45 protein-coding genes (2 of these 45 running past the window's edge) are annotated in these 57,671 nt (G+C 47.1%); 34 read left to right on the top strand and 11 right to left on the bottom strand.

All coding sequences use genetic code 11. The annotated features are described in order from the left end of the window. Positions 1 to 304, bottom strand: the 5' portion of a protein-coding gene (locus tag MKY01_RS04890) for a DUF1801 domain-containing protein (protein WP_047841734.1). It extends 44 nt beyond the left edge of the window; only the first 304 of its 348 coding nucleotides appear in the window; it begins with the start codon at positions 302 to 304; the stop codon falls past the left edge of the window. Further along, positions 301 to 876 (bottom strand): GNAT family protein, encoded by a 576-nt coding sequence (locus tag MKY01_RS04895; RefSeq protein ID WP_339285639.1) that lies wholly within the window; start codon positions 874 to 876, stop codon positions 301 to 303. The genes MKY01_RS04890 and MKY01_RS04895 overlap by 4 nt, the downstream gene beginning before the upstream one ends. Before the next feature lie 260 nt (positions 877 to 1,136). On the opposite strand from MKY01_RS04895, the gene MKY01_RS04900 reads away from it, so the two are divergent. The 6 genes from MKY01_RS04900 (at position 1,137) to MKY01_RS04925 (ending at position 7,455) form a co-directional block, all read left to right on the top strand. Next, the gene (locus tag MKY01_RS04900) at positions 1,137 to 1,592 is read left to right on the top strand and encodes a GNAT family N-acetyltransferase (RefSeq protein ID WP_101314624.1); all 456 of its coding nucleotides are present in this window, start codon (positions 1,137 to 1,139) and stop codon (positions 1,590 to 1,592) included. A gap of 166 nt (positions 1,593 to 1,758) precedes the next feature. Next, entirely contained in the window at positions 1,759 to 2,040 is a 282-nt protein-coding gene (locus tag MKY01_RS04905; RefSeq protein ID WP_339285640.1) for a hypothetical protein, read from the top strand. A 137-nt stretch (positions 2,041 to 2,177) separates the two neighbouring features. Next, on the top strand, positions 2,178 to 3,530 hold the full coding sequence (locus MKY01_RS04910; protein ID WP_339285642.1) for an amino acid permease: 1,353 nt from the start codon (positions 2,178 to 2,180) through the stop codon (positions 3,528 to 3,530). A gap of 290 nt (positions 3,531 to 3,820) precedes the next feature. Continuing rightward, positions 3,821 to 5,209, top strand: coding sequence for a WXG100 family type VII secretion target (locus MKY01_RS04915; protein ID WP_127550455.1), 1,389 nt, complete (start codon positions 3,821 to 3,823; stop codon positions 5,207 to 5,209). 20 nt (positions 5,210 to 5,229) lie between these two features. Then, complete coding sequence (locus tag MKY01_RS04920; protein ID WP_047841737.1) at positions 5,230 to 5,520, top strand: hypothetical protein; 291 nt, start codon at positions 5,230 to 5,232, stop codon at positions 5,518 to 5,520. A gap of 180 nt (positions 5,521 to 5,700) precedes the next feature. Then, positions 5,701 to 7,455 carry a HAMP domain-containing methyl-accepting chemotaxis protein gene (locus MKY01_RS04925; protein WP_076253461.1) on the top strand — a complete coding sequence of 585 codons (1,755 nt, stop codon included), beginning with the start codon at positions 5,701 to 5,703 and terminating at the stop codon, positions 7,453 to 7,455. Positions 7,456 to 7,569: 114 nt separating this feature from the next. On the opposite strand, the gene MKY01_RS04930 is transcribed toward MKY01_RS04925, so the two are convergent. Then, entirely contained in the window at positions 7,570 to 8,481 is a 912-nt protein-coding gene (locus MKY01_RS04930; protein WP_339285645.1) for a LysR family transcriptional regulator, read from the bottom strand. Between the two features lie 116 nt (positions 8,482 to 8,597). Here MKY01_RS04930 and MKY01_RS04935 point away from each other — a divergent pair, with 116 nt between their 5' ends. Then, positions 8,598 to 9,641, top strand: coding sequence for a 2,3-butanediol dehydrogenase (locus tag MKY01_RS04935; RefSeq protein WP_339285647.1), 1,044 nt, complete (start codon positions 8,598 to 8,600; stop codon positions 9,639 to 9,641). Positions 9,642 to 9,774: 133 nt separating this feature from the next. On the opposite strand, the gene MKY01_RS04940 is transcribed toward MKY01_RS04935, so the two are convergent. Next, complete coding sequence (locus MKY01_RS04940) at positions 9,775 to 10,287, bottom strand: GNAT family N-acetyltransferase (protein WP_036672621.1); 513 nt, start codon at positions 10,285 to 10,287, stop codon at positions 9,775 to 9,777. 129 nt (positions 10,288 to 10,416) lie between these two features. Further along, positions 10,417 to 11,181: an AraC family transcriptional regulator gene (locus tag MKY01_RS04945; RefSeq protein WP_156946146.1), complete on the bottom strand. Its 765-nt coding sequence runs from the start codon at positions 11,179 to 11,181 to the stop codon at positions 10,417 to 10,419. A 182-nt stretch (positions 11,182 to 11,363) separates the two neighbouring features. Between MKY01_RS04945 and MKY01_RS04950 the strand changes: the two genes are divergently transcribed. The 6 genes from MKY01_RS04950 to MKY01_RS04975 all read left to right on the top strand — a co-directional run bounded on the left by MKY01_RS04950 (position 11,364) and on the right by MKY01_RS04975 (position 19,864). Then, on the top strand, positions 11,364 to 13,685 hold the full coding sequence (locus MKY01_RS04950) for a beta-L-arabinofuranosidase domain-containing protein (protein WP_339285651.1): 2,322 nt from the start codon (positions 11,364 to 11,366) through the stop codon (positions 13,683 to 13,685). An 83-nt stretch (positions 13,686 to 13,768) separates the two neighbouring features. Next, entirely contained in the window at positions 13,769 to 14,335 is a 567-nt protein-coding gene (locus MKY01_RS04955; RefSeq protein WP_036606195.1) for a Uma2 family endonuclease, read from the top strand. 678 nt (positions 14,336 to 15,013) lie between these two features. After that, positions 15,014 to 15,745, top strand: coding sequence for a hypothetical protein (locus MKY01_RS04960; RefSeq protein ID WP_127550445.1), 732 nt, complete (start codon positions 15,014 to 15,016; stop codon positions 15,743 to 15,745). A 12-nt stretch (positions 15,746 to 15,757) separates the two neighbouring features. Further along, entirely contained in the window at positions 15,758 to 17,446 is a 1,689-nt protein-coding gene (locus MKY01_RS04965; RefSeq protein ID WP_127550443.1) for a VWA domain-containing protein, read from the top strand. A 236-nt stretch (positions 17,447 to 17,682) separates the two neighbouring features. Beyond that, positions 17,683 to 18,822: a toxic anion resistance protein gene (locus MKY01_RS04970; RefSeq protein WP_076319360.1), complete on the top strand. Its 1,140-nt coding sequence runs from the start codon at positions 17,683 to 17,685 to the stop codon at positions 18,820 to 18,822. Between the two features lie 277 nt (positions 18,823 to 19,099). After that, on the top strand, positions 19,100 to 19,864 hold the full coding sequence (locus MKY01_RS04975) for an SH3 domain-containing protein (protein WP_282319319.1): 765 nt from the start codon (positions 19,100 to 19,102) through the stop codon (positions 19,862 to 19,864). Between the two features lie 248 nt (positions 19,865 to 20,112). Here the strand turns inward: MKY01_RS04975 and MKY01_RS04980 are convergent, their stop codons facing one another. Further along, positions 20,113 to 20,712, bottom strand: coding sequence for a TetR/AcrR family transcriptional regulator (locus MKY01_RS04980; RefSeq protein ID WP_282319318.1), 600 nt, complete (start codon positions 20,710 to 20,712; stop codon positions 20,113 to 20,115). A 416-nt stretch (positions 20,713 to 21,128) separates the two neighbouring features. Here MKY01_RS04980 and MKY01_RS04985 point away from each other — a divergent pair, with 416 nt between their 5' ends. After that, the gene (locus MKY01_RS04985; RefSeq protein WP_127550437.1) at positions 21,129 to 21,887 is read left to right on the top strand and encodes an SDR family oxidoreductase; all 759 of its coding nucleotides are present in this window, start codon (positions 21,129 to 21,131) and stop codon (positions 21,885 to 21,887) included. A 172-nt stretch (positions 21,888 to 22,059) separates the two neighbouring features. Here the strand turns inward: MKY01_RS04985 and MKY01_RS04990 are convergent, their stop codons facing one another. Beyond that, the gene (locus tag MKY01_RS04990; protein WP_036672606.1) at positions 22,060 to 23,094 is read right to left on the bottom strand and encodes a LacI family DNA-binding transcriptional regulator; all 1,035 of its coding nucleotides are present in this window, start codon (positions 23,092 to 23,094) and stop codon (positions 22,060 to 22,062) included. A 446-nt stretch (positions 23,095 to 23,540) separates the two neighbouring features. Between MKY01_RS04990 and MKY01_RS04995 the strand changes: the two genes are divergently transcribed. The 4 genes from MKY01_RS04995 (at position 23,541) to MKY01_RS05010 (ending at position 28,698) form a co-directional block, all read left to right on the top strand. Beyond that, positions 23,541 to 24,827: a maltose ABC transporter substrate-binding protein gene (locus MKY01_RS04995; protein ID WP_282319317.1), complete on the top strand. Its 1,287-nt coding sequence runs from the start codon at positions 23,541 to 23,543 to the stop codon at positions 24,825 to 24,827. Between the two features lie 247 nt (positions 24,828 to 25,074). Further along, positions 25,075 to 26,430, top strand: coding sequence for a sugar ABC transporter permease (locus tag MKY01_RS05000; protein WP_282319316.1), 1,356 nt, complete (start codon positions 25,075 to 25,077; stop codon positions 26,428 to 26,430). Continuing rightward, a complete protein-coding gene (locus MKY01_RS05005) occupies positions 26,427 to 27,263 on the top strand; it encodes a sugar ABC transporter permease (RefSeq protein WP_017690474.1) in 837 nt (278 codons plus the stop codon). The genes MKY01_RS05000 and MKY01_RS05005 overlap by 4 nt, the downstream gene beginning before the upstream one ends. Positions 27,264 to 27,411: 148 nt before the next feature. Further along, a complete protein-coding gene (locus MKY01_RS05010) occupies positions 27,412 to 28,698 on the top strand; it encodes an MFS transporter (RefSeq protein WP_282319314.1) in 1,287 nt (428 codons plus the stop codon). Positions 28,699 to 28,853: 155 nt separating this feature from the next. Here MKY01_RS05010 and MKY01_RS05015 read toward each other — a convergent pair whose 3' ends face one another. After that, positions 28,854 to 31,010 (bottom strand): alpha-amylase family glycosyl hydrolase, encoded by a 2,157-nt coding sequence (locus MKY01_RS05015; RefSeq protein WP_339285657.1) that lies wholly within the window; start codon positions 31,008 to 31,010, stop codon positions 28,854 to 28,856. A 447-nt stretch (positions 31,011 to 31,457) separates the two neighbouring features. Between MKY01_RS05015 and MKY01_RS05020 the strand changes: the two genes are divergently transcribed. Genes MKY01_RS05020 through MKY01_RS05030 form a run of 3 tightly spaced genes read left to right on the top strand, consistent with a single transcriptional unit; the run spans position 31,458 to position 35,625 of the window. Further along, on the top strand, positions 31,458 to 32,837 hold the full coding sequence (locus MKY01_RS05020; RefSeq protein ID WP_339285659.1) for an alpha/beta hydrolase-fold protein: 1,380 nt from the start codon (positions 31,458 to 31,460) through the stop codon (positions 32,835 to 32,837). Continuing rightward, positions 32,834 to 34,252, top strand: a complete 1,419-nt coding sequence (locus MKY01_RS05025) for a hypothetical protein (protein ID WP_339189625.1) — start codon at positions 32,834 to 32,836, stop codon at positions 34,250 to 34,252. The genes MKY01_RS05020 and MKY01_RS05025 overlap by 4 nt, the downstream gene beginning before the upstream one ends. After that, positions 34,246 to 35,625 (top strand): fatty acid--CoA ligase family protein, encoded by a 1,380-nt coding sequence (locus MKY01_RS05030; RefSeq protein ID WP_339285661.1) that lies wholly within the window; start codon positions 34,246 to 34,248, stop codon positions 35,623 to 35,625. The genes MKY01_RS05025 and MKY01_RS05030 overlap by 7 nt, the downstream gene beginning before the upstream one ends. A 393-nt stretch (positions 35,626 to 36,018) precedes the next feature. On the opposite strand, the gene MKY01_RS05035 is transcribed toward MKY01_RS05030, so the two are convergent. Together MKY01_RS05035 and MKY01_RS05040 are read right to left on the bottom strand one after the other, a co-directional pair. Then, positions 36,019 to 37,791 carry an alpha-glycosidase gene (locus tag MKY01_RS05035; RefSeq protein WP_339285663.1) on the bottom strand — a complete coding sequence of 591 codons (1,773 nt, stop codon included), beginning with the start codon at positions 37,789 to 37,791 and terminating at the stop codon, positions 36,019 to 36,021. Between the two features lie 222 nt (positions 37,792 to 38,013). Continuing rightward, positions 38,014 to 38,595, bottom strand: coding sequence for a hypothetical protein (locus MKY01_RS05040; RefSeq protein WP_047841757.1), 582 nt, complete (start codon positions 38,593 to 38,595; stop codon positions 38,014 to 38,016). 425 nt (positions 38,596 to 39,020) lie between these two features. On the opposite strand from MKY01_RS05040, the gene MKY01_RS05045 reads away from it, so the two are divergent. The 12 genes from MKY01_RS05045 (at position 39,021) to MKY01_RS05100 (ending at position 55,260) form a co-directional block, all read left to right on the top strand. Then, the gene (locus tag MKY01_RS05045; RefSeq protein WP_338707855.1) at positions 39,021 to 40,034 is read left to right on the top strand and encodes an iron-siderophore ABC transporter substrate-binding protein; all 1,014 of its coding nucleotides are present in this window, start codon (positions 39,021 to 39,023) and stop codon (positions 40,032 to 40,034) included. A gap of 97 nt (positions 40,035 to 40,131) precedes the next feature. Continuing rightward, on the top strand, positions 40,132 to 41,145 hold the full coding sequence (locus MKY01_RS05050) for an iron ABC transporter permease (protein WP_339285665.1): 1,014 nt from the start codon (positions 40,132 to 40,134) through the stop codon (positions 41,143 to 41,145). Next, positions 41,142 to 42,185, top strand: a complete 1,044-nt coding sequence (locus tag MKY01_RS05055) for an iron ABC transporter permease (RefSeq protein WP_339285667.1) — start codon at positions 41,142 to 41,144, stop codon at positions 42,183 to 42,185. The genes MKY01_RS05050 and MKY01_RS05055 overlap by 4 nt, the downstream gene beginning before the upstream one ends. Before the next feature lie 13 nt (positions 42,186 to 42,198). Next, positions 42,199 to 43,020, top strand: a complete 822-nt coding sequence (locus MKY01_RS05060) for an ABC transporter ATP-binding protein (protein WP_100526515.1) — start codon at positions 42,199 to 42,201, stop codon at positions 43,018 to 43,020. 537 nt (positions 43,021 to 43,557) lie between these two features. Further along, positions 43,558 to 44,568 (top strand): hypothetical protein, encoded by a 1,011-nt coding sequence (locus MKY01_RS05065; protein ID WP_339285669.1) that lies wholly within the window; start codon positions 43,558 to 43,560, stop codon positions 44,566 to 44,568. A 186-nt stretch (positions 44,569 to 44,754) separates the two neighbouring features. Next, positions 44,755 to 46,110 (top strand): diaminobutyrate--2-oxoglutarate transaminase, encoded by a 1,356-nt coding sequence (locus MKY01_RS05070; RefSeq protein WP_036672588.1) that lies wholly within the window; start codon positions 44,755 to 44,757, stop codon positions 46,108 to 46,110. An 11-nt stretch (positions 46,111 to 46,121) separates the two neighbouring features. Continuing rightward, positions 46,122 to 47,537 carry an MFS transporter gene (locus MKY01_RS05075; RefSeq protein ID WP_339285671.1) on the top strand — a complete coding sequence of 472 codons (1,416 nt, stop codon included), beginning with the start codon at positions 46,122 to 46,124 and terminating at the stop codon, positions 47,535 to 47,537. After that, on the top strand, positions 47,515 to 49,302 hold the full coding sequence (locus tag MKY01_RS05080) for an IucA/IucC family protein (RefSeq protein WP_339287086.1): 1,788 nt from the start codon (positions 47,515 to 47,517) through the stop codon (positions 49,300 to 49,302). The genes MKY01_RS05075 and MKY01_RS05080 overlap by 23 nt, the downstream gene beginning before the upstream one ends. Then, positions 49,277 to 51,256: an IucA/IucC family protein gene (locus MKY01_RS05085; protein WP_339285673.1), complete on the top strand. Its 1,980-nt coding sequence runs from the start codon at positions 49,277 to 49,279 to the stop codon at positions 51,254 to 51,256. The genes MKY01_RS05080 and MKY01_RS05085 overlap by 26 nt, the downstream gene beginning before the upstream one ends. Then, the gene (locus tag MKY01_RS05090; RefSeq protein WP_339285674.1) at positions 51,253 to 52,029 is read left to right on the top strand and encodes an aldolase/citrate lyase family protein; all 777 of its coding nucleotides are present in this window, start codon (positions 51,253 to 51,255) and stop codon (positions 52,027 to 52,029) included. The genes MKY01_RS05085 and MKY01_RS05090 overlap by 4 nt, the downstream gene beginning before the upstream one ends. Further along, positions 52,026 to 53,453, top strand: coding sequence for a type III PLP-dependent enzyme (locus MKY01_RS05095; protein WP_339285675.1), 1,428 nt, complete (start codon positions 52,026 to 52,028; stop codon positions 53,451 to 53,453). The genes MKY01_RS05090 and MKY01_RS05095 overlap by 4 nt, the downstream gene beginning before the upstream one ends. Next, positions 53,413 to 55,260: an IucA/IucC family protein gene (locus tag MKY01_RS05100; RefSeq protein ID WP_339285677.1), complete on the top strand. Its 1,848-nt coding sequence runs from the start codon at positions 53,413 to 53,415 to the stop codon at positions 55,258 to 55,260. Before MKY01_RS05095 ends, MKY01_RS05100 begins: the two co-directional genes overlap by 41 nt. A 212-nt stretch (positions 55,261 to 55,472) precedes the next feature. Here the strand turns inward: MKY01_RS05100 and MKY01_RS05105 are convergent, their stop codons facing one another. Continuing rightward, the gene (locus tag MKY01_RS05105) at positions 55,473 to 55,877 is read right to left on the bottom strand and encodes a hypothetical protein (protein WP_339285679.1); all 405 of its coding nucleotides are present in this window, start codon (positions 55,875 to 55,877) and stop codon (positions 55,473 to 55,475) included. Positions 55,878 to 56,335: 458 nt separating this feature from the next. Between MKY01_RS05105 and MKY01_RS05110 the strand changes: the two genes are divergently transcribed. Further along, positions 56,336 to 57,671, top strand: the beginning of a protein-coding gene (locus MKY01_RS05110) for a glycoside hydrolase family 2 TIM barrel-domain containing protein (protein ID WP_339285681.1). 2,138 nt of this gene lie beyond the right edge of the window; the window shows 1,336 of its 3,474 coding nt (coding positions 1-1,336); its start codon is at positions 56,336 to 56,338; the stop codon falls past the right edge of the window.

A 57,671-nucleotide genomic window follows, 5' to 3' on the forward strand; every position in this document is an offset into this window, starting at 1 on the left:
CATAGTCCGGCGTATCTTTTTCCTTGAGTTTGATCGTTTTGCGCTCTTCTGGGCCTTCAAATATCCCATCGGGTAGATCGAGTCCGGTTGCATTGAAGATGGTGAAAGACATGGCTTGTTTGGAAGGCGAGATGACCGCAGCGTACTTTCCGTTTTTCAAAAAATGAGGTTTCTTGTATTGTACGCGTTCTTGTACGTCAGGGATGGTATCATGCACTAACTGGCGCAATTGTTCAGCGATTTCTACTTGCCAGGGGATCTGAATCTGTTCAATAAACGCAGTAACTTCTGCATTCTTGGTCATACTTGTTCACCCTCCGTATGGATCTGATTGTGTGTTTCCCATTCTGGTCTTAGGATTCCCATCATCAAGCGGTCATAACGCTTACCATCACGATATACAGCTGAGCGTGCACGACCTTCCAACTGAAAACCAACCTTTTCATAGGAACGGATTGCTTTGGCATTGTAGGCGATGACATCAAGGCCAACCCGGTCCAGGTTCATCTCATGGAACGCATATCGTAAAATAAGATTCAACGCTTCCGTGCCATATCCCTTGTTACGATGTTTGGCAAGTCCGATGCCAATGGCAAGCTGTCCACATCGGTTGTTCCATTCAATGCTGTGAATGACGACAAAACCAATCAGCATATCCTCTTCATGCGTGCGCAGTCTGAAGTACACTTCCTTGTTTTTCGTTTCGCCCTCATCTTCCAACTGTTTCTCTGAATAGGGAATGGCCAGGTCAGTATCCACATTCCGAAGGTACTCCGGGTCTTCGTTCCATTGCAGCATGGTCTGCACGTCTTCAGAGCGTGGTGGCGTCATCTTTAATCGTTTGCTATAAAACAGGTTATCCGTAGTGAGTGTCATAGGGTTCTCCTTTAAATTAAGTTAAGTTAAGCTTGCTTCACCTTAGTTCCACGTTTAACTCTATGTATATTTCGCAATAGACCTCGCCCCTTTGGCATATGATAGCCTCATCATACTGGAAATTATAGGTGAATCACAATAGCGTATTTCAGTGGATATAAGTAACCTCTTGTCATAAAACCTAACACGGTAGTAAGATAAAATGATTGATATACATTCAGTGATAAAACCAATAAAAATGTCGGCGGGAGTGGTACGTTATGGAGATCAAAGTGGATGATTTGAGTGGAGTCCAAGTTAAGGCTTTAATTGCGGAGCACTTGCAAGGGATGGCAGCAGATTCGCCTCCAGAAAGTATTCATGCGTTGAATCTGGACGGACTCAAGGAGCCCGAAATTACTTTCTGGTGTGCTTGGGAAGGGGACGACTTGCTCGGCTGCGGGGCTATCAAAGAACTTGATCCAGAGCATGCAGAGTTGAAGTCGATGCGTACCGCTTCGGCTCATCTGAGAAAAGGCGTAGCGAGAAAAATTTTGGCGCATATTATGGAGGTTGCCACAGACCGTGGTTATAAGCGAATCAGTCTGGAGACGGGTTCAATGGATTCATTTATCCCGGCAAGGAAGATGTACGAAGACTTCGGATTTGAATATTGCGAACCATTCGCGGATTATGTATTGGACCCGAACAGCACGTTTATGACGAGAACAATTTAAATGGATTTACATGAGAAACCAGTATTCTGTTTTTTTACAGGACGCTGGTTTTTTTATTTTGCAACATATCGTACATTTTAAGAGATGGAAAAAGAGTAGAATAAACTAAATAATACAGCATTAAAGCAAAGTGGCCTTGTGACGAAGAATGTGGAGGGAGTCGTGCATGATATATTGGTGGTTCGATGATATGAATCCGCTGTTTGCTGTCTTGGTGTTATGTCCCATCATTGCAGCGGTGCTTGGAATATGCAGTTATTTTGCCAAAGGGTTTAGACTTTGGGGAGCGCTGATTATATCTTTTATGCTGCCTTTGTTGTATATCGCGAGTAATCTTTCAACAATGGGTAGTAACATAGGCGCTTGGTTCATCTATGGGGCAGTGTACAGTTTGATCAGCTGGATTGTACATAGATTGCTTCATGCGATTGTGGGGTATAAAACATAGGTTATGTCCATATATGTTTGGGATGAATTGGCCATAAGGAACTTCTGGGCTGATTGATGGACAATAGGGTATACTGGACATTATGTCTATGAAACAAGACAGCATTACAGACGTTTTTTACATCAGGAGGACTTGAATTGGCTCAGACAGAAGGAACACTACAAAAGAAGCTTAAACCAAGACACATCAGTTTTATGGCAATGGGTGGTGTCATTGGAACGGGAATTTTCAAAGGCAGTGCAGAGACGATTGGACTCGCGGGTCCGGGCGTTATTGTCACATACATTTTTGCCGGATTATTGCTGCTGGTTGTTATGGCCGCGATGGCGGAGATGGCTACGGTGTACAAGAACAAAAATATGAAAGACTTCGTGCAGGAGGCATTTGGTAGCAGAGTATCCTTTGTTATGGGATGGATGTACTGCTTTTTATGGTTATCGGTGTGTGTCATTGAGGTAATTGCCGCCGGGAGCTTTTTGCAGTATTGGTTCAGTGAAGTACCGCTGTGGATGCTGAGTCTGGCATGTGCGGCGTTCATTATACTGGTTAATCTGTTAAGTGTAGGTGTGTTCGGGGAATTTGAGTTTTGGCTGGCCGGGATCAAAATTGCCATGATCATTATTTTTATCTTCCTGGGTGCAGGATTGATCTTTGGCATTATCCCAAGTGATAACACGCCATATCTGCAAAATTATACGCAAGCAGGCGGATTCTTCCCGAACGGATGGTCATCGATCTTCTCGGCACTGCTTGTGGTCATGTTCTCCTATGGGGGATCGGAGCTGATTGGTCTGACCCTGACGGAGACGGAAAATGCAGAAAAGGTTATGCCCAAAATCGTGGGCAATTTCATGCTCAGAATTATTCTGTTCTTCACCTTGCCGATTCTCATCATCTGTGGTCTTATCCCATGGAATGAGATCGGGCCGGAGAGCAGTCCATTTGTTCAGGTGCTTGCATCCACGGGACTGCCGGGAGCAGCACACATAATGAACTTTATTTTGGTGACTGCCGTTCTGTCTGCTGCGAATTCAGGGATCTATGGTGCATCCCGGATGATGCACTCCATGGCAGTGGGCGGGGAAGCTCCTAAGGCATTGTCAAAGACGAATCGCAATGGTAGCCCTGTTAACACACTTCTGGTGTGCTCAGTGGTTTTGCTCGGAGGTTCCTTGCTTGGCCTGTTCGCGCAGGATCAACTGTTCCGCGTATTGCTCGCAGTTCCGGGGTTTGTCGTAATCCTTGTGTGGATCTGTATTGCCTCATCACAGTTGAAACTGCGGAAGAGATATCCGGTTCAACCGACCTTCAAAGTTTGGGGATTCCCTTATATAACCGGAGTTGTTGTACTATGTCTTAGTGTAATTGCAGTGATGTTTGTGTTTGATGAAGGTAATCGGTTCAGCATTAGCATCTGTCTTGCCGTGCTCGCGTTGCTGATTATCTGGTCCCTGATTCGATTCAGAAGGACGAATAAACAAACAGTTTAGTATGAATGGGTAGTATACAAATGTAGAACAACACGACATCTCGGCGCTTGTGCCGGGGTGTTTTTTTGTAGGCACTAAGGAAACGATTTTATTTTGGAACTAGAACCTCTGTTTTTGTTATAACTGGGACAAATTAGGGGTAATACGAACTAGATAAATAAACCGGCAGTCTCTACGAAATGATCTGTGTTCACTTTATAATAAAAGCCCATCTGTACATATGAATCTTATAGCATTCTAAACAACAAATGTTCGTATAACAACGAAATATATTTAGAACGAGGTCTCACATGACAACGATAAAAGTAACTCCTGAACAGTTGATATCTGTCTCGAAACAATTTACAACAGCTCAGAATCAGGTTTTTCAGATGAATAACATCTTGAAACAACATTTATTCGAAATCGAAAGACAGTGGGATGGTAGTACGAAGGAAAGGTTTTATGTTGATTTTATAGTTGCGCAGCGGGTGATGGATGACTTTGTCTCACTATCCTTATCCATTGCGAAGGAGCTTGAAGGGCATGCGGAGAAATTCAGACTTGCTGATCAGCAAGCTGTACAATCCTATGATGCGAGTTGCGCACCACCACCGCCAGATGAATGCAGGGCACCAGCAACCGACACCCGTCATGCTTTTCAGAAGTCTGCTGATAGTTTAGTCGAATTGGGACAAGCCTTTATGCAATCTGCGGATGATCGATATCAAAAGCGTTATGATAGTGTAGGTGGTTTTCTGGATTATTGGACATTTGGTATTCCAAGTGGTCTTGTTCAGGGGTATGTAGACAGGGCGGATAAAGCATTCAACTCCCCGAATGATGCTGCCAACTGGCTCACATTTGGTATCCATGGGACGATACGGGAAGCCACCTTTCCGACCAATGCCTGGTCCAGTGAACACTGGGCGAATATGATTGGGTTGGGAGGTCTAATGGTTGGTGGGGGTTATGCCTCCACGATGATCAAGCCGCATAATCTTCTGACTTCGTCGGGAGGCGGCGCGAAGATTAATTCATTCAATCGTCCGCCTGGTACAGGGCAGTTAACAGGTAGTTTTAATGGACATAAAGATCAACGCCTTCGAGTTCTGGATAACATTGCTGAGAGTAAAAAGGCGAGAGAATCCTCTAAGTTTTCCGAGTATCTGGAGAAGGAAAAAGAGGCGGGGACAGGGGATTATCGACAAATTTCATCAGATGGTTTAAGAAATGAAATAGAACTAACAGATGCTCAGAAAACTGAATTGGTTAGTTACTCTGTAAGATTAGGTTTTCCGGAAGAGAATATAGTATTTCGAGAACATTGGAATACCGGTATGATGTATGACAGACTGTATATCAATACAGATGTTTTACCAGCAGAGTCTCTTGGAATAGGCACATTAAGTGCGAATACACGTGTTTCGGGTAGAGCTACTATAGCCCATGAGATTATTGGACATTATGAAGCGTTTAAAAGCGGAAAAGCTTTCGAATTATATAATCTTGATGATGCAACCTATGCGCGAAATTTTGCGTTGGACGAAGCACAAGCCAGTATAAGAGCGGCGAGATTTGCCCCAGAGTTAACTTCTGTAGAGAGAATGACACTACTCAGAGATGCGATTACGAGATTGAAAAATGCAGATCTCCGTGTAAAGGATGTAAAAAACGAACTTTATATTCAACATAGATAGAAGGAGAAGGGATTGTAATTATGTATAAATTAATGAATGTTGGAGATATTTTTGAATCGTCAGAACATGGCACTATTTTAGTGGGAATCAATCCTGATCTTGATAATCTGAGCCATGATCAAATTAAAAAGCGAATCAATAATTATATTTTTGTACGAACACCTGACAATAAAGAATTTTCAATAGAAGTGGTTTCAATACAAATCTCAAGTTCGTTAATGAATAAAAAAAGTATTGGTATATGTGTTGGTAAATCAATAAGCCAATCCGAGATCCCTATTAACTCAGTAGTGTATACACAAAACTCCTAATACTGATCCAATGAACAAAGCTCCCACGGCCATGATAGCGTTTTTATGTAAACCCAATATTTTCTTGCCTAATTCGACATATTCGTTTACTATTTTCCCATACATAGTGCTTCAAGCATGTGTTTTTTGGGTAGCGCCTAGTCAAAAAGGCTTGGGTTCACGGGAGAGGAAGAGGAGCGGATGATTGGTTTTTTTAGAAAACGTTTGGTTGTGCGCATTGTTGCAGTAGTCACACTGGTCATTACGATTATAGCCGTTGGAAGCATGCTGTTACAGGTGGCCAATATGAAACTAGCTGCGCAGGAGGCCATTTCGAGTTACAACATCCAGATTGCTCAGAGTTATGTGAATCAGCTGGATACAGCATCTTATGCCGAGTTTGCCAAGGACCCCAAGGAGAATGACGAATTCTTGAAGATTCGTGATGAACTGGATGACTTTCGCGTAAGCATTGGTGCAATGTATGTGTATTTCGTCAAAATAGATGACAAAGGTACGCCACTTATTATGGTGGATGGTATGAAGGATGCAGATAAAGCCTCACCGATTAATGAAGTTACGGATGTCCCTCAGGAGGCTGTGCAGAAGCTGTTACAGGGGCAAACAGCCAGTTCTTCGATTATTAACAATGAGGAGTACGGCGACTATATTTCCTCTTACGCTCCCATGCTGGATAGTAACGGTGCTGTAACAGGTGTAATTGGGATCGATACGGCGGTATCGGTCATCGGAAGCATTGAGTCAGATATAATGAAATCGAGTATTCCCTTCTATGCTTTGTTGCTACTAATTACACTTATAGGCATTGCTGTTGTCACGTGGTTTATCGTAAGAGGACTGCGGCCACTTCAACCGCTGAAGGCGAGTGTGGAAAAAATGGCACAGGGTGAGCTTGCAGAAGCGAACCAAATTTTGACGTCGTATCGTTTGCGCAGCCAAGATGAGATTGGAACAACATATCAAGCGATGATACATATGTCCGGGAACTTGAATAAGATTGTGAGTAACATGGTTGAAGGCGTAGCAGTAACCACAGATATTTTATCGGAATCAACGAAGGAATTTAATCGCAGTACCGAAGAGATGCTTGAGATGGGCAAGACGGTTGATCAATCTGTCGAACAGATTAGGCAGGGTGCACATACGCAGAAGCAGGGTGCAAGCGATAGCGCGCATGCGATGGAAGAGATCGCAAAAGGCATAACGGATATATCCGAATCCTCGATGGTTGTGTCGGATGCGGCATCAAGTGCGCTTTCTACGGCGGAGTCCGGTAAACAGAGCATGACACTGATGAAAACACAGATGGAGAGTATCTCAAATGTCTCAAGTGAAGTTGTAGCGATGGTTCAGGTGCTGAACAACTACTCCCAGGAAATTGGTGGTGCCCTGCACACGGTTCGTGACTTTGCGAGTCAGACGAAGCTACTTGCGCTTAATGCATCCATAGAGGCAGCACATGCAGGAGAACACGGCAAAGGTTTTGCGGTTGTGGCGGATGAAGTTCGGAAGCTTGCTGAGGCCTCAAGCACATCCATGGAACGGATCTCCGACTTGTTGCTTCGTATTCAACAAGAATCACAGCAGATTGGCTCACAGATGGGGGTTACTGCAACCGAGATTGGACAAGGGGTTACAATTACCGCAGAAGCGGAGCAAGCTTTCGCCCATGTGGTTGATGCGTTCCAACTGGTGACCAATCGTATTCAGGAAGTCTCCGCTGCGGCAGAAGAAATCTCGGCAGGATCGGAAGAGGCTGCAGCCTCCGTCAATACGATCTCTCAGATATCAGCCGGGGTGTCGGATCATTCGGATGATATCTATCGCTTGATGCGTGAACAGTCGGCCATGTTCAACAGGGTGGCGCAAACCTCCACCATGCTGGAGCGGCAGACGAACGAGATGAGTGAAGCCGTACGAAAAGTTAAAGTATAGTTTGAGTAAGGTGTAGTAATAGTAACGCAAGAGATAGTCAGAAAAGTGTTCCACTCTTGGAGAAGTTGGTGTTCATCCCAAACTTCCTTCAAAGGGTGGAGCACTTTTTTAGATTTAAACTTTTAAATGATCCAGCTCTATCGCCTGTCTGAAGCGTTGGGCGAATCGTTCTGCGGCTACGGCGGACTCCTTGGACTCCGTCTGCACGAAGCCAATTTGCATTTTCGGTTGATCGATTCCAGCGATCTCTACCATCTTCACCAGACCTTCTTTCCATAAGGGATTTTGGTGAAAGGAAAAGTCGTGACCAATCGTGGCGGCAATATCGTTTCTTAACACCATGTTGATGGCTTCTGAATTATTTGTTTTAAACAGAATGGACAGAGGTCCATGATCATAGGTGAATTCCTTGATGAAGTCTTCGATGAAACCATCTCGATACAGTGCCAGCTTGTGTTCTTTTAATTGATCAGGTGAAACACGGCTGTGCTTGGCAAGTTCAGACAGGTGATGAGTACCGACGACCAGCTTACCCGAGTACATGGGACTGAAGTGAAGTCCATCGAATTCCCGCAATTGTTTCGCATAGATCGCGATAAAGCCCAGATGGGTTTTGTTATTGCGAATATCTTCGATAATTTCCATGGACCCTTTCTCTTCAATGGAGATGTTAAGTTGCGGGTGCTCACGCTTCATATCTGCAGCAGACTGGACAAGATAGGGCATGACACTTGGAAAAGTAGCTACATGAAGCTCTCCGCTAAGAGAGGAGGCTTCGGCGTTCAGGGATTTCAATTCATCAATCCGCTGCAAAATGTCCAGTGCCTTGGCAATGAATTGTTTGCCTTCGGGAGTGGGGTGAGTACCCTGCCGCGAGCGTTCGAACAGGATGATACCCAATTCTTCCTCCAGACGATGCACCGATTGGCTGATCGCCGATTGAGTGACATGTAGATGTTCCGAGGCGGCAGAGAATGATTTCGTTTTCGCAATTTCAACGACATATTCGAGCTGTTCCAGATTCATGATTTCATCTCCGTTTAGCATTAATACAACTAATGTTAACATTAGTATCTATAAATATGAATAATACATGAACAGCGATATAATATATAGACAATCATACAAAGGGGATGAACTTCATGAAAGCAGCAGTATGGTATGCCCATAAAGACGTGCGTGTGGAAGAGCGGGAGGTTCCGGTTGCTCAAGCGGGTCAAGTCAAAATCAAAGTGGAATATGCAGGGATCTGCGGCAGTGACTTGCATGCCTATCATCATGGTGTAGGAATTCAAGAAGGCGAGAATCATCCGCTCTCAGGACAGAAAGCACCGTTGACATTGGGACATGAATTTGCAGGAACTGTAAGTGAATTGGGGAGTAATGTAAGCGGTATCAGTGTAGGGGGTCGAGTTGTGGTAGAGCCGTTGTACCATTGTGGAAAATGTGAGTACTGTATCCAGGGTCGCTATAACCAATGTACTCAATTTGGCTTCGTTGGACTGAATGGTGATGGTGGTTTTGCAGAGCATGTTGTTGTTGAAGCATACATGGTTCATCCCATCCCGGATAACGTAACTTTCGAAGAAGGTGCGCTTGTAGAGCCTACAGCCGTAGCCTTTCACGCGGTTCGTCACAGCAAGCTGAAAGTGGGGAACAAAGTAGCCGTATATGGGGCAGGTCCAATTGGATTATTGACCATTCTGTCTGCCAAAGCAGCAGGAGCCTCTGAAATCTATGCAGTCGATGTATTTGAGGAACGTCTGGACCTGGCAGCCAAACTGGGAGCCATTCCGGTGAACAGTGCCAAAGTCAATGCAACAGAGGTGATCTTGCAACAATCGGGCGGTATTGATGTGGCTTATGAAGCAGCAGGTGTACAACCAACGATGGATAGCGCCATTGCGGTTGTCAAAAAAGGCGGAGAAGTTGTTGTCATCGCAGCGATTCCAAATCCGCTTCAAGTGAACTTCTTCGATCTTCTGGTCAAAGAAGCGAATCTAACGGCAACGCTGGCATATCGCCACATTTTCCCTGAAGTGATTTCACTGATTGCTGAAGGGTCGCTCGATGTGAAACAGGTCATCACCAAGAAAATCAAACTGGACGACATCGTTCAGGAAGGGCTTGAGCTGTTAATGAGCGACAAGAGCCATGCGAAGATTTTGGTGGAGATTGGCGGTTAAAAAATCAATAGCGAAGTGTCATTTCAAATGTTGATTGATCATTTATAAATGTAAAACAGACCGTCATGAAGATGATCGGTCTTTTCTACATTTCATTCTCTGTTCGCTGATCCCGTGTTGCTGTTACCCAACACTAGGAATCATAACGGTAACATATTGCCTTACCCCCGCTACTCTCGGAGCTGAATTCCTCATCCTCTGTAAATCCAAAACGCTCATATAAACGGATGGCATTGACCATCTGACCGCCCGTATATAAATACACCGTATTTTTGCCCATCTCCTTGGCAGAATCTACGCATTGCTGGAGCAATACTCTGGCAATCCCGTGACCTCTCCATTTTGGATCAACACCCAACAGCCGAATAAACGGATAATCGATCGGCAATTCAAAGTTTGGATAAGCCTTGTGTGCTGTTTCGAATAATTGGACTGTACCGACAATCTGATCATCAATCTTTGCGATCCATAATTGTGTCAGGTACGGATTAACCACAGACTCTCGAATATCTTTTAGGTAGGCCTCCCAGCGTTCATTTTGCTCAAAAGTCTCCCGATACTCGGCATAACTTGCAACAAGGATATCTACAATCTCTGGATGGTCTGCTTCTGTGGCAGGATGAATCGTAACGGCAGCCGTTGTCATCTTATAATTCCTCTTCTCTTATGGGTTAAGTATGGAATATAGTTTTCTTGCATTTTACCATAACGGATTCAATCCGATTCATTCAAATTTTCTATAGGTAACTCAGTCATTTCTATAGATCAAAGCATATCAGCGATTGAGCTGTGTGGAATACAGATGATTGCGATATTCGGTTGGCGTATTGCCTTCGTATTGCTTGAACATGCGCAGGAACAGCTTGTAGTCGGAAAAGCCGCACTGTCCGGCAATTTCTTTTACACTGGCATTGGTGTTGAGCAGCAATTGTTTTGCCCGGCGAATACGTTCTGTGAGGATATAGGTTTTGAGCCCGGTACCTTTCTCGCGTTTCACCATTTTGGAGATATAGTCTTTATTAAAATTAAAATTTTCTGCAATCTGACTCACCGTGATGTTTGTATGCAGATGAATATCGACCCACTTGCAGATATGGTCCACAATCGCATTGTGCGGGCGATAATCCGCCTCTATATTGCGCTCCAGCTCCTTGAACAACAGTAACAAAGCAGCGTCGGCTTCTTCTGGTGAGAAGGATGACACATGCAACAATTGCTTGAATAACTGATTGGCCATGGAAGGCACCTGAATGGTGGCATGTGTCCTAAACTGGTTGAATTCTGCAGAAATGGCATCATAGTGAACCCAGTAAAAGCTGACGGGTGTGTCGCTAATCTGGTAGCCGTAATGGGTGCGACCGGCGCGCAGAAACAACAGATCGTTGGCACGAACTACATATTGTTCCTCTTCCTCCGCGATGTACATCTCACCTTCCAGCATCAAAATGATCTCATGCACAGGCATGCTTCGTCTCATGTGGCTCCAGTTGCCTTCGGATATGAACTTGCCGCACAGGTAATGTTCCAGTGGCTTTTGCATAGGACGGATTTATCCACCTTTTCTTGGATTATGAGTCTGATGTAATTGTATTTTATTTGATAGTATGGGGATATTCAAGCTCTACAGGAGATTGATGAGTATTAGTCATATGGAACAGAACACGGATTTTACCCCTTAAGAATGAATGGATATCTATTACATCCCGAGAAGGAGTGAGTGTAATGATTGATACGAAAAAAGGATTTCTGGGACCGGAACATGTAGATCTGTTAAATGGTGTGTTTCAAACATCACAAGAGGTGGGGGAGCGTTACCTGTTATCGCTGGATATTGATCGATTCCTGGCTCCATGCTTCGAAGCGCATGGTTTACCTGCCCGAAAAGAGCGCTACGCGGGTTGGGAGGCACGTACCATCAGCGGACATTCCCTCGGACATTATCTGTCTGCCCTGGCTGTGACGTATCAGGCAACCGGGAATATCACGTTAAAAGAAAGACTGGATTATGCGGTTACCGAACTGGCGAGAATCCAACAGACCACGGGGAGCGGATATATCGGTGGTTTGTCCGAAGAACCTTTCCACATGGCTTTTCGAGCAGAGAATATTGGTGGATTCAATATCGGTGAATACTGGGTTCCCTGGTACAGTGTGCACAAAATCTATCGCGGCCTGATTGATGCCCATAAACTCACTGGCAACGGACAGGCACTTGAGGTGGTTACTCGATTTGCAGACTGGGCGGTCGAAGGTTTGCTTCCGATGACAGAAGAACAGATGCAGACGATGCTTCAAAGTGAACACGGGGGCATGAATGAAGTATTTGCACACTTGTATGGAATCACAGGCAAAGCCTTATATCTTGAGATCGCTAACAAGTTCACCCATCAATTGATCCTGAGACCCTTGGAGCACAAGCAAGACGATCTTCAAGGCAAACACGCCAATACGCAGATTCCTAAAGTGATCGGTGCAGCCGAAATCTACAACCAGGACCACACCCATGAGAGTTATCGGACAGCGGCAGAGTTTTTCTGGAACACCACGGTGCATCATCGTTCTTATGTATTTGGTGCGACGAGCATTTCGGAGCATTACGAAGCAAAGGGTATGGAGAGTCTGGGCATCAAAACAGGAGAGAGCTGTTGTACTCACAACATGTTACATCTAACGAAGCAACTCTTTGCCTGGAATCACGATAGCGCCTACATGGACTATTATGAAAACGCCATCTACAATCACATCCTCGGCACGCAGGACCCCGATACGGGGAACAAAACGTATTTTGCATCAACGCTACAAGGCCACTACAAAATCTATGGTACTCACGATACCGCTTGGTGGTGCTGCACAGGATCAGGCATGGAGAATCCGGGCAAATATGCCGAGGCCATCTATTTTGAGGATGAACAGGACCTGTACGTCAACCTGTATATCGCTTCCCAACTGGATTGGGCGTCACAGGGATTATCCTTGAAGCTTGAAACCGACTTTCCTTATTCGGAAAAGGTAACCCTGACGATCACCGGAGGCAACGCCTCGGCTCATCTAAGATTACGTGTGCCCTCATGGCTGCAAGAGCCAATGACGGCAACAGTTAACGGGGATACGGAACATCCGTATACACGGATGGAACCCGGCTATCTTTCCATCGAGCGCACATGGACAACGGGCGATGTCATCACCATCACACTGCCGATGTCACTCCGCCAGTACACTGCCCGGGATGATTCCCACAAAGTGGCATTCCTGTACGGCCCGATAGTACTCGCTGGTGCACTAGGAAATGAGGGTCTTCCGGAGGATACGATTGTGGACGAAACAGCTCTAAATCCCAAGACTGCACCTGTACCTGTGATCTGGACGGAGCAGGATGATGTACGAGAGTGGATCAAGGTTGTGGATGCAGACACGTTAACATTTGAACTTAGCAAAGATGTTACTTCCACAGGCGAAGCCGTGAAGCTCATTCCGTTCTATGATGTGCATCACGAATTTTATACCGTGTACTGGCCGTTTAACGATGAAGGAGATGCGCTGGAGAAAGAGTTGAACGATATCACGATCGACAGGGTTCAGGCTGACGGTCAGCAGGATGAGATTGGACATCAACTGGATAGCAACTGCCGTGGGGAGCACCACAACGGTTCAACCACAGATGGCCGTAAGAAGTTGCATATGTGGCGAGAAGCTTTTGGCGTCAGTGGGGCTTACTTCAGTTACCAACTGGCAGTGGATCGTGAGGCAACCAATTATCTATGTGTGGCCTATTGGGGCGGAGATCATTCCGCGTTTAAACGGGAAGGTAAGTTATATGACAGACAATTCGCCATTACCGTGGATGGAACACTCATCGGTGAGCAGCGAATTCATATGAACAAGATTGGCGAAGTGTTCTATGTGACCTACGATATTCCTGAGGCCGTAACATCAGGTAAAGACAGCGTTAAGGTAATGTTCCAGGCGAAGGGCGACAATGGATGTGCCGGGAAAGTTGTAGAGGTGCGCACCACGCGAAGCAAACCGGAATCCATCTTTTCGTGATAAGAGGCATGGTGTGAAAAGGCGCAAACACAATGTTATAATGAAAACAAAAATACGGTTAGTTGGAAGAGGAGGATCGAAGTGTGGCAAAACCCGACAATAAAGGTACTTATAGCTTTCAGGATTGGTTAACATGGGAAGGATCATGGGAATTAATTAACGGCAGAGCTTTTAATATCTCGCCAGTACCTACTTCATCGCACCAGTTTATTGTGGGTGAGCTGCACTTCTCTTTGCGGACTTTTTTTCAGAATCGGAAATGTTTCGTGTTTGTTGCCCCTTTTGATGTGTATTTTAGCGAAAATGAACAATATGACCTACCAGATCAAGTTGTACAGCCTGATTTATCGGTAGTGTGCTCCAAAGACCAGATATCCAAAAGTGGCTGTCACGGTGCGCCTTCTTTAATTATCGAGGTGTTATCGCCTTCGACTGCGTTAAAGGATTTTAACGAAAAATTTAACTTGTATCAGAAATATGGTGTGAACGAATACTGGATTGTTGACCCCGGCAATCAAACCGTCCATGTGTACACGCTGGAGGATGGCAGTTACCAGACCCGTCATCTGTATACAGAGCAGGAAACGATTCAATCGGTTATATATCCTGAATTGGTAATTCCGTTGGATTCGCTGTTCAAGTTCAGGTAGTGCGAAGCGTCAATCTGTCTGCTACAGACGAAGCAATAAGGCGGCCATTTTTTTATTCTAACGAACCGTACACGTCTTATATGGGCAATATTGATGTGGTGGGAAATGTAACGAATCTCAGCGATGCTATTTCATTCGAAATAGGCGATAAACAACGTCTTTTCGCCTAAAACGGGAACATAACGTGTCTCAGGTTCGTTACATTTTCAGAAGAGTTGGAATGTACCTAATAACGTCACCTCAGTTCGTTAGATGTAGAACACGGCATCAAAATTTTAATAAGAACACGAAAAATAATGAACCAACGCATAAGGGGCGAAATCGGATGATCTCCGATTCGTCCTTTTTGCATTGCTCTTTTTTTCAGACAAGTCTTATATAAAAAATGACACGCATAGCTATTTTCCACGTATTACCTGATAACATTTCTTCTCCACAATCTGCTGTCTCGTAAAGCTCACTTTTTATGGATTGACCACAAAATTTCCTGCCAAGTTCCATGTTGTCCCTGAAAATATGAAATGGGATAAGCCCAAACCACGTATATTATGAGTATCCAAATATCCAATCATATCCACCTGAGAGCGTTAACATCATGTACAATAAGAATAAGCTGAATAGGAAAATTACGACATGAAGCACCAATATATAACATGAAAGGAGGTCGGATGATTGAACATGATTAAGTACATAAAATTGTTGGGGTTGGTCCTCGGTATTGTGGCTGTGAATGTTCTCGCATTCTCACCCGGCTTTATCGGGCTAAATTTCGGGGAGGGCGCATTCACAACTGCGCTATCCGTTACCCTTCTGTTCGGCAGTGCAATGGCACTCTTATATGGAAGTTACACCTTGCTGTTCAGACAACCGGTAGTCCTGCCCGTGAAGCATATCGAAACGCATGAAGATTATGTGGAGGCACTATCTTTTTATAGACGCATCAAAGTCCTCGAAGAAGATATTACGCTGGGGCTGTCCCAACTTAGTCGAATGAAAAAGAAAAAAGAAACACTCCTGAACGTGCTTCATCAACGGTTTGATCCCGGAGAACTGAGCTACAAGAAATTTGCTTCGGTCACACTGGAAGTGGAGAAGCTGTTGTATCTGAACATCCGCAGTGTGCTGAACCGGTTGAATGTATTTGATGAAGCTGACTATGCCAACATGATGAAGTCCAAATCCTCCACACTTCCCCAGAAACTTTTTCAAGAAAAAACCAAGGTATACAACGATTATCTGTCTTATGTAAAAAATGCATTACACACCAATGAGGAAATTTTGCTCAAGCTCGATCAGTTGTTACTCGAGATTTCACGCCTCGACAGCTTTGAAGCCGGAGATATTGAACAGATGCCTTGTATGCAGGAGATTGATCAGTTAATCAAGCACACCAAATTATACAGACAGTGAGGGGTTGCTCGTATGGCCAAGAAGGGAAAGTTTTTTTTCATATCGATTGTAATGCTGGTACTTGTATTTGGTCTGGTCTATGCAGGGATTACACTGACGTCGAACTTTGGCAAGTCGACCACACAGGTGAGCACAGAGAATGCAGGTAAGGAACTGGGGAAACTGTATGCGGACATTGCGCCAGCGACGGCGGAACCGGTCAAAGGACAGATTGATCTCGACCCGGTCGATGTGGCAGAATCACTGCCGGATATCTCCAAATTTGCAATTGCCGTAGAGAATACAACAAATGATTACGTCGAAATCTTCTCTTCCCCAGAGAAGTCGGGTAGCGGGGTAGACGGCTGGTTAACCGAAGTGGGCGAGGAGTTCAACAAAGCTAATATTACCGTTGGTGGGAAACAGGTATCAGTCAAAATCCGCAACATTGCCTCCGGTACGGCCACCGATTATATCAAGTCTGGTAAGTATATGCCGGATGCATTCACACCTTCCAATGAACTATGGGGCGAGATGGTTGAGGCTAGTGGGGTGAAGACAGAGATGGTATCCGAGCGATTGGTCGGGAACGTTCCGGGTATTGTTATTTCCAAAGCGAAATATGATGCACTAGTTGATACGTACGGCTCCGTTAATGTAAAAACCGTAACCGAAGCCATTGCCAACAATGAACTCGCGATGGGATATACCGATCCATTTGCCAGCTCCACAGGACTTAATTTCCTGGTGACTGCACTGAATACGTATGACAGCGCCAACCCGCTTGGCGAGAAGGCCATTGAAGGGTTCGAAAAATTCCAGACGAATGTACCGTTTACAGCATCGACAACGATTCAGATGCGGGAAGCTGCCAAGTCAGGCAGACTGGATGCCTTTGTACTCGAATATCAGACGTATGTGAATACCGCTGATCTGAAGAGTGGATACGTCTTTACACCATTTGGTGTGAGACATGATAGCCCGCTGTATGCATTGGGACAATTGCCACAGAACAAACAGGAAATCATCCAAAAGTTTGCAGAATTCGTAACTCAAGCGAAGTACCAACAATCGGCAGAAGAGTTTGGCTTCAACGGTTTGCAGGATTACAAATCCGAGCTGGCTACCGTGGATGGCGGCACGTTGTTGTCTGCACAGAAAGTATGGAAAGAGAAGAAAAACGGTAGTAAACCAATTGCCGCCGTGTTCGTGACAGACGTGTCCGGAAGCATGGACGGCGAACCGCTTAATCGACTGAAGGAGTCCCTACGCAAAGGTCAGAAGTACCTGGGCACTGAGAATAGTATTGGCCTGGTTTCTTATTCTAGCGGGGTAACCGTGAATCTGCCGATTGCCAAGTATGATACGAACCAGCAGTCCATGTTTGTCGGAACAGTTGATAGTCTGCAAGCTGGCGGCGGTACAGCAACCTTTGACGGGATCGTGGTGGCGATGAAGATGCTGGAAGATTATATGGCCGCTAATCCAAACGTGAAGCCGTTGATCTTTGTCCTGAGTGATGGCGAGACCAACGAAGGTCATACCCTGAAGGATATTCGTGAACTGGTCGAGACGTACAAAGTGCCAATCTATACGATTGGATACAACGCGGACATCAAGGCTTTGGAGAGCATCTCCAGCATTAACGAAGCCGCAAGCATCAATGCCGATACCGACGATGTTGTGTACAAGATCGGAAACCTGTTTAACGTACAGATGTAAATTTATAACACGAAGACGTAGAGTGCAGAACCGATCTGAAGAAGCGTAGCGGTCGCCTAAAAGCTTTCTGAAAGAAAGCTGCTTCGGAAGCATACGCTATCACCAGATTTCAACCGATTAATGAGGAAAATGAAGAAATCTGGGGATAACAGCGATCGGAGGAGGGTACTGCAATCGGAGTCACTCGCGTGGAATATCAATCATTTTACAGCACGTATTTAAAGGGGGAACTGTAGATGTCATTTTCAATGGAAATACCGAGCCAGAAGGAAATTCAGAAGGTGATCGAAGAAGAAGTGAAGCCCGTGCCCGCCGAGGTCGCGGAGCTTCAACAAGTGGCAAATGCCAACGTAGAGATGATCATGACACTGGATCTCGAATCCCTGGAGAAGCGCAAAGAAATTCTGCAATCCATTGACGGCTTTGGCATGAATACGATGAGATCCTCTTCTGAGAAAAACGCCTTGCTTCAAGTCTCCGTTGGACATCTGTCCAAGACGGGAGACGAGGGCGGTCAGGTCGCCAAAGGTTTGACCGAGCTGCATATGCAACTGAAGGATCTCGACCCAAGCGTGGTCGACTTTGCCAAGAACGGTTTCCTTGGGAAATTGTTCAATCCGCTTCGCGCCTATTTCCTGAAATACCAGAAGGCTGACGCAGTCATCGCTGACATCGTAACCTCTTTGGATAAAGGCAGATCTACCCTGCGTAACGATAATACAACGCTGGAGATTGAACAGCAGAACCTGCGGGAACTCACCAAACGACTGCAAAAGGAGATTCAGCTTGGCGTGCTTATGGATGAGTCCATCGATGGCCAGATCGAAGCGGCCAAGGTCCGCAATGAAGACCCTGAGAAAGTCCGATTTATTACGGAAGAAGTGCTGTTTCCGCTCCGTCAGCGGGTCATGGATCTTCAACAAATGCTGGTCGTGAATCAGCAGGGCATCATGGCGATTGAAGTGGTCATCCGCAATAATAAGGAACTGATCCGAGGCGTAGACCGTGCGAAGAATGTAACCATCTCTGCATTGAAAATTGCCGTTACTGTAGCGAGTGCTTTATATAATCAGAAGATTGTATTGCAGAAAATTGAGTTGCTGAACCAGACAACCAATGATCTGATCGCCGGAACATCCAAGATGCTCAAGGATCAGGGAATTGCCATCCAAAAGCAGGCGTATGAAGCCAGCATCTCCGTGGATACGATGAAACAGGCGTTTACCGATGTGCTGTCGGCGCTCGATTCGATTAGTCTTTATAAGCAGGAAGCTCTGCCAAGAATGCGTGAGACGATTAACCAGTTCCGTGAACTTGCGGATACCGGCGAGCAACAGATTCAGCGGTTGGAGAAAGGGCAAAAGCTGGGGCTGTAGTGAGCAGATTAAGGCCAAGGACATAATCTGCCGGAAAAGACTCCCTCGGGAGTCTTTTTTTGATGTCAGCTTTGTATAATTCATGGCATTGCTCGCGGGTACCGAATTTCGACGAAAAGAATCATTCTGATCTACTTATTGCTGATGGGGAGTTGCTTAGTCTTTTAATCCAACAATTGATGGAATCTCCATATACAATTATAGCCAATTGAATTAAAATTAAGTAGGCTTGTAGTCGGGGAGTTGGACTAAATATATACAGAAATAGAGGGATACGATGAAGGGTCAGAAGGTGTTTGCCATACTGCTGGGAGCGTCTATTGTATTGAGCGGTTGTGGCGGGATTGAGATTACCATTAAGGAAGAAGGGAAGAGCCAAGAATTACAGGAGACAACCAAACCAGTTATACAGTCAGATGTAGTTCAAGGCGGAGAGCAGGTAGAGCTAGCGGTTGACTCGAAGAGTGAAGCTCAAACGGAAGTTAACAAGGTTCAAGAAGATACGGCTCAGGAAATAGCAGTAGAGAAGCTTAAGGAAGAAGCAAGCTACGCTGTGTCTGAGACGTCAGCAGAACAAAGTATTGATTATCTGAAGCCAACGTCTTCAGAAATAAATCTGCGCGTTGCACCTAGTATCAATGCAAGATCAGTAGGTATCCTATACCAAGACGATGAAGCTGTATATTTGCACCGCAAAAATTTTGACCCCTCGGACGGTCGTACCTGGTATCAGGTAAGTATTTCGGATGGGAGCATCGGATGGGTGAGCAGTAAAGTGGTGAAGCAATCGGATGGTCGTTATTACGAAGGAAATGCGTATTCCACATCTAAAGTGCAGTTCGTGACCGTATCGGTGGCCCATGCAAATATGCGAGATATACCTTCGATCAACGGATCTGCTGTTGCCGTTGTGGACAAAGGAGATCAATTGGAACACTGGGGCGGTTCCGTTTATGATCCATCGGATGGTCGTACGTGGTACGAAGTATGGACAAGTAGTGGGAAGTACGGATGGATTAGCGGCAAAGTAATCACTTGGTAGACGGGCGACTAGAATCTTTATATACCAACTTTACAAGAGATTCATATTAGCATTTTGCTACATTCACACAGTCTAGACGGACCAGAGCCTGAGGAGCACCAGCTTCTTTGCTGAATTTACTCACTAGGATATGAGAAATACATATATGGAAGATACATCCGCAAATTACGGTTGAACGCAGGGTAACCTGCCGATTCAACCGTTCTTTTTATTTTGGCAATATGGATCAACGGCTAAGAAGGAGACTTCTATACAGGGGGACGCCTTAAAGTGTTATCCGGCTTGTAATGGATGATCTTGAACAACTCCTCGGCCATGTAGGCGGGGCTATGCTTGAAATCCTGTCTGATCCACTCCATGATCATGCCAAATATCGCATGAGATTGGTAGCTTGCCAATATTTCATGGTTGATGTGCGGAGGGAAGATATGATTCAGATCCTGTAAAGCGAGATCCCGAAGAACATCACAGATCATGCGCTGGAAGTTGGAGGAGGCCTCAGATTTCACAACCAGTGTGTAGAATTGTGCGTGTTGGTGTACATGCTCAAATATAGTGATCGCCGAAGAGGGCATCAGATTGACTTCGAACTCTTCCTCATCCTGATAAGGTTTGCGGAAAGAAGTTACCAGATCCTGAATCACATCATCGATAATTTCGTTGAACAGGTCTTCTTTGTACTGATAATGCCTGTAGAAAGTTCCCCGATTCAGGTCGGCTCGCTGCACAATATCCGTAATCGATATTTCTTTAAAGGGATGTTTTTGCATCAAATGGACGAGTGCATCCTTCAGTGCAACCTTTGATTTCTTGATTCTTCGGTCCATCGAATTCAGAGTTTCAGACATCTATTTTCCTCCTCGCTATATAAGTTGAACTAAAGAATATTTACACTGGCCACTCCGATGACAGAACAACCTTCCGATCGCTGTTATCCCCTGATTTTTTTGATTCCTTTTTTATAAAGGGGTAAATCCGGGGATAGCATATGCTTCCGATGCAGCTTTCTTCCAGAAAGCTTTTAGGCGAACGCTTACGCTTCTTCAGGTTATTTCTGTCCTCTCCGTTTCGTGTAAATGTTTAGTTCAATTTATATCGTTCACTTTAAAGTACATTCGGGCTTATAAGTGTTGTTTAACGTACAACTGGACAAGCTTTTACTGATTGAAGTGAAACGCTATGACTTATTATACTAAGGATAAGAGTTAATGAACATTTGTTTGTTAACTTATTGTAAACGAATACACAAAGGAGGATACATGGAATGAAACTTCAAGATAAAGTTGCAGTTGTTACAGGTGCTGGTTCAGGTATGGGGAAAGCAATTGCCACGTTGTATGCTCAAGAAGGCGCGAAAGTCGTTGTATCGGATATTAACGAAGAATCGGCACAAGCGGTAGTGAATGATATTAAGGCACAGGGCGGAGAAGCGATTGTCGTTCTGGCCAATGTAGCCAAAGAAGAAGATGTGCAAAATCTGATCGATACGACAGTTAGCACATACGGTACAGTAGATATTCTGGTTAACAATGCGGGAATTATGGATGGCATGGAGCCGGCAGCAGATGTAACGGATGAAAAGTGGGAGAGATTGTTCGCTGTGAACACAACCAGTGTGATGCGGACAACACGTAAAGTATTGCCGATCTTCCTGGAAAAACAAAAAGGTGTTATCGTGAACATTGCTTCAGCAGGGGGCCTACACGGCGGACGTGCAGGAGCAGCCTATACAGCTTCCAAACATGCGGTCGTGGGCTTCACCAAAAATACAGGGTATATGTATGCTGAGCAAGGCATTCGCTGTAACGCGATCGCTCCAGGCGCTGTGGCAACCAATATCAGCTCCTCCATGGCAGGTATTAGCCATTTCGGTGCAGGGCGGCAACAGCTTGGGATGGCAATCAACCCACGCATTGGAACGAGTGAAGAGATTGCCAAAGTGGCTCTGTTCCTCGGATCTGACGAGTCCAGCTTCGTGAACGGAACTGTCGTTACAGCTGATGCAGGCTGGAGCTCTTATTAATCCATTGAAGTGCAGCCAAGCATGGAGTACGGAAATAGTGTGTGAATTAAGGAAGCCGCATGAGTATATGCGGCTTCTTTTTTTGCACCTATGCACCTACGTACGGTGGATAACAGCATCATATTCCGTGTAGGACAAACGTTTGCATTACTACACGGAAACCCGAAATGAATCAATCTGAGGGTGGCCTTGGTTTGGAAAAGAGTGAGGATTCACGCACGATCAGACGATGGGGGATAATGACCGGATTATGAAGCTGTGGTTCCCCACTAAGAATTTTTAACAATACCTGAACGGCTGTATAACCAAGCTGATAAGTCCCGATGTCGATAGAGCTTAAGGGTGGAGAAGCCAGTTCCGATAATGCAATATTGTTAAAACTGACCACACTGATATCTTCAGGCACCAGATAATGAAGCTCGGCAAGAGCTCTCAATACCCCAAAGGCCACGTTGTCATCTATGACAACAATTGCTGTGGGTCTGTCCGGCAAGGACATGAACAGCGACATCGCTCTGAATCCACTTTCCTGCAGAAATTCACCTTCCACAATCCAATCACTATCCGCATCCAGCCCGGCTTGGGCAAGCGCTTTTTGGTATCCTAACATACGATCATGCGATAACGTAATGTCCGGAGGACCGCTGACAAATCCGATTCGAGTATGTCCCTGAGCGATTAGATGATGCGTCGCATCATAAGCAGTCTGCACATTATCGTTATCCACCATGGGGGCATTTGGATGAGCTTCACTGCGACCGATTAACACAAAAGGAAACTTTTCCGCCTCCAAAAATGAAATGATGGGATCGTCTCGCTTGGACCCAAGCAACAAAATACCATCAACTCTACGGCCATGCACAAGGCGGGATATCGCATGCAATTCATTGTCTGATGATGTTTCGGTTGTTAGCAGCAATTCATAATTCATACGGGTGGCATGTGTAATAATACCTCGGAGCAGTTCCCCGAAAAAGTAATTTTGAAACAACTCTTCTGCAGGACGCGGAAGCATAATCCCAAGGGTATGTGTTGTTTTGGAAACCAGGCTTTTCGCGATGATGTTGGGATGGTAGTTCAATTCTTTCATAATTTGCTTCACTTTGAGAGACGTTTTGGTGCTGATTCTAGGATGGTTGGAAATCACCCGTGACACTGTAGAAGGGGAAACACCCGCCAATTTGGCAATATCCTTGATCGTAATCATGTAAAAAAATCCCTTCTGAACAATCGTATAAATATTCTCCTATGGTAATCCAAAGGATACGAGAAATCAATTGCTAACTGCCGAGTAAGGGATGCACGCGAAGTGAAATTAAGGAAGAAAGAGTCAGAACAAGGAAACAGGAAATTACTGTAGGTAGAAGAAGGAAATTGGTTAAAATTGAGCAAATATGGCTTGTGCAAACGTTTGTGCAAATAAAGATCGTTATTGTATGATGTGATTGTTATTGTAGCGCTTACATCGTTGGATTTACATACTTCTTGACTTGTTTACCCCTACATATTGAACGGATAGGTCATCTTGTCTCCCATTTGAGCAAACGTTTGTGCAAAATGGAATATGGGATGCAAAACCTGACAACATACGCAGACAAAAGGGTGAAAAGCGCGAACTTTGTTGGACCAAGCAGAGGGAAGGGGACATTTTACATGAGAAAATGGCAAGGGGCAACATTGTCCGTCATGATGGCTTTTACACTGGCTGCGTGCTCTACGGGAGGCGGAAGCACATCTCCAACTACGGCAGGTGAGAATCCGGAGGAAGTTGTTCAACTGACAGCCGAGAACCTTCAGCCTGAAGAAGGGGCAACACTGGTGATCTGGGAGGATAAAAATCAAAGCAGCTTTATTGAACAAAGAGCCAAAAAATTCGAAGAAAAATATGGGGTAACGGTCAAAATGGAGGAATTACCTCCAACCGATCAGGTAACCAAGCTGACGACGGATGGCCCAGCGGGTCTGGCGGCAGATGTGGTTGTTTTCCCGCATGATAAGATTGGTAGCGCTTCAGAGGCGGGACTTATTCTGCCTAATGACATATTCGAAGCAGAGACCGCAGAGAACACCAGCGACAACGCGCTGAAGGCAGTGACGTTCAAGGATATCCTGTACGGCTATCCGTACAGCGTGGAGACCTACGCCCTTTTCTATAACAAGGCACTCTATCCAGAAGCTCCGAAAAACTTTGATGAGATTATCAGTTTCGCCAAGACGTTCAATAATGTGAAGTCCAATCAGTATGCGCTGATGTGGGAATTGCAGCAATTCTACTATAACTATGCTTTCTTGGCGTCACAGGGCGGCTATATTTTTGGGGATAACGGGATGGATAGCGCAGATCTCGGTCTGAATAACGAAGGAGCCCAGAAGGGTGGACAGTTTTTGCAGACGCTGAAGTCGGAAGTGCTGCCGCTTAAGATGGGTGACGTGAACTATGATATCAAAAAAGGATTATTCTCCAGCGGCAAGCTGGCTATGGACATTAACGGTCCGTGGACCATTGCCGATTATCGCAATGCAGGTATTGATTTTGGCGTTGCTCCGCTTCCGGCAATCGATGGTAAACCGATGACCTCCTTCTCAGGTGTTAAAGCCTATTATGTGAATGCATTTACACAATACCCGAATGCGTCGAAGCTCTTGGCAGCGTTCCTTTCCAATGAAGAAGCTCAGATGGAGAACTTTGACCTGAACGGTACACTTCCTGCGAACAAAAACGTGGCTGCTGATCCGAAGTTGCAGGAGGACCCGATCAATAAGGCGTTCCTGGAACAGTTCAACAACTCGACCCCAATGCCTTCGCTTCCTGCCATGGACAGCGTATGGGGACCGATCACGTCGGCCATTACGGATATCTGGGATACCGATAAGGACGTGAAGGCATCGCTGGACAATGCCGTGAAACAGATCCAGGAAAGCCTTGCCACCGTCCAATAAGGACGAACGACGAGTGCGAAGATATGCATAAGAGCTGCATAATTGAACTTCATATTTACACCAAAACGTAGAGGACAGAAGAAAGCTGAAGAAGTGAAACTAAAAGCTTTCTGAAAGAAAGCTACTTCGGAAGCATAGGCTCGCCTTTATCACCCATCGGAAGCTTGTTCTGTCATCGGAGTGGTCAGTGTAAGTACACTTTTGTTCAATGTATACAGGTTAGCAATAGGCGGGGAGGAGAGAGCGAATGCAACAGCAGCATGTCCCGGTGCCTGTTGGACCGAACAGGGAAAGACAGAACCGGATGACAGCGGCCATATGTTCCATCATACTGCAAGGTCTTGGACAGCTGTACAATCGACAATGGATTAAGGGAATTTGTCTACTGTTACTGGAGGGAGCAGGGCTTGCGTACCTGCTTCCTCGCCTGTCACAGGCTGTATGGGGCATATGGACACTGGGGGAAAATACACAGCGTTTTGTCAAAGTGAATGGGTCCACCGTACTTCAAAGGGGAGACCATTCCATCTTTTTGCTGCTTGATGGCATTATCGTACTGCTGGTGTTTTTTGTGTTTATTCTGATCTACATCCTGAATATCCGGGATGCGTACGTCACGGGACTCGGGAGGGAGGAAGGCAAGCAGACCTTGGGTGCAGCGGCATCGCTTCGGAACATGATGGACAAAAACTTTCCGTATCTGTTCCTGTCCATCCCGGCACTAGGTATTCTTTTCTTCACCGTTATGCCCATCCTGTTTACGATCACGATTGCTTTTACCAACTATTCGGCCCCGGATCATATTCCGCCAGCCAAACTCGTGGACTGGGTAGGCTTCAAGACGTTCAGTGATTTGATCCAGCTGAAATCCTGGAGCCAGACATTCTACGGTGTGCTGACCTGGACGGTCATCTGGGCCATCCTGGCTACAGTCACCACCTATTTTGGTGGCGTACTTGTAGCACTGTTGATTGAACAGCGGGGCATACGCTTCAAAAAGCTGTGGCGGACGATCTTTATTTTGCCTTATGCGATCCCACAGATCATCTCCTTGCTGCTTATGCGTAATTTGTTCAATGGTCAGTTTGGTCCGATCAATACGTACATGAGAGCATTTGGGCTGGAGGGATTACCCTGGCTGACAGATCCGTTCTGGGCTAAGGTCACCGTTATTGTCGTCAACATGTGGATCGGTATTCCGGTCAGTATGGTGTTGATTCTGGGTGTATTGACGGCCATCCCTCGTGATCTCTACGAGGCTGCCGAAGTGGACGGAGCATCCGCGTTTCAGAAGTTTCGGATCATTACGATGCCGTTCATTCTTTTTGCCACAACTCCGGTACTTATCATGCAGTTCGCCGGAAACTTCAACAACTTCAATGTCATCTTCCTACTGACCAACGGGAATCCATTACGGGGAGACTACCAGTACGCAGGGGCAACGGACCTGCTGGTAACCTGGCTCTACAAGCTCACACTCGACAATAACAAATTCAACATGGCTTCAGCGGTAGGTATCATCATCTTCCTCATTATCGCTTCATTCTCTATCTGGAACTTCCGCCGCTCCAAATCATTCAAGGAGGAGGACATGATTCAATGAAGACACGTAATAATCCGCTGCGTTTGGCCCTGAGTTATGTGCTGTTGCTGATCATCGCCGTTGTCTCCATCTACCCGGTGCTCTGGATCTTTCTCTCTTCTCTGAGACCTGGTGCGGCATTGTTCAGTGAACGGTTGTGGCCGGAAGCATTCACGCTTACTCATTACGGTGAGCTGTTCAATAACCCGTCCTTTATGTACGGCAGATGGTATATGAATACGCTGAAAATTGCCTTTTTCACGATGATCTTTTCCACGTTGATGGTGACACTTGGGATGTATGCCCTGTCCCGCTTCCGCTTCCGTGGACGTAAAACGATTCTCTCCACCATGCTGATCCTCGGGATGTTCCCGAGTTTCATGAGCATGATTGCAATCTATATCATTTTGCTGCAAATTAAATTGCTCGACACCCATGCTGCGCTCATCCTGGTCTATTCATCAGGAGCGGTACTGGGCGGATTTATCGTCAAAGGTTTCTTTGACACCATCCCGCGCAGCCTAGACGAAGCGGCGCGCATGGATGGTGCGAGTCACCTGCGAGTATTCACCAGCATCATTCTGCCCTTATCCAAACCAATGCTGACTTATGTGGCACTAACCAGTTTCACCGGTGCGTGGATGGACTTTATCTTCGCCCGGCTGGTGCTGCGGACGAAAGAGAACTGGACGCTTGCGGTGGGTATGTGGGATCTGGTCAACCGTTATCAGGACAGTAACTTTACGATGTTTGCTGCGGGGGCGGTACTGATCGCTATTCCAATTACCCTGCTGTTTGTTTTCCTGCAACGATTCCTGGTTCAGGGTCTGACGGCAGGAGCTTCGAAAGGGTAATCCTGTGCCATAACAGCATAGTCAGCCGCGATCCCTGCGGCACGCCAACCAGGCACTTCCGTGATGTCATGTCTTTATCGACTGGCAATGCTGCGGAAGTGCCTGGTTCTGCATGGGCTCGAATCATGATTAGGGAGGAACGTGATGTATGGGCATGAACCCGTCCAGTGAGCCCGAGATTATCGGATACCGAGATGGACAAGCTGCATTGCATAATACCAAAGCTCCGCGAACACTATGGCGTAATGTTACCTTTCGCAGGATATTGTACGGCTATGGCATCTCGGTTTTTGGGGATTGCTTCAATGGGATTGCGATCAGTCTGTGGGTGTTACAGACCACAGGCAGTGCAAAGAGCATGGCAGCTGTACAGATCTGCAATATGGCTGTCAGTTTTCTGTTTGGATCGGTGGCGGGTACGGTTGCAGACCGATTGGATCGCAGGAAGCTGATGCTGGCCTCGGATGTATTCCGCGGTGTGATGGCTGTGCTAATTGCGATTAGCCTGTTCGGTTGGCATGCTCCGTTTCCGGTGGTGCTTCTGTTGCTCTCACTCTCCATGTTTTCAAGCCTGTTTCAGGCCCCTGCATTCCACGCCTCTGTAGCAAGTATGGTGGGCAGGGAGCATATTCAACAAGCGACGGGAACCATTCATATGGTGGATAATCTTGCCCGAATCAGCGGACTAGCGGCGGCGGGAGTTGCTGTTGCTGCATTTGGCGGATTCGTTGCCATATTAATTACAGGGGCAACCTTTCTGTTGTCCGCAGTCTGTGTGCTGATGGCAGGTCGCTTTCCAGAGGTACAGCGATCCGTTAGTCAGCAGACCACGTTTGCTCAGGAATGGCGTAGTTCGTTTGCCTACATCTATCGGAATCCTTTGATCCGATCCATCGTATTGCTCAATCCGGTGCTGATCTTATTTTTCATGTCAGCTATGATGCTGGTTCAAGTGATGGGGGTCAAGGTATGGGAGGCAAATCCGGTGCAGTTTGGATTAATTGAGACCTGTATTCCGCTGGGATACATGATTGGCTCTGCGCTGCTGATTGCTTCGGGGAAACGATTGAAGCGAAGAGGGAGATGGGTGTTTATCGGTCTGATTGTGTTGGGGCCGATTTATATTTTTTTGGCGAATGTATCCTCGCCAATCATGGCGTTGCCGTTAATCGTGGGCGGAGGTGCGATGTTCGCGTGCTGTACGATGCTCACCCAGATTATGCTGAGGACAGACGTTCCAGACGAGCTGCAAGGAAGAGTCTATGGCGTAGTTGGAACAATCACCAGTACAGCGCCTATTCTGGGATTGACGATTGTCTCCGTATTGGCAGATCAATGGGGGGCAGCTTCTGTGCTGCAAGGCGTGGGCATATTACTGCTGGCGACAGGTATTCTGGCCGCTACAACATTGAAATCGATCCGAACCTATCAATGACATGTATGATACATCAAATTGATATGAATTGAACCCACATGTACACATTCAACAGAGAGAGGATAGAAGCAATCTAAGCAACCTCGCTAGGTACAGCAAAACCCGGAGCATACGCTCGTTAGCGTAACTCCGGGTTAGCTTATAGACGGATTATCTTATTGCCAGTTTACATTGACTGTGGCTGTACCGCTGGTTGGTGTGGTGAACGTGTGGTTGGAACCACCTTCCCACGTGATGGTCGCTCCATTTTTCTTGAAGAATTTGAACTCCAGTTGTTTCCCGGCTGGCACGCTCACATCATAGTACCAAGTTGGGTAGGCATGGATAACTTGATTGAAAGCAGGGCCAATAGCTGTTGTGCCCGTACTCCAGTTGCCCAGTTCTGCCACGTTACCTGTCAGATAGATGTTCTGACCCAGTGTGGTGGACGCATTGTTAATGACAAATCGTACAGTGACCTGATCACCCGTAAGGATGGTAAAGTTGTTATACGCATTGCTGTTAACGCCGTTCGCAGCTACTTTCACAGCATAATTGCCTGCGGCAACAGCTGGGATTGTCACTTTGATCTGTGTATCTTCCCACGATGTGATTGTTGCACCGGTAACAGATGTTGTACCGAAGTATACGGTACCTTTGGTGGAGCCGAATCCACGTCCGCTAATGGTAACGACATTACCCGGTTTGCCCATCACCGGACCCACATGCCCGATGGTTGGTGTTGTTTCGCTCGTTGTATACTGCCAGACCGCGGTTGCTCCGGCTGCCAATGTGAAGGAAGAGACGTTGCCATTGGTGGAAGTGATGTTATTACCGTTCAGTGCACCGCCCAGTACATCGGTGTAGTTGCCTGTTGGCAGTGAAGTGCTTAGATTCGCAATGCTTGCTGGTGTGGAGAGATTACGGTTCACCGCAACAACAGCTACACTTTTGCCAAATTTGCGTTCATAAACGTACACATCATTATTGATCCAGCGTTGCTGAGTGGAGCCATAGGCGATTGCTGGATTGGATTTGCGCAGAGGGGCCAGTTTGCTGATCACGTTGAAAGCAGTGGTTGTTTTGGAGAAGGAAGGCATTTTGGCTCGATTATCAGGGTCTCCGTTTCCAGTCAGATACTGCTCGGTACCATAATAGATGGCAGGTACGCCGCGTGAAGTCAGCGTAAAGGCCAACGCCTGTTCCAGACGACGGTTGTTCACGGCACTTGTTTTGAACCGATCCATATCATGGTTGTCGATGAACGTGACCTGGTCATTCACCTGATTGTAATCTGCCGCTGTGCCTGTAATCATCGAATCCAGAGCATACATGTTGGATGTGTTATCCCGGAAGGCGTCACGCACGGCAGAATTAAAGCGAAAATCGAGCAGGCTCATCCCGGATTCATTGGCAAATTCCGTGTTATCCGCATCCGATGTAGCGGATCCCAGGAACCATTCACCAAAGGTGAATACAGGTTTATGTGCATAGATGGAAGACATCCAGCTCTTTTGCCAGCCGAGAGGCATATGTTTCACCGCATCAACACGAATGCCATCCACGCCCATATCGAGCCATAGCTTGATTGCATCTTTGAAATATTGATCAATGGTACTGTTATTGTGATTCAGGTCAGCGAGGTCATAGAGGTTTTTGTAGATACCATTCTCCAGGGAGGAAAAATCGGAGCCGCCGTTGTGATGGAAATATCCATTTGTATCATTTGTGTATCCGCCAACAAGATTACCGTTATCGTACAACTTGCCATTCTCAGCAAAGGATGTATCGGTTTCCATGGCAGGAGACGTATGGTTCGGTGCAAAGTCAATGACGATCTTGATACCTTTGGCATGAGCGGTTGTAATCAGATTTTGAAAGTCAGCCATCGTTCCGAAATAAGGATTGGTCTTCTTGAAATCACGTGCCCAGTAACCATGATACGCCGTGTTGATCACGCCGCCGTAGTTGATCGTGGCGAAGATATTTTCGACCGGTTGGGAGATCCACAATGCCGTAACGCCCAGATCGCTAAAATAGTTATCGTTGATTTTGTTGATCAAACCCTGCCAGTCGCCTCCGCAATACAACTTCAGGTTACTACAAGTGGCATCGTAGGCAGCTCCGATAGGATTGTTGGAAGGATTTCCGTCCAGGAAGCGGTCCGTAAAGATCTGATAGATGACGTCTGTACTAAAGTTCTGCTTGTTGGTAACCGCGGTATCCGCATCGGCATAGATCGCTGAAGCAGGCAGATAGGGAAGTGCGCCCCCTGCAAGTAAACTGAGTGTCAGTGTTGTGCTGAGGAGTACACGTTTGGCCATTTGAAACATAGTAATCCACCCTTCTCGTGAATGTAGTAGTTTAGATAAACAATCAACCTGGCTCTTGAATAATAGCGCTTTCAATACAGCGAAGTGTTACGCAGTGGATTGAAGACTTCCCTCCTTTTGACACGCCAACAACCCCGGCATCTCCTTCGGGAGTTACCGGGGTTGTCCTAAACCGCTCAGGTTTAAAAGCATGGCCCTCGAGTTATGATCACAACGTTATCGTAAGAAATATTGGATCTTATGTCAATAACTTTTTTGGGAGCATTTATTTTCTATTTTTATGTTTACAAAAGCACGTCCGGGGATTTAAACTATTCGCAGATTCACAATATAAGGGCTATGTATCCCGGGACACTTACGTGTTTTCTAGGACAACCCCGTCTCTTCTGAGGCGGGGTTATTTGTATTATGCAGTCGAATTGGGAGAAGAGAGGCGGTTGATGATCGTTGAGTACCCATTCTGTCATCGAATGTTTGGAAGGCATTCAGGCATCGCGGCTGGGCAATATCCGCAACATTTATGTGTACCTCCCGCCCGGTTACCATGAGCAGGCAGCTCGGCATTATCCGGTTCTGTACGTTCATGCGGGGCAGCGGGCTTTTGGTCCATCCGGGCCAGGCAATGAAACATGGAATATGGACCAGACAGCAGACGGTCTTATTTCCTCCGGGCAGATTGAATCACTGATTATTGTGGGCATTACGCATGTCCGTCCAGTCACGCACAACGAATTCTATCACTTCGTCGCTCCGGAGAGAGAGGCCGTGAGTGTGGGGTGTTCAGGCATCGCCTATGAGCATTTCATCATTCATGAGCTCAAGCCAATCATTGATCATCGTTATCGGACGCTGCCGGACAAGCAGAATACCGGGCTGTTGGGTTCATCTGCCGCGGCGCTTTGTACATTGCACATGGGGATGCGAAATCCGGAGGTTTTTGGAAAACTGATCATGATGTCGCCATTCTATGTAGATGTGCAGCTGGACGAAACATCGGAGAGCGGACTGTTGGAAGAAAACATGTATCGCTTGCCAGAAGAGGTACCCGACGTTCGAATGTGGATGGATATTGGAGATATGGAAGGATTGTTTCTGCCTTCTCAGGTCAGAAGGGTAGCTCATCAATTACTTGAACGCGGAGTAGGATCGTGTGAGGAATTGGCATTTCTGGAACAGCAGGGTGCCTGCCATCAGGAAGGTGACTGGGGAGCACGCGTTCACCTCCCGTTACTGTACATGTTCGGCCACGTGGGTAAGCCCTCCTCGCTCGAACTGCTTGGAAGGGATGTCATCGGACTACAGGGTGGAATGACCGTGTGTATCAATGCACAAATGCACTACGAGAGTGGGTTGGTTCAGAGTCTGCTGCATGGGAATTATACTTCGAGTGACCCGAATGTGCTTCAGGTTCATGCGAGTGGAGAGTTGGTTCCTGTCGGTATTGGAAGTGCATCCATCACGCTGACTGTGGGGGAACTGTCTGCTACACGCATCTATACCGTCGTTCCTGAATTGTCAACTCACGTAGAGGTCTGCATTCGTGCAGAGGTAGCTCCCGACGAAGACTCGGAGGAAACGATATATGGTGGGATGGGTATGAAGTTTGTCCGTTCTGGTAAAGGTCGATATGAAGGTAGTTACCGAGTCCCGCGTGATAGTGGGTTCTCCTTCCGGTTTACACGTGGTTTCCGCCGTTTCGAGACCGATGTGGATGGCAAACCTATTGCCAATCGGGTATTTCGAGCGACAGATGATATGTCTGTGCATTACCTAATCCAATCCTGGGGCAGTACGTCAGCCAAAACGGGAACAGGAGGCCCAAAATGATCATTCCTTCATTCGCTCCAGTGCTGGACATTCCTTATTATTATCCCTGCAATTTTCCTCTGATTCATGAAGTGCTCCATCGACAAGGATCCATCACAAGTCTTGCACTGCTGGCGGCAAGTCGGTTGTACAGCCTTCCTTCGTGCGGGGATAACGGACTGGTGAAGCCTTATTTTCACAAACTGGATTATGTAGAGCCAATCTGGGAGATGTATGGTCAGCGACAGCTGGAAAGCTTCGAGGAAGGCAAGACGCAGATCCGGCAGTATATTGGCGAAGGTGGGCTTTTTTTGGCTACAGGAACCAGTTATCACCTGCCTTACTGTGAGGATTATCAGAATCCCGAGTACATTCGCAAACATGTGAAGCAGGGCTCCCGACTACATCTGGTAGACCATTGGATTGCTGTATATGGTTTGGAAGATGAGCATGTTCACGTCTACGATCCCGTGCCCTCCAAGTATAAGGGAAAGGTTACTCAAAGGGCCTTTCATGACTTCTGGAAAGGTAACCAAAGCATACCTGAGCTTGCGCAGGCCAAACGCAAAGAAGAACTCCGAACGTATGGAACCATGGACATTCGGGCGACTGTGAAGCTGGACTCTGACGGTTACCGAGACATGTTGATCCAGGCGTTAACAACGCAGATTGAAGAATTTCTGACAGGCCGGACGATTACGCAAGGAGAGCGGAATTTTCATTTTGGACATGTGGTGTCTCTGCGACTCTTAGATGCACTGCGTGGGGCGAATGAAGGGGATCAGGCCAATGAAATGTTAATATCGGGTCTGCTGTTTGATATGCGATGGAGTCGATATTTTCTTCGAGATCTTCTTCAGGAGTCTGTCTTATGGCTCGGTTCTCCATTTGATCAATATGCGAGAGAATTCAGCGAGATCATTGTACGTTGGGAGAAGGCCTATAATATGCTTCAGGTCAGTCGGATAAAGCAGCGTGAGCAGTGGAAAGTACAGCTAACAAGTGTAATTAAAATGTTGGTCACCGATGAATGGCAATGGTATGAGTCACTTCGACAGTCCATACCTCAGGCAGATTGCTTCCCACGTCAGGCCGTGTTAATGATTGGACAAGAACACAGGGAGGATTTGCTCCGTATCGTATTGGATAGTTGCCGGGAGTTAAACGCGTACCATAATACAACGATTCCACTTGGTGAGGGTGGTAACGCTCCACTGTACGGACGAAGTGGGCAACTGGATTCGCTGGAACTCGTGTCATTGCTTGCAGTGGTAGAGCAGGGAATCGAAGATCGATGGGGAACGGGGATGGGAGCCGCACTGGCGGAGATGGCTGCTGCTTCCATGCCTGAAAGCCCATATCAGACCGTGGATTCACTTGTTGATTATCTCGCACAGCAATGGGCGCCTGACGGTAAGGAGGATGCAAGATGTTGAACCAATTCTTGCTTGAACGATTCGCGGAACAGGGACAGCAACCTGCGCTGATCTGGAAAGATCAGGAGTACAGCTATCGGTGGCTGCTGGAACAGGTTGGCATCATGAGTAAGTGGATTACAGCAGAAAAGCTGACTGGGCAACTTGTAACGCTGGAGGAAGATTATTCTCCCTATGCAGCGGCAGCATTGGTTGCTTTGCTCGGACAAGGGTGTATCGTGCTCCCCATGGATCGGAACCTGGTTGAAGCCAAACGAGAGGAATATATCCAGCTGGCACAGGTGAAGTGGCGTTTGGGCGTTGAAGAAGGCAAGTTGTGCATTCGGCAAACGTGTGAATTATCTGGAGAGGTTCCTGTGTTGTTATCCTCGCTGGCACAAGAAGGCGTAGGCGGACTTGTACTCTTTTCATCCGGATCAACCGGAGTGAGTAAAGCGACTGTGCATCGTGCAGATCGGCTGTTACATGGTTTTCGGCGGCAGGTTCGGCCTTTGCGAACGATTCCTTTTATGATGTTTGATCATATCGGCGGTGTGAATACAATGCTGCAATCCCTGTCCAGTGGGGGCTGTCTCTGTATCATTGCAGATCGATCTCCCGAAGAAGTGTGCCGAACGATTGAGAAGTTTCGTGTGCAGGCTCTTCCGGTCTCTCCAACATTTATGAATCTGTTGCTGCTGGGTAGAAATGATGAGGGGTATGATCTGTCGAGTCTCGAAATTGTGTCATACGGATCGGAAGTGATGCCTGAATCCGTACTGGCAGCCTGGAACCGGAGATTTCCACAACTAAGGACGATACAAGCCTATGGCATGTCTGAACTTGGCATTCTGCCAACCCGCTCCAAAGAGCCAGGCTCGCTGCTGTTTTCCATTCAAGATGAAGGGGTCAAGTACCGGGTGGTGGAAGGAGAATTACAGATCCATACCGAAACTGCGATGATCGGATATTTGAATGCACCTTCACCTTTTACAGAGGACGGGTGGCTACGTACTGGGGATGAAGTTGTGCTGGAGCAGGGTTACATTCGTATTCTGGGACGTCGTTCCGAGATCATTAACGTAGGGGGACGGAAAGTGTATCCTGCCGAGGTCGAGGGTGTTCTGGAAGAGATGGAATGTATTGAAGCGGCCGTAGTTTCGGGAGAACAGAGTGGTATCACGGGTCAGAGGGTGAAGGTGACTATCCGGCTGGCTACAGAATGTACTCTCACCGATCTGCGGCGATCCATCTGGGAATATTGTCAGGACAAGCTGCCTTCATACAAGATTCCGCAGAAAATCGTAATTACACAGGGAGCGCTCGTAAGTTCAAGAATGAAGAAAATACGAAAACCAATGACTTCGACACCCTTCGCCTCGGCTGGGAAATAGGTCGCTGCCTCGAAGAGTTTCACCTTGCTTGAATCGGTATCGCTAACGAACCTCAAACATCGTATTGAGGGGATAAACAAGAAAAGTAAAACCTAACGAATCTCAGTAACGTTATTGCTTCAAAAATACGGACTCTGGTCTCGAAAATCGACGTATTGGACGAAATAAGGTCTCTCTGATTCGTTAGGCATTTAACCCGCGTATAATGAAGCGAATAAGGTGTGCTGGGTTCGTTAGGATATGACGTATAAGATACAGAAGAGGCTGTCCTTGGTCTGATATGCTACCCATACAGTAACAGGATTTTATTATTTTACCTGTCTACTTTATGGGGAGCATATCACCTGGAGGACAGCCCTTTGAAGTTATTTTCCCTTGTTAGCTGTATTTATCTCAGGCCTCAGCTGGTTGTTTAACCTCAAGTTGCATCAGGGAGAATCCGTATGCTTCCAGATCGAGGGTCAGTTTATTTTGCCGAGCTTCCACGGTGTTTGATGTGAACAGATTTCGCCAGATGTTACGATCTCCCAAGGGGAGTTCAAGGGTGCATGGTTCATCACCCGCATTAAGAACAAGAAGCATACGCTCTCCCGTATGCGAATCCAATCGTTCGATGGCAAGACAAGGGTCTCCGGCTTTTGCATATACAATCTTCAGTTCCGTGCTGCGCAGGGCAGGGTGCTGTTTGCGAAGGGAAATCGTACGGGTGAAGAATTCCAGAAGCTCGCGATTCTGCTTGGTCTCATCCCACTCCATACACTTGCGGCAACCCGGATCATATCCTCCATCAAGTCCCACTTCGTCTCCATAATAGATACATGGCACACCTGGATACGTAAGCAGTAACGTAACGGCAAGTTTCATCTTGCGCTCGTCTCCATCACATAAGGTCAGCAGTCTGGGGGTATCATGACTTCCGAGCAGATTGAAGGCGGCTTCCGTTACAGGCTGTGAATAGGCTGCAAGCAGTTTACCGATCTCATTTGCGAATCCAAGTCCATCGAGCTTGCCATGCACCGTATAGTCCAATACCGAATTGGTAAACGGATAATTCATCACGGCATCGAACTGGTCTCCCTGAAGCCACATGAGCGAATCATGCCAGATCTCACCGAGCAGATAGGCGTCAGGTTTAATGGCTTTTACCGTCTGACGGAATTCGCGCCAGAACTGATGATCCACCTCATTCGCCACATCGAGCCGCCATCCGTCAATGTCCATCTCCTCAATCCAGAAACGTCCTACCTCTAATAGGTATGCCTTCACTTCAGGGTGTTCCGTGTTCAGTTTCGGCATGAGCGGTTCAAAGGCAAAGGTGTCATAAGTCGGTATGCCATCCTCCACACGCGGCGGCCAGTCCTTGATATAGAACCAATCTGCGTAGGGGGAAGAGGGACCGTTCTTCATGACATCTACAAAAGGAGGGAACTCTCTGCCGGAATGATTGAATACCGCATCCAGAACAACGCGTATGCCGCGCTGATGACAGGCGTCCACGAACGCTTTGAACTGTTCATTGGTACCAAAGTGAGGATCAACCTTCATGTAATCGCCTGTATTGTATTTGTGATTCGTAGTGGCCTCAAACAACGGACAGAAATAAATGGCATTGATGCCGAGCTGACTTATATGATCTAGATGATCCAGCACACCTTGGAGATCGCCGCCGAAGAAGTTCACCGGTGTAGGTTCTCCTCCCCAGGGTTCAGCATTTTTGGGACTGAGGGATGGATCACCATTGGCATAACGTTCAGGGAAAATCTGATAAAACACAGCGTCCTTAACCCAGGCAGGCGGTTCAAAAATGTCGACTGGATTCATAAATGGAAAATCAAAGAATTCGAGCGGATGATCAGGCAGCGCCTGCTCGAATCCGCGCTCCGTCATCCAGACCGATTCCTCTCCTTGAATCAGTTGGAAACCATACCGTAATCGGCGATAGGGAGGTGAAGTCTCAGCTTCCCAATAATCGAACATTTCATCCCGGGCAAAGATATGCATAGGGGTGTGTGTGATCGTCCGATCCCAAGCATATTTGTCTCCGGTAATCGCAATCACCGCATCCAGGTCCCCACGTTTGGACCGAAGTCGGAGGTGCATGGTCGAGCGGTCATAAGCATAGGACCAATTGAGTTTGGGGCGATGGTAAACGGCTTCAAGAATCATGTAAATCACTCCTCGTCAGATGATGAAATTCAGATAAAAGTGGCCATTAAACGCAAAAAAGGCACAACCTCTATTGTTCACGAGGTTGTACCTTTCGGCAGCATAGCCTTTTGATTATAGTGCTATTATACGAACTAACGCAGCAAAAGAAAACACTTTTTTTCCTTAAATTTCAAATTGTTTTATTCGAAATGTAGGACGCATATCTGCAATTACTGTTTTTTATAAATCAAATCCAAGTTTATTGGCGTATGCAGAGAATTCTTTGTGAAATTTCTCGATATTTTTCTTGCCGGTAGCAATTTTGGCATTGGCTTGTTTCAGGACAGCGCTGTTTACCGTTGTTTTGGAGACAGATTTTTTAGCGAGTTGGAATCCTTCCAGCTGTGTATAGCTACCTTTGATCAAGTTGGCATGGATTTTTTGCAATTCCGCATTTTGCGGTTTGATCATCTTCAGCTTGGATACATATTTGGTGTAGTTAGGAATCGCTGTATTGGTCAGTTTCAGGAAAACGGACTTGCGATTGGATGATGTGATGTAAAATCCACCTCCCAAAGCATTGAAGGCTCTCTCCTCATATACCGATGCCATATCCAACTGATCAAGGTAGCCCAGGAAATCTTCTTCTTCGACTGTAGGGATCGGTTCTTGTTCTGACGTGTCAATTTCTTCATAGTATTCGTCTTCCGAATATGTAGTGGTTGAGTCATCCGCAGCAGCGGCATAGGACCCTACAGGTGCGAACACCCCGCCGAGCAAGACAAAACTCATAATGATTGATAGTACCCATGATTTCTTCACGTGTTAATATCCCCTATCTATAGATGTGATTTTATTCCAATGGATAATCTAACATAGTACAACAAGAAATTACAGGAATTGTTTTACAGTAAATTCATCAGTCAAACGCATATGAATGAATAATGAGTCACTAGCAAAAAGGACATGTATTAGATGAAATTAAAAGTAAAAAGAGAGATTTGTATATTTCGTAGGTAAGAAAAAAATTACATATATGGTTTGTGTGGAGGCGTATTGTATCGATATATATTGTATTGGTTTAGTTAATTTATCTTTATTTAATGTTGTTTTATGAAGTTGCAGAGTTCGACAGGGAGTGAGAAGTTTTTCCAAATAAAATGCTTGTATAATGATTTCATCTCCATTACAATACAATTGATAATGAGATTCAATATCATTTAGATAAAAAAGGGGAGACGGATTTCATGTATAAAGTAAAGAAAAAGCTATACATTTATGCAGCACTTATTCTGATGATTTCATTACTTGCTGGTTGTGCTTCGGGTGGAAGTGCCGAGACAACGAATACGTCCAGCCAAGCTGCAAGCAGCAATGAGAGCAATAATGAAAGTGATACAACTGTCAGTACGACTGAAGATCAGACCCGAGTGATCAAACATGCCATGGGCGAAACCACAATCAAGGGAACCCCGCAAAAGATCGTGACACTGTTCCAGGGTGCGAATGATGTCGTTGTTGCACTTGGCGTGAAACCGACAGGCGTGGTGGAATCCTGGGTTCAGCAGCCAGTCTATGAATATCTGAGAGCAGATCTGGACGGAGTTCCACAAGTAGGACAGGAATCGCAACCCAATCTGGAAGAGATCAACAAGTTGAAACCCGACTTGATTATTGCTACGAAGATCAGACATGAAGAGATCTATGAGCAACTGTCGCAGATCGCACCAACGGTAGTGACGGAGACGCTTTTTGACTGGAAAGAAACGGTGAAAACTGTTGGGGAAGCGATGAATAGGGTTGAGCAATCGGATAAATTGTTGTCTGATTGGGATGGCCGTGTAGCTGATTTCAAAGAGAAAATGGGGGATCGTCTGCCAATTGAAGCAACCATCACGAACTTTAGAGCCGATCAAGTTCGTATTTTCTACATGGGATATGCAGGTAAGATTCTGAATGAACTTGGGTTCACCAGACCTGCCGGACATGACGCAGACACATGGGGAGTTGAATTGACTTCCAAAGAAAACATTCCAGATATGAATGCAGACATGATCTTCAACTTCAATTCAGGCACAGAAACAGATGCCATTCAGAAAAATTATGATGATTGGACCAGCAGTCCACTGTGGAAAAACCTTGATGCAGTCAAGAACAACCAACTGGTTCAGGTCGATGAAGTGGCCTGGAACATGGCAGGTGGATACACATCGGCCAACATGATGCTGGACGATCTATATAAGCAGTTCAACCTGAACTAACTAACAGGAGCAGGACCTGCCATGCACCAGAACATTCGTTAACGAAGTGTATGGGCTGGCAGGTCTTTTATCATTTTACAGATGAAAGAGTGAGAGTATGTTTCCCCTTTTTACAAAGGTAAGCGCCAAGATCTATGGACTGGTTGGTTTATTCATATTACTTCTACTTGCTTGCCTAGCCAGTATGATTCTGGGACGTACGCATATCACGTTTCAGATGGCATGGGAAGCACTGCAATTCTATGACGAGAGTTCTGTGGAACATGTGGTTCTGCTGACGGAACGGTTGCCACGTACAGTTATTGCTGCTGTTGTAGGAGGAAGTTTGGCCGTGGCGGGTGGGCTGATGCAGGCATTGACACGTAACCCACTGGCATCACCGAGTGTGTTCGGAATTAATTCTGGTGCGATCTTTTTTATTGTTATTGCCATTGTTGTATTGTCCGTATCTTCGCTCACCACCATGATGTGGTTTGGTTTTGCAGGGGCTGCTGTAGCCGCGGCAATTGTATATGGGCTAGGTTCCATGGGTCGTGATGGCCTGACACCGATCAAGATTGTACTGGCGGGGACGGCAATCTCCGCGTTATTTGCCTCGTTCACACAGGCCATTCTGGTGCTGGATGGAACCGGATTGCAGGATGTACTGTTCTGGCTTGCCGGTTCAGTAAGTGGTCGGACATTGGATATGTTATATCCTGTTCTGCCGTACATGACAGCCGCAGCTATTGTCTCTTTGTTCATGGGCAGAGCCATCAATCTGCTGTTGACGGGTGACGATATCGCCAAAGGCATGGGACAGAATGTACTTCTAGTCAAGGTGCTCATGGGAATTGTTACGGTATTGCTGGCGGGTGGTTCGGTTGCCGTAGCCGGTTCGATCGGTCTTGTCGGACTGGTTGTCCCGCATATCATGCGCGCACTGGTGGGAAATGATTACCGCTGGCTCGTTCCTTACTCTATTGTAGGGGGAGCGATTCTGCTGCTGTCCGCGGATGTGGTGGCAAGGTTGGTGATCATGCCGCAGGAAGTTCCACTCGGTGTCATGACTGCACTGATTGGCGGACCCTTCTTCGTGTATATTGCCCGCAAGGGGGTGACGAAGATATGAGGAAGGTGTTGACTTTTCGCAACAAAAAAGACACTGTCTCAGTGCAAATGGAACGAAAATCACTGGTTGTCATCGGTGTATGTATCCTCTTGTTCCTGATGGCAGGAGTGGTCGGTACCAGTGTAGGCAGTGACTTTATTTCTCCGCTGGATGTGCTCAGAACGATATTTTGTCTGAATGCAGGAGAGCATGACTTCGTCGTGCTGACCTTAAGACTGCCACGGGTGTTATTATCTCTGCTCGTAGGAGCAGCCCTCGGTATGTCAGGCGCACTTCTGCAAGGCATTATCCGTAATCCGCTGGCCTCACCGGATGTCATCGGCATCACCGGCGGCGCGGCCGTTGCAGCTGTAGGTTTTGTTACGCTGTTAGGTGGAGCGGTAAGTATCAAGTTGTTGCCATTGTTCGCCATCGCTGGCGCAGTTGTGACGGCTTTGATCATCTACGTGCTTGCCTGGAAAAAGGGAGTCAGTCCGATCCGTCTGGTGCTGATCGGGATTGGAGTGTCAGCCATTACCGGAGCTGGAACGACCTTTATGCTGATTCTGAGTCCATTCTACACGGCAGGTCAAGCCTATATCTGGCTGACAGGAAGTGTATACGGAGCATCGTGGACCGATGTCCGAACGATTTTACCGGTTATCGTAATTGTTATACCGCTGGCGATTTGGTTCGCTCGCAGCCTGAATGCACAGGAGTTCGGGGATGATCTGGCCACAGGGCTGGGTGTAACTGTACAGCGGCATCGTTCAGCGTTGTTGTTATGCAGTGTACTGCTGGCGGGAATCGCCGTTGCGGTTGCCGGAACCATTGGTTTTGTAGGCCTGATCGCTCCACATATTGCCCGAAAGCTGGTTGGACGGATGTTTGGCAGTATGCTGATTGTGTCTGGACTGGTTGGTGCTCTGCTTGTATTTGCGGCAGATCTGATTGCCCGCACTGCCTTTCTACCGCTGGATGTTCCCGCAGGGGTATTCACCGCAGGCGTAGGCGCACCATTTTTCCTGTATTTGTTGTTCAAGAATCGAAATCAGTTTTGAGGAGGAGAGAGCTGTGAGTATTCTGGAAGCCAAGGAGCTTACGATCTCCTATGGAGCAGATCCCATTATTGAAAATTTGAACCTGACCATTCCCAAGGGACAGATTACCGTCCTCATTGGCAGCAACGGCTGTGGCAAATCTACGCTGCTGCGTACGATGGCCCGGTTGCTGAAATCCAGCTCCGGTTCGGTGTTGCTGGATGGCGAAGAGATTGCAAAGCTGCCGACCAAGGAGATTTCAAGGCGCATGTCCATCTTGCCGCAGGGTCCGACCGCTCCAGAAGGATTGACGGTGAACCAACTGGTTAAGCAAGGACGTTATCCACATCAAACATGGCTGAAGCAATGGTCTCGTGAGGATGAGCGTATGGTTAAGCTGGCACTGGAATCCACACATCTGACAGAACTCGCGGATCGACCTGTGGATGCATTGTCCGGTGGACAGCGTCAGCGTGCCTGGATTGCGATGACACTTGCGCAGGGTACCGAAACGCTGCTATTGGATGAACCTACAACCTATCTGGATATGACACATCAGATTGATATCCTCGATCTGTTGTTTGAGTTGAACGAACGGGAAGGACGCACGATTGTTATGGTACTTCATGATCTGAATCTGGCATGTCGTTATGCGCATCACATTGTGGCTGTTCACAATAAGTCCATTTACGCAGAAGGCAAACCGGAAGATATTGTTACACAGGACATGGTCCGTAAGGTTTTCCAGATGGAGTGTGAGATTGCGGTTGATCCACTGTTTGGCACACCAACCTGCATCCCACATGGAAGAGGAAGGAAGCTGAATGGAGAACAGCGTTATACACAACTGGCTTGAGGATCAAAAAGTCCGTTTTGATTCGATTAATAGTTATTCAAAACTCCACATCAACTCCATTGTATGATCAATCAGATGACAAATTAGGCAAGCCATTGGTAAAACCATGTCCCAGGCTTGCCCGGTTTGTTGTGCCTATTATTCGATAAAAGCATACCTGCATCGACTTAAACCTACACTGAATTCAATCTTGTTTTCCCTTAAAAGTTTATTATTGACAATATAACTCGAATTGCCATAAAATAGATTTTATATGATATTGATAATCATTATCAATATGTGATTACAAAAAAATTGATGAAGTATGAGCTATATAAGTTTAATTCAAATTTCACACGTTAACGGAGGGGGCAGAACAGATCTGAAGAAGCGTAGCGTGCGCCTTTATCACCGGATTTCCCCTTTGTAAAGGGGTTCAAAAAAATCTGGGGATAACAGCGATCGGAAGATGGTTCTGACCGCGCAGTGATTTCGTGTGAAAACTCTATTCAACTTATATAGGAGCGAGTACCTTCATTCGATCGAGGAGGATTTTCAGTGTTTCCGAAAGGGATTCATAATCTGCAAAACCGACTCATTATAAGCAAAGCGAGAGAAATGGGCATCACCTGTGAGCCACTTCTTGAGGGATGCGAAGATTTCCTGAAGCTGTCTGTAGGGGACCAAGAGATCATCATTAACAAAACCAGATCTCATCGTCTGCCGTTAATCGCTGGACTGCTCGCCAAGAACAAGCAGGCATGTAATATGTTATTGCATGAACAGGGAATGCCTGTACCGTCATTTATCGTGATCCCGGAGATGGGAAGCGAAGCAGTAGCTTTTCTGAATAGATACGGCTCTATTGTAGTGAAACCACTGGATGCGAGCAGTAGCATGGGCGTGACGCTGGATGTGCGTACTGAAGAAGAACTGGAGACAGCCATTCAGCTTGCGAGTGTCCACGGCAGCAGCATTATGTTACAGCAATATGTGACCGGGATTGATTACAGAGTGCTGATCATTAACGGTGAAGTGGCGGCTGTGAACCAGTATCGACCTGTCTATGTCGAGGGAGACGGAACTTCAACTGTTGGGGCATTGATCGAGCAGTTGAATCAGGAACGAATCGAGATGACGCACATTGGGGAGTATGAAGCATTTCCCGAGGTTAATGCAGAAACGGAACGACTGCTGGAGGTATTACATGCACAAGGGACAACACTGGATGAAGTTCCTGCCGCGGGAAAAGAAATCGAGTTATACAATCTCCGCAATTCTGCCGCCGGAAAAATCAGTGAATTCTACAAGGATTGTACCGAAATCATTCATCCCGAAAATGCCCGGATGATTATTCAGGCGGCAAAGACTCTTCAGATCGATGTAGCAGGAGTCGATGTTCGTTGTCATGATATCCGCACCCCGATCTCCAGAGATCTGGGAGGCATCCTGGAAGTGAACGCCTTGCCAGATCTGACACACCACGTCTTTCCCCATGGTGGAACAACTCGTGATGTGGTTCGGTTATACCTGGAATACCTGTGTCAGGAGCAACTTGAATATAAATAAATATAGCTTATAACAACGTATAGATGACAATATATGACGGATAACGGATAACAGATAACGGATACCATCATTTAATTCGGACCTCACCATGATTTTGAACCAATACCATGTCATATGCAAAATGTAGAACAAGAATCACAGGCAGCAGGTTCAGCCTGAATCGATTATAAGGAGCGTTAGAGGGCTATGTCAGTAGAGGTGCAGACGGAATATCTGAAGATGCAAAATGAGAAGGAATCCAATGCAAGATCGTACCCGAGACATTTCCCGCTTGTCATTAACAAGGCCCATGGGGTGAAGATTACCGATACGGAAGGCCGCGTATTCTACGACTGCCTGGCTGGGGCAGGAACATTGGCGCTGGGGCATAACCATGACACGGTGGTCAACGCCATTCGCGATGTTCTGGATCAGCAGATTCCTCTTCATACACTGGATCTGGCAACACCGCTGAAGCTTTCATATATGCAAGAACTATTCTCCATTCTTCCGGCAGAGATGCGAGACAAAGCCAAAATCCAGTTCTGTGGTCCAACCGGAGCGGATGCCGTAGAAGCAGCCATTAAGCTGGTCAAACATGCTACAGGCGGCAAGTCTATTCTTGCCTTTCAGGGAGGTTATCACGGTTCGACCCAAGCGACGATGTCGATGAGTGGCAACCTGAGCAAGAAACAACATCTGCAAAGCCTGTTGCCCGATGTACATTTCCTGCCGTTTCCTTATGAATACCGCTGCCCATTTGGTGTTGGTGAAGGCATGACGGCCCGGTTAAGTGCACAGTATATCGAGAACTTGCTCGATGATTGCGAGAGCGGTATTGCGGCACCGTGTGGGGTCATTGTGGAGACGGTGCAGGGTGAAGGTGGAGCCATTCCGGCAGATATCGAATGGCTGAGGGAGCTGCGGCGAATCACAGCAGAGCGAAATATTCCGCTCATCATCGACGAAGTGCAGACAGGCATTGGACGGACAGGCCGGATGTTTTCATTTGAACATGCCGGAATCATACCCGATGCAATTGTCTGCTCCAAAGCAGTTGGCGGAAGTTTGCCGATGTCTGTTGTCATCTACAAAGAAGAGCTGGACAAATGGCAACCTGGTGCACATACAGGCACGTTCCGTGGCAATCAGCTCGCCATGGCAGCGGGACTTGCGACACTTCGTTATATTCGGGAACAGGATGTTTTACACAACGTACATCTGCGCAGTGAGCAGTTCATGAATCAACTGAATGCAATGAAAGAGCGGTATGCAGAGATTGGTGACGTGCGAGGCAGAGGACTGATGATCGGCGTTGAAGTGGTGGATCCAACAGGACGGAAGGATCGTCTGGGACATTATCTGCCTAATGGTGCGCTGGCTGAGTCTATTCAGCGCGAATGTTTCAAGAATGGATTAATTGTAGAACTGGGCGGGCGTCATTCAGCTGTTGTTCGTTTTCTGCCGCCGCTGAATATTACGGAGCAAGAATCGGGTGCAATCCTTGCGATCTTTGAGAAATCGGTAGCTGAAGCGATAGCCTTAGCAACAGCCGCATGCTGAAGCTTTCCCTGATGAAGAGGCATGCAGTATTACTCGCGATTCTGATCGGTGCTTTTTCGCTGGTACTGACCAACAGTGCATTTAACCTGCTGCTGCCTTATTTTGTGCAATATTATCAGATCTCTACGACAGCAGGCGGATGGATCATTGCCTTGTACATGCTGGCTATGACGTTAACAATGCCGCTGGCTTCCCTGATTGTGGACCGACTGGGGCGTAAGCAGACGTATATGTTGGGCATCAGCATCTATGGACTGTTCTCGGTGGCAGGTGCGTTGTTTTATCACTCTATTGAGGTACTGTTGCTGGTTCGTTTCATGCATGGCGTTGCCGCGGGGCTGATGATTCCGTTATCACTTGTGCTGCTTTTTGATGTCTACGGACCGGAGGTAAGGGGACGAATTACAGGAGCGTGGGGCTTGCTTCTTATGCTCGCTCCGGCTGCCGGTCCAACATTGGGGGGCTTCATCATTCAGTATGGACGGCTTGAAATGTTGTTCTGGCTCAATGTGCCACTGGCTATATTCTCGTTGATCGGGTGCGGTCGAGTCATTCAGACCTATATCCCTGCCCGTAGGAAAAAATGGCATCCATCCAGTGTCATGCTGCTGATCTGTGCGGTAGGTGCTCTTAGTCTGGGAGTACAGTTGTACGCAAGTCCTGTCGTGGCAGTATGGGTACCTTGGCTACTGATTGCGCTCGGTGTGGTGTTGCTCATTCGTTTTGTCCAGACCGAGAACGGTCGGAAGGAACCACTTATCCGGTACCAGTTACTGCGACGTAATGCCGTCTTTCCGCTGACCGTATTGATCTCGACGATTCAAGATTGTGTCATGTTTGGCGTAATCTTTGCATTGCCACTATTGTTCCAGGATGTCTTCCACCTGTCGCCTGCCTTATCTGGTGCGTTATTCATTCCCTTGTCGATCTGTACAAGTCTGTTCATGTGGATTGGCGGTAGCTTGCTGGATCGCGGTCGGTCCATGCATTTTATCGCATGGGGGACGTTGCTGGTTTCGATATCGATCTTATCGTTTGCGGTTCTGCCCATGGGAGCGTCAATATGGATCATCGGGATGCTCATGGCGTGTCGGGGAATTGGCGTTGGTTTGTCAGGCATGAGTATCTCTGCAATTGGTCTGCAAGCATTACCGGACGAAGATATGCACGAAGGGTCGGTGTTATCAACCACGATTGAGCGTCTTGCTTCTTCGTTTGCGGTGATGGGCTTGACCTTGTATTACGATATGCGTTGGCAATGGCTTGCCGGGGCAGGAACGTCCATGGAGATGGCAAAATGGGGAGCGCTCAAAGAGATCTGTATCGGACTTGGCTGCGCCATACTGCTTACACTTCCCTTGGTCTTACTTATAACCCGAAAGAAGGTTGGCATCATTGTTCGAGATGGAAAACAAGCTCCGGTCTGAGGCTGAGCAGCAGGCCCACGAACATTCGTGCAAGCTGCTGTTGAACTGTTACATCCGTGAGCTTGCGCTAGAGAAGGAAAGCGATATTCGGATCAATCCAAATACGCTGTCGTACACTGTTGCTTTTCAAGCCAGTAGGGTGAAGGTGACAGGACGCTTGTCTTATTACTCTGTCATAGGGGAGCATGAATACCTCAGCATGGAATCTGGCGGGGAAGCGGTGCATTATGGCGACCTGGTTCGTTGGATCACATCTGAGCTAAGCGGAAATGGGGAACAGGGAGCGAGTTCGGATCAACATGGAATGAAGAAAAGTGTGATGGAAATGAAGCGTTCACTTGAGGTGGATATTGCACATCCAAAGGGCGAGAATACGAATCGTGTAGATGCGACGTATGCCAAAGATTTTGCACAAAAGGTAGATAACAGTGTCGGTAACCTTACGTTGTATATCGAACAAGCAGCCGGTCTCGACATCCATGACTATCGCACATCTGAACAGTCACTGTTGTATGGTCATCCGTTCCATCCGTTTCCGAAGAACTCCAAAGGCTTCAGCGAGGATGATGTGCAGAAGTACAGTCCGGAGTTACGGACATCATTTCAACTCTGTTATATCGCCGTGAGGCAGGATGTCTACGTGCAGGAATGGGTCGATGACGAGGCGGCAATGGATTTGCAAGACCTCCTGTGGAGCCATGTGGAGCCTATTTTAAAAGAAAAGAGTGAAATGTATGGGCTGCTGCCTGTCCATCCATGGCAATATGCATACATATCACGATTGTCCGAGGTGCAGCACTACATTCGAGATGAAAAATTAATCCTACTCGGTAGTGCGGGGCCAACCGTCTACCCAACTTCTTCAGTCCGTACGGTTTATGTTCCCGAATGGAACTGCAATATCAAGCTGTCACTGAATATGCAGATCACGAACATGATTCGCACCAACAGTGCTGAGCAGATGCACAGAACACTGGATGCCTCCAAGTACGTCAGGCAGCATGACTGCTTCGGTGCTGAACCGAACACACATATTGCGTATGAGACGGGTGTAGCGACTTGTGCTTTTGAAGATGAAGAGTTAACCAGTCTGTTTACGATAGCTTATCGGCCCATTGAGTTTGATGTTGAGAATACGTATGTCTTATCCAGTCTGGTTGAAGCACCACTTCCCGGGATGCGTTCTAGGTTGATGACGATGCTGGGTGGTGGACGTGACATTGCCGAGCGTTGGCTGGAACGATATCTGGCATGTTCGCTGCTGCCGATTGTACGGGCGGCGGGAGAGAAAGGTATTCATTTTGAAGCCCATTTGCAGAATACACTTGTCACATTGGAGGATGGGTTGCCTGTGGCTTTTATCGTCCGCGACCTGGAAGGGGTCAGTGTGGATGAGGAACTTATCCGTGAGCAGGATCGTGCTGCGTCCGATTTATTATTTTATTCGCGAGAGAAAGCCTGGGCGCGGACATCGTACTATTTTATCGTCAATCATCTGGGGTCTTTGATTCATGCGATGGCGCGAGATGTGAACGTCCCGGAGGAGCATTTCTGGAAACAGGTACGTGAGGTCCTTGTGGAGGAACTGGAACGAACGGGCAATGCATATGTGCAATATCTGCTGACAACGGATGCATTTCTGGCCAAACAAAATTTGGTGAGTTGTCTAAGGGGGATCAGCCAGACCCCGGCCTACGTGCCGGTGAGCAATGTAATGAAACGAATGGGGAGTGAAGTGCGTGGGAGTCGTGGGATACAGGGCTGAAGCAGGCGGCAGGACAGAAGCAGTATACGTGGGTGTACAGGAACGGATCATGCGGCAGACGTTGGAGGCGATGTGGTTCGAAGGCATTCTAGACAGTCATGTAATTGGGAGCGAATGGAGAACCAGCGGGCTTACATCTTCCGGCGATTCTGTAGCGTACACGTGTGAAGCGGAGCGGAAGTTTTCGTTCGGTCGGGTGAAGGTGAAGAAGGGTTCGATTCAAAGAGAAGGCGTACTCTGCACCGATCTGGATCTGTTTTTGGAGGAAATTGTGCTGAACGCTTTGAAGGGTGCAAATGTCACGGCTTTTATCCAGGAACTACTCGAAACGATGGCAAAGGACAGTCAGTGCCAAGCTATATTGCCCTTGAACATTCCGAATGAAGATCGGCATTATGATGCGCTCGAAAGTCACATGACCGACGGTCATCTGTACCACCCGAGTTATAAGTCGAGGCTGGGATTTTCTTTGAAAGACAATCTGGCTTATGGCCCTGAATTTAACACGGAGGTTGCATTAGTCTGGGTTGCTGTGAAAAAAGAATTTGCTCAGACCGCTGTATCCGCGGGTTATAGCTCGGAAGAACTGGTGGGACAACATCTGACTGCAGTGGACGTACAGCGATTTCAACAGATCCTGCAACAACAAGGTTTTACGGACACGGGTGAGAACGTCAACGCATATGCGGCGAGTGCAGATCAGCTTGAGAGCAGTGCCGAGGTTGGTGAAATAACAGCTGTTCAAGATAGCTTAATAGGCTCTAGCGTTGGCAGCAAAGACAGCAAGGTAGATGGGGAAATAGGTTCTAAGGCGGGTGATCGATATGTATTCATTCCGGTTCATCCATGGCAGTGGGAGCACCAGTTGGAATCGGTATATGCCCGTCAGTTGATGGATGGAGACATCGTGTATCTTGGTCCATCGTCTTCGCCATATCGTGCGCAGCAGTCGATCCGTTCGCTGTCGAATCGGGTGAATCCGGAAGCCCCTTACATCAAGCTGGCCCTTAGCATCACCAACACGTCGAGCACACGTATTCTGGCACAGCATACGACCCAGAACGCACCGCTGATCAGCGATTGGCTGGATGAACTTGTTCGTGAAGATGAGCTGTTGCAACAGGCGCAGTTTGGCATTTTAAAAGAAATCATGGGATTGTCGTTCCGTTATGAGCAGTTGCCTGCAACCCAGTATGGACGGGCCTACGGTACACTCGGTGCCATCTGGCGGGAGAATGTATCGGTTCACCTGAAGCAAGGTGAGACGGCGTGGCCGCTGAATGCATTGATGTTGGTGCAGCCGGAGGGTGTTCCATTTATCCAGGATGCTGTAGAACGACATGGGGTGGAAAAGTGGAGCGAGGCCCTTGTTCGCACAGTTACACTGCCAATTATACATCTGCTCTATGCACACGGGATTGCGCTGGAATCTCATGCCCAGAATATCATTTTGGTCCTGGAAGACGATCTGCCGAAACGAATCATTATCAAGGATCTGCATGATGGTGTTCGTTATGTACCGGATCAACTGTTGCACCCGGAACGGGCACCGAAGCTGAACCCAGAACCAGAGACCCACCGCAAGTTCAATCGGTATTCCTTCATCTATGCCGGAGATGTGTCGGAAGTCCGTGACTATACGTATGATGCATTCTTTTTTATCTGCATGACAGATATTGCGCTGGCTTTGGAGAAGTTTGGGTTGTCGGAGGAAGCGTTCTGGCAGCTGTGCGCAGGTGTAATTGTGGATTATCAGAAGCAGCACCCGGAATACGCAGAACGGTTCGTTGCATTTGACCTTTTTGCCGAAGATGCACTGATCGAAGAGATGACCAAGCGCCGTCTGTATGGGGATGCAGAGTTATATTTCCGCAAGGCGAGTAATCCGCTCAAGATATCAAAGGATGCACTTGAATCAAAGAGGACACCCGAATTAAAGGGAATCGTCGAATGAGGATTAACACGCTGAAGGAAAAAATTGCACGCAAACAGCCAGTATATGGCCTTTTTGTATCCATACCACATCCGGTCATCATTGAGATGATCGGACATGCGGAATATGATTTTGTCATTATTGATCTGGAACATGCCGCAACATCGATGGAATCGGTAGAAGATTTGGTTCGTGCGGCGGAACTGGTGGGCCTAACCCCGTTGGTTCGAATTTCGAAGGTGGAGCGAGTGGAGATTCTGAAAGTGCTGGACTGTGGCGCACAAGGTATCGTCATTCCACATGTCGAGCAACTGGAGCAGGTGGAGGAAGCGGTTCGTCACGCCTACTATCATCCGGTTGGCATGCGGAGCTTGAATAGTGGTCGTCCCGGTGTATTTGGGAAATATCCGCTCACAGGATACATTGAAGAAGCGAACGAACAGGTGATGGTTGTCCCCATGATTGAAAGTGCAGAGGGCGTGCGGCAAAGTGCACAGATTCTGTCTCACCCTCAGGTGAGCTTTGTATTGGAAGGGGCAGCGGATCTGTCGCAATCCCTCGGTGTGCCATGGCAGACCGAGCACCCAGATGTGAGACGTGCGCTGGATGAATTGCATGCTACCGCTCGGCAGTGCGAAGTACCTTATGCAACGGTCACTAGAGGTGTGGATGATATGTCGCTCTGGGCTGAGCGGGGAGTACATATATACGTGCTTGGTGATGATCGGAATACGGCGTTTCGGGCGTATGCCCAAAAACGGAATGACTACAGGAATGCGGGTGGGCAGATATGAAACCTGGTGTATGGCATGCGATAGATGAACTGCAACGCGGAATGGAAGATCCGGTATGTGCGTATGTATACGATCTGGCTGGCATTCAGGAACAGGTACATCAGATGTTGGACAGCATGCCTGGGAACACACAGTTGTTCTACGCCATTAAGGCGAATCCTGATCCGCGGATCATTGAGGCGCTGCTTCCATTGGTGAAGGGCTTTGAAGTGGCTTCGATTGGAGAGCTACTCAAGGTTAGAGCGGTAAGTCGCGAGGTTCCAATTCTGTTTGGAGGTCCGGGGAAAAAGGAGAGCGAACTACGTCTGGCGATCGAGCAGGGCGTGAGCTACATCCATGTGGAGAGTCTGTTGGAACTTCGGCGCATCATTGCGATTGCGAAAGAGCGAGCGAAGGATCAAGAACATGAGCAAGAGCACGTGCAGGGGAGCAGGCAGAAGCAAGAATGGGAGCAGAAACCGGAGCAGAGATATACGCAAGCATACGGCGAGGAACTGATGCAAGAGCAAAAGCAAAAACAGGATCAAGAACACGAGCCGAAACACAAGCAACAACAGAAGCAAGCGCAGGAAGTGCGAATACTGCTCCGAATCAACCTGCGGAGCAGTACGTTACCTCGGACGAAGATTGTCATGGGCGGTGGGCCGAGTCCTTTTGGAATCGATGAAGAGGCGGTGGAAGAAGCCATTGAACTCATTCGTGTGGAAGGCGCGGGTGTGGTTCGGTTAAGCGGGTTCCATTTTCACTCCTTGTCCAACAATATGGATGCAAGGCTACACGCCGAGATGATCGAGTTGTATTTGCAAAAGGTGGAACAGTGGCAGCAGCAGTATGATCTTCCTGTGGAAGTAGTGAATGCAGGAGGTGGATTCGGTGTCACGTATGATGGCAGTCCCGGATTCGACTGGCCCTTGTTCACTTCCCTGCTGGAGCAAAGTGAAGCCAGAGAGCGCCTTGCTTCAAGCGGAGGTCAGCTGTATTTTGAATCGGGTCGACTACTGGTGGCAGACCATGGGTACTACGCAGCAGAAGTTACGGATATCAAAACCTCTCATGATCAGTATTTTGCCGTGTTAAGAGGAGGTACGCACCACAATCGTCTGCCTGCTTCATGGGGACATAACCATCCGTTTCAGATTATGGCGACGGATCGCTGGAAACACTCGTTTGCCCGTCCACAGGTAAGAGATCGTCGAGTCCATATCGTAGGTGAGCTATGCACACCCAAGGATCGCATGCATTCTGATGCGGAGGTAGCACTGCTGCGCGTGGGAGATATTGTTTTGTTTGAAAAGTCTGGGGCTTATTGCTGGACCATCTCGCATCATGATTTTCTGGGGCATCCGCACCCGGCATTCCATTATCTAACGGAGGACAATAATCATGTCAACACTGATGAAACGTTCCAGTCTGCAATCCGCTGAACGCCGGATTATGGCGGATCTGATGAATTCATTTTTGTGGGAGCAATTAATCCCACTGGAGGATCACCCATTCATTGATTTTGCCGAAGCACCTGCACCGTTCCGTCGATTGTACAAGGGATATGACAGCGAAGAGCATAATCAGAATGGGGCTTCTCATGTCAGATTGCATACGCAAGGTGTACTGTGTCTGGTTGAAGCAGGAGTAAGACAGGGGACTCAGTGGATTCAGGGTTCACCGATCTACGAGGAGAAAACTGATGGAAGCTGGGTTCTCCTTGATACTCCGACAGAAGTTGGACGTGCGGTGTTACAGAGGGCTTTGTCGGATAAGGCCTATGCGCAACCTGGGGTGGCGGAATTCCTGGTTAGTCTGGACATTGCTGTGGAGCAGTATGCTTTGGGCTGGGAACAAGTCCAGTATCTGTCCGCTAACGTCCCGGCTTCTGCTTATGAATGGTTTATCAAGGGGGAGCGCGTTGCGGCATTGCGGGATCGTCCATTTCACCCATCGTCCAAAGCCAAGGTGGGATTCAATGCAGAAGATGTAACACGGTATGCAGCAGAATTCGGGAAGGCGATTTCGCTGCGCTGGGTGGCTATACGGCTGGATGCCGTGCAGCAAGGGTGTGAAGATGGATTGTCCATTTTGGATGTGTTAGACGATGTTCAGCGCGGAGTGGTGGAAGCCGAGTTTGCCAAAAAAGGGATCACGTTGGACGAATATCTGCCGATGCCTGTTCACCCGTGGCAATTGGAACATGTGATTCTGCCTCGCTTCACTGGAGAGATTGAAGAGGGCAGCATTATCGTATTGGATGTAGAAGTGGGCGATGTACAGGCCACATCCTCTCTGCGCTCGATGGCTCCGTCAACCGAGTCCACTCGGATGCTCAAGCTTCCGGTTAGTGTGCTGTCGCTGGGGGCAGCTCGCTATCTTCCGGTAGTCAAACTTCTGAATGGTCTTGCTGGAGAACGGATGTTAAGGCAGGCCGTTGCTTGTGACGAGACGTTGAAGAACAAGGTGTATATGTGCGAAGAGCAAAACTGGTGGGGCTTTATGCCAGAATCCATGGGACTGTTCGATGATCATCCACGCCATCTGGCTGCACAGATTCGTGTGTATCCCGCTGAGTTGCTGGGTGAAGCCTACAAAGTCATTCCAATGGCCGCACTGGGTGTGAATCTGGAAGGGCATCATCTGTTGACGGAGATCCTGTGTGATAACTTGAACGGCGCGGATGTCCTCGACTTTTATACCAGCATAGCTACAACGTTTTATGACGTCGTGATGCGTCTGTTCAAGGTGGGCGTTGTACCTGAGATCCATGGTCAGAACTGCTGTCTGGTGTTGAAGGATAACGAGGTAAAAGGTCTCTTGTTCCGCGATCATGATTCCGTGCGTTTGCATCAGCCTTATCTGGACAAACATGGCATTGAAGACCCTGCCTATCATATTCGTCCAGGCTACTCGAACAGCCTGTATAACGAGACGATCCAGAAGCTGATCTTCTATGTGCAGTCTTTGGGGACGCAGGTGAATCTGGCTGCGATCATGGAGGCACTTAGCGAGGTGTATCACATCCCGCAAACGAAGTTATGGGAGATCACGGAGCAGGCTTGGAAGGAAGCGCTGCAACAAGTGCAGCTTCCCGAATCCGACCGGGCCGCGCTCGCTCATGCGATATTCGAGAGCAAGGAGTGGCCCGTGAAGTTAGTTGTCCGTCCGCTGCTTGAAGCAGACGGAGTGCCTGGCGCGATGCCATCGGGCAAAGGCATAGGGTGGAACCCTTTTTACAAGGGATAGAATGCAGAAGGTGGCCCGCTTGATGGGTTGCCTTTTTGGATTTTATGGTAATGAAGGTTCGAATCGCGGGGGTAAATAAATGTTCATAATTATTGAAGGTGAATCTGATGAAATCCAAGTACAGAAATCGGACTGATGTTATAAATGAATAAGTGAACAAGTGTTACTGGCTCACCTTCTTATGATGGCAATGTGTTTTTTACTTATATTTACTAATTAGTTGTTTTCGGTTGATTAAAATTACCTATTTGTTGATTTAACAGACTTACTATTTCCTTTGAATTATTACTCATTCCGTCGTCATTCTGATTCTTATTGGAGTTGGAGAGGAACCGCGAATAGTTTTCTGTACTTGTTGCTTCTCCTTCAGCATGTTTTGTTTCACTCAATAGAACCTTTGAGCCGTCTGAATTAACAAGATACTGTCTAGTATAAGCACCTTCCCTTGCTGTAACCAGCTGACCTTTTTTTTCTACTGATTTGTCCTTCTTTTCTTCGTCTTCTTTCTTTTCGACTGTTTGTACGAGAAGCGTTGATTTAAACAACTCTTTGTTGTTTGTTAGATTGTTGCGTTGGTTAATGTGATAAATGCTAGGACTAGAATTGTTAATACGCATGACTTCACATCCTCTTCGAATGGAATTTTTTTGAAAAAATTGAAACGTGTCATTTTATATCGGCATCTTTTGTTTAGAAATGAATACAAATTGCGATTTGGACAAAAAAAGGGACGCTCGCAGCTTTTCCTTTAACGATTTTAATGAATTTGATATCGTCATTCCCTGAGATACCTTATAAGTATCTTCGCGGTTCACCATTCTGGGCTTATATTGTCAACTTGACGGGTTGCCTTTTTGGCTTGTTGTCATCGAAAGTTACAATGCTTGGAGGGAATAAAACGTTCATCATTATGGCTAAAAATCTTATGAAAAGGAGTTACAGGAAAGAGACTGATGGTATAATCGGGTTATGTGTTATAGTCATACTTGTGTATTACCGAAAAGGTTTTCGGAAAAAGAGACATCTACTGTTGTAACCGCAATCATAATTTACTTCAAGAAAGTGAGAATCTACCATGAATCAGAAGAGGCTTTTTAATGATGGATGGCAATTTGCGAAAAGTAAGCTGGATGTTACGGAACCTGCGGGTCTGGTGTATGAACCTGTGGAGCTTCCCCATGATTGGCTGATATATAATACGCTTGAACTGTATGAGGACAGCATTGGATGGTACCGCAAGACGTTCCATTACACGAAGGATGAGCAGCAACTTCTGCTTTGTTTTGATGGCGTATACATGGATTCTTCGGTGTATGTGAACGGGCAGCTGGTTGGGGAGTGGAAGTATGGCTATTCTGCTTTTGAACATGAGATCACGAATGCACTGGTGGAAGGCGACAATGAGATTGTGGTCAAAGTAGTACATCAGAGCCCGAACAGCAGATGGTATTCCGGGGCCGGAATCTATCGCCATGTGTGGCTGAAGACGAGAGACCGCAACCATATTGTTACGGATGGGATCTATGTATCTATTAATCAGCATCCGAATGGCTGGCAGGTGGAAGTAGATACGGAACTGAACCTGGAACAGAATCAGAACGCAGAGTTGGTGCATACGATCCGGAATGAAGGTCAGGTGGTGGCATCGACGAAGACGAATGTTACGGCTTCGCTGGGTGAGAATGCGGTCGCATTGGCAGATAGCCAACAGATCATTGTGGAGAGTCCAAACCTGTGGAGCCCGGATGCACCGCATCTGTATGAACTGGTGACTGAGTTGCGATTGATCTCGGAAGATCGGACAATTGAATCGGTATCACAGCGCATTGGATTCCGGGATATCAAACTTGATGCCAATGAAGGGTTCCACCTGAACGGGGTCAAGATGAAGCTGAACGGCGTGTGTGAACATCACGATCTTGGGGCGCTGGGAGCTGCGTTTAACCTGACGGCATTGCGTAGAAGATTTGTTTTGCTCAAAGAAATGGGCGTTAACGCCATCCGTACCGCGCATAATATGCCTGCCAAAGAGTTCATGGAACTTGCAGATGAGATGGGTATGCTGGTTGTGTCTGAAGCCTTTGATATGTGGGAACGTGCCAAAACGCCATACGATTATGCGAGGTTTTTCCCGGAATGGGTTCATACGGATGTGAAGAGTTGGGTGAAGCGTGACCGTAACCATGCCAGTCTGATCATGTGGAGTATCGGGAACGAAATTTACGATACCCATGCGGATGAGCGTGGACAGGAAGTCACTCGCATGCTGATGGATTATGTGCTGGAATTTGATCCGAAAGGTAATGCTGGCGTGACGATTGGTTCGAACTACATGCCTTGGGAAAATGCACAAAAATGTGCGGACATCGTGAAGCTGGCAGGTTACAACTACGCGGAAAAATATTACGACA

This window comes from Paenibacillus sp. FSL R5-0486, assembly GCF_037975155.1.
Lineage (GTDB): Bacteria > Bacillota > Bacilli > Paenibacillales > Paenibacillaceae > Paenibacillus > Paenibacillus amylolyticus.

Coding starts and splice junctions, on each gene's coding strand:
- MKY01_RS04895 (WP_339285639.1), bottom strand. CDS start 876: ATGACACTCACTACGGATAACCTGTTTTATAGCAAACGATTAAAGATG.
- MKY01_RS04900 (WP_101314624.1), top strand. CDS start 1,137: ATGGAGATCAAAGTGGATGATTTGAGTGGAGTCCAAGTTAAGGCTTTA.
- MKY01_RS04905 (WP_339285640.1), top strand. CDS start 1,759: ATGATATATTGGTGGTTCGATGATATGAATCCGCTGTTTGCTGTCTTG.
- MKY01_RS04915 (WP_127550455.1), top strand. CDS start 3,821: ATGACAACGATAAAAGTAACTCCTGAACAGTTGATATCTGTCTCGAAA.
- MKY01_RS04920 (WP_047841737.1), top strand. CDS start 5,230: ATGTATAAATTAATGAATGTTGGAGATATTTTTGAATCGTCAGAACAT.
- MKY01_RS04925 (WP_076253461.1), top strand. CDS start 5,701: ATGATTGGTTTTTTTAGAAAACGTTTGGTTGTGCGCATTGTTGCAGTA.
- MKY01_RS04930 (WP_339285645.1), bottom strand. CDS start 8,481: ATGAATCTGGAACAGCTCGAATATGTCGTTGAAATTGCGAAAACGAAA.
- MKY01_RS04935 (WP_339285647.1), top strand. CDS start 8,598: ATGAAAGCAGCAGTATGGTATGCCCATAAAGACGTGCGTGTGGAAGAG.
- MKY01_RS04940 (WP_036672621.1), bottom strand. CDS start 10,287: ATGACAACGGCTGCCGTTACGATTCATCCTGCCACAGAAGCAGACCAT.
- MKY01_RS04945 (WP_156946146.1), bottom strand. CDS start 11,181: ATGCAAAAGCCACTGGAACATTACCTGTGCGGCAAGTTCATATCCGAA.
- MKY01_RS04950 (WP_339285651.1), top strand. CDS start 11,364: ATGATTGATACGAAAAAAGGATTTCTGGGACCGGAACATGTAGATCTG.
- MKY01_RS04960 (WP_127550445.1), top strand. CDS start 15,014: ATGATTAAGTACATAAAATTGTTGGGGTTGGTCCTCGGTATTGTGGCT.
- MKY01_RS04965 (WP_127550443.1), top strand. CDS start 15,758: ATGGCCAAGAAGGGAAAGTTTTTTTTCATATCGATTGTAATGCTGGTA.
- MKY01_RS04970 (WP_076319360.1), top strand. CDS start 17,683: ATGTCATTTTCAATGGAAATACCGAGCCAGAAGGAAATTCAGAAGGTG.
- MKY01_RS04975 (WP_282319319.1), top strand. CDS start 19,100: ATGAAGGGTCAGAAGGTGTTTGCCATACTGCTGGGAGCGTCTATTGTA.
- MKY01_RS04980 (WP_282319318.1), bottom strand. CDS start 20,712: ATGTCTGAAACTCTGAATTCGATGGACCGAAGAATCAAGAAATCAAAG.
- MKY01_RS04985 (WP_127550437.1), top strand. CDS start 21,129: ATGAAACTTCAAGATAAAGTTGCAGTTGTTACAGGTGCTGGTTCAGGT.
- MKY01_RS04990 (WP_036672606.1), bottom strand. CDS start 23,094: ATGATTACGATCAAGGATATTGCCAAATTGGCGGGTGTTTCCCCTTCT.
- MKY01_RS04995 (WP_282319317.1), top strand. CDS start 23,541: ATGAGAAAATGGCAAGGGGCAACATTGTCCGTCATGATGGCTTTTACA.
- MKY01_RS05000 (WP_282319316.1), top strand. CDS start 25,075: ATGCAACAGCAGCATGTCCCGGTGCCTGTTGGACCGAACAGGGAAAGA.
- MKY01_RS05005 (WP_017690474.1), top strand. CDS start 26,427: ATGAAGACACGTAATAATCCGCTGCGTTTGGCCCTGAGTTATGTGCTG.
- MKY01_RS05010 (WP_282319314.1), top strand. CDS start 27,412: ATGGGCATGAACCCGTCCAGTGAGCCCGAGATTATCGGATACCGAGAT.
- MKY01_RS05015 (WP_339285657.1), bottom strand. CDS start 31,010: ATGTTTCAAATGGCCAAACGTGTACTCCTCAGCACAACACTGACACTC.
- MKY01_RS05025 (WP_339189625.1), top strand. CDS start 32,834: ATGATCATTCCTTCATTCGCTCCAGTGCTGGACATTCCTTATTATTAT.
- MKY01_RS05030 (WP_339285661.1), top strand. CDS start 34,246: ATGTTGAACCAATTCTTGCTTGAACGATTCGCGGAACAGGGACAGCAA.
- MKY01_RS05035 (WP_339285663.1), bottom strand. CDS start 37,791: ATGATTCTTGAAGCCGTTTACCATCGCCCCAAACTCAATTGGTCCTAT.
- MKY01_RS05045 (WP_338707855.1), top strand. CDS start 39,021: ATGTATAAAGTAAAGAAAAAGCTATACATTTATGCAGCACTTATTCTG.
- MKY01_RS05050 (WP_339285665.1), top strand. CDS start 40,132: ATGTTTCCCCTTTTTACAAAGGTAAGCGCCAAGATCTATGGACTGGTT.
- MKY01_RS05055 (WP_339285667.1), top strand. CDS start 41,142: ATGAGGAAGGTGTTGACTTTTCGCAACAAAAAAGACACTGTCTCAGTG.
- MKY01_RS05070 (WP_036672588.1), top strand. CDS start 44,755: ATGTCAGTAGAGGTGCAGACGGAATATCTGAAGATGCAAAATGAGAAG.
- MKY01_RS05075 (WP_339285671.1), top strand. CDS start 46,122: ATGAAGAGGCATGCAGTATTACTCGCGATTCTGATCGGTGCTTTTTCG.
- MKY01_RS05080 (WP_339287086.1), top strand. CDS start 47,515: ATGGAAAACAAGCTCCGGTCTGAGGCTGAGCAGCAGGCCCACGAACAT.
- MKY01_RS05090 (WP_339285674.1), top strand. CDS start 51,253: ATGAGGATTAACACGCTGAAGGAAAAAATTGCACGCAAACAGCCAGTA.
- MKY01_RS05095 (WP_339285675.1), top strand. CDS start 52,026: ATGAAACCTGGTGTATGGCATGCGATAGATGAACTGCAACGCGGAATG.
- MKY01_RS05100 (WP_339285677.1), top strand. CDS start 53,413: ATGTCAACACTGATGAAACGTTCCAGTCTGCAATCCGCTGAACGCCGG.
- MKY01_RS05105 (WP_339285679.1), bottom strand. CDS start 55,877: ATGCGTATTAACAATTCTAGTCCTAGCATTTATCACATTAACCAACGC.